Raw genomic sequence first — 57671 nt, 5'->3', positions numbered from 1 at the left:
CGGCCGCCAGTGCCGCTCGATCGTGGCGTAGGCGCCGGGCCGGGCGTCGTTGCCCAGGCCGGGCACGGCCCTGCCGTTCACGCGGATCCGGGCGCGGCGGCCGCGCGCGTCCAGCCAGCCCGGGATCCGGATCTTGACGGCGAAGCGGCCGCCGCCCTCGGTGATCGTGAGCCGGGTGGTCTCCGCGTGCGGGTAGCCGGTCTCCTGGCGGACGCGGACGCCCCGCTCCGCCCAGTGCACCTCGGAGGGGACGAACAGGTTGACGTACAGGGCGTTCCGCGAGCGGAAGTAGACGCTGTCGGCGAACTTGGTGTGCGTCTCCAGGCCCGTCCCGTGGTCGCAGGAGAAGTTGTCGTAGTCGCCGCTGTAGCTGCCGGGCGCCGCCCCCAGCCCGCCCTTGGGTTTGCGCTCCGACCCGGGGAACAGTCCTGTGTAGTAGGTGACGAAGCCGTGCGCGGACCGCGGGTCCTGCTCCCCCAGCATCTGGTTGAGCAGCGCCCACTCGTAGTAGTCCATGTACTCGGCCGAGCCCGGGTCGTGGAAGAACAGCAGCCGGGTCAGCTTGAGCATGTTGTAGGTGTTGCAGTTCTCGCAGGTGTCCTCGCTGAGGCGGCTGACCAGTTCGCGGGGCGGGCCGAAGAACTCCTGGTTGCTGTTGCCGCCGATCACGTAGGTGTGGTCGTGGACGACGGTGTCCCAGAAGAACGCCGCGATGTCGCGGTAGCGGCGCTCCCCCGTGGCCTCGTACTCGCGGACCGCCCCGACCACCTTGGGGATCTGGGTGTTGGCGTGCTCGCCGTCGAGGGCGTCGCGGCGCTCCGCCAGCGGCACGTACAGCTCGTCGTGGTCGAAGCGGCGGGCGGTGGCCAGGTGCGCCGGATCCCCGGTGACCATGTGCAGCTCGGCGAGCACGTCGTTCATGCCGCCGAACTCCACCCGCAGCAGCCCCTGCATCCGCTCGCGGGACAGCTTGGAGGTGCGGGCGTCCGCCCAGCCCGCCATGCCCTTCACCACGTCCAGGGCCTGCCGGTTGCCGCTGAGCCGGTACTGGTCCAGCAGCCCGGCCATGATCTTGTGGATGGTGTAGTACGGCGCCCAGGGCTTGGCGCCCGCCTCCAGCTGGTCGAAGGTCTCCTCTCCGAACGCCGACAGGTAGCCGCGGGTGAAGCCCGCGCCGGGCGAGGCGGCCTGGCACTTGGCCAGCTCCGCCACCAGGTGGCGGGCCTTGGCGGAGTACGCGTCGTCCCCCGTGTTGGCGTGCGCCTGGGCCAGCGCCGTCAGCAGGTGGCCGGTGGTGTGGCCGCGCAGCAGGACGTTCGGGGCCTCCCAGCCGCCGCACGGCTCCGCCGAGGAGGGCAGGCCCACGTTCAGGCGGAAGGTGTGCAGCAGCCGGTCGGCGTCGATGAACTTCAGGTAGGCGCAGGTCCGGAGCATGTTGTCGCGGAACGGGCCGTCCAGCAGCGTGACGGCCGACAGCGGGAACGGCGACACCCGTGCGGTGACGGCCCCGGCGGCCGTGTCCGCCGCAGAGGCGGGACGGGCCGCGGGGACGCCGATGCCGACGGCCGTCGCCGTGGCGCCCGCCGTGCCGATGAAGGCACGGCGGGAAACCTGGCCGGCCCCGCTCACCGGGCGCCCAGGCGGTCGCTGCTGATGGAGTGGCCGCCGCGCAGCCCGTTCAGGTAGACGTACTCCCCGTCGGTGTAGGCGTGGTAGTTGCCCCGGGCCTTGCCCTTGGCGCCGTCCCAGACCTTCTTGCCGTCGACGTAGACGTCGATGCGCGAACCGAAGGTGGGCACGCCCGCACGCCCCTCGGCGCCGCGCGGCGCGTTCAGCTTGGCGCTGTACTCGCCCTTGGCCACCTTCCAGGACGCGTCCACCGCGCCGTAGGTGGTGGTGATGCGGCCCTGGGCGAAGGACAGGTCGGCAGTGTGCGGGACGAAGTCGAACGTCCGCCCGCCCGTGCCGGTGACGTTGAGCCCCAGCACGTAGAAGGTGAGCGCGGGGGTCGGGCCCGTCGCCCAGGCGTGGGCCAGGCTCACGTAGGAGCTGCAGAAGACGCAGCCGTCCTCGGGGTTGCGGAACGACTCCCAGAAGGTGCTCTTGGTGCCCTGCGGGTGGTTGAGCATGTAGCCCCACTGGCGCCGGATGATGTCCACGCCCGCCTTGTCGGCGGCCTGCCCGCCCGCGGCGAAGTGGGCGTTGACCTCCATCGAGCCGGAGAAGACCCCGGGGTTGCCCTTGTTCTCGGGGGCGGTCGTGGCGACCGAGTTCCAGTTGCCGGTGAGCTTGGCGCTGACGCGGCGGGCCTTCTCGCGGTCGGCCAGGCCGTACCAGACCGCGAGCGAGTTGCCGTCCTGGGCGTGGATCGGGGAGTCGGGGTAGAACTTGTAGGCCCCGGCGGCCTCGTCCCACAGGTGGGTGTCGACGGCGGTGCGCAGTGCCTTGGCCCGCTCGGCGTACGACGCGGCCAGCTCCTTGTCCCCCTGGACGGCGGCGAGCCGCGACCCGGTGTCCAGGACGCGCCACAGCAACACGTTGGCGATGAGGTTCTCGCCCTTGGCCAGGATCCGCACCGAGTCGGAGGTGCCCGTGATGGACAGCAGCCCCCGGTCGTTCACCTTGCCGGTGGTGTACTCGACGGCGTGCTTGTAGCGGCCCCACACGTCCGCCAGCCACCGCCGGTCACCGGTGTAGTTGTAGTAGTCCCAGCTCGCGGCCAGGGTCCACAGGTGGTAGGTGTCCGAGCCGTACTTCTCCAGCATCGGCCCGGCGTAGGGCAGCTCCCCGGTGTCGCGCTGGTGCTGGTAGACGGTGGTGAGCGCGTTGCGGGCCGAGACGGTGTCGTTGAACGCCGCGTACGCCGCCGGGATCTCGATGCCCAGGTCGCCCGGCCACACGGTGCGGTCGCGCTTGGCGCCGTCCACCAGGATGGTGTCGCCGACGCCGATCGTGCCGCCGTTGTCCCACAGCTGCGCCGGCGCCTCCCAGACCCGGCCGGTCTTGGGCGCGATGGTGTTGAGCTGGACGGTGTAGGCGCCCGCGTACCAGATCCGGTTGAGGAGCTCGTCGCTGGAGTAGAAGTGGTTGGCGTAGCGGGCGGGGTCCTTCATCTTGGGCGCGGGGGTGAAGTGGAGGGAGACCCCGTCCAGCTCCACCCGCCCGGCCGACTCCAGGAAGATCGTCAGGTAGCGGAAGCCGCCGCGCAGGTACTTGGCCGGGGTCGTGTACGTGGTACGGCCGTCGACGTCGGTGGACAGGGCGCCGTCGCGGCTGCGCGGGCCGCCGGTGGAGGCGTCGCTGGTGGGCTGGCCCGCGTACACCGACGACTCCGAGAACGCCAGCCCGACCTTCTGCGGCCCGTCCGACCCGGCGAAGTTCACCGTGGTCAGGCCGCTGACCTCCTTGCCGAAGTCCAGCGTGACGGACGCCCCGGCGCCGCTCAGGGCGGTCCGCCGCCCCTTGAGCACCGCCTGCGGGTCGGTGACCTCGCCCTGCGTGGCGAAGATCGCGACGGGGCGGATCGTCCGGTCGGAGGGCGAGAGGTTGTAGGCGTCCCAGGGCCGGGCGGGGCGCCGGTCGTCGGCGGCGCTCGTGGCCGCCGGGGCGGTGACGACCAGCGGGACGGTGACCGCCGCCAGGCCCAGGGCCAGTGCGGCCCGGCCGCGCACGCGCTTGACTACGGAGCTTCCATCTCTGACTACGCTGTGCTGCATGGGTTCCTCGTGTTCCGGTTCGCTACTGGACGGGGGATGAGGGATTCACCGTGCGGGAGGGCGGTGCCAGCGCCCTCCCGCACGCTTTCTCGGGGGATCGGCGTCAGGAGGCCCCGACGGTCGCCTCGCCGTACGGGACGAGCCGGACCGGCCCGACCAGCCCGTAGTTCTGCCGGGACGCGCCGCCGTAGACGGCCGGGTCGGATACCCGGAGCCGGTTGTTGAGCGTGGTGGCGACCTCCACCTCGATCGTGTTGGCGCCGCGCCGCAGGTACGGGCCGACGTCCACGACCGGGTTGATCAGGTCGACGGCCGGCAGCCGCCGCCCGTTGACCGTCACCCGGCAGGTGTCGAAGACCTCGCCGAGCTCCAGGTACGCGCCGGGCCAGCCGTCCCGGCCGAGGTCGACCGTGGCGGTGTAGCGGCCGACGCCGGAGACGTCGGCCAGCTCGGGGATCTGCGGCCACGGCTTGAGCGCGTCCAGGACGAGGTCGTGCCGGACGGTCGCGGTCTCGGCCGCGGTGCGGCCGGGCCGGAAGTCCTCGACCTGCAGCCGCCACCCGGTGAGGGCGATCGGGGCGGGCAGCTCCGCGATGGTGGCGGGGGCGGTGCGGCCGCCGGGCAGGGTCGTGGTGTACGTCCCCGCCCTGGTGTCGCGGATCGCCAGCCGGTTCCCGGGGACGACGCGGATCTCGGCGGCCTCGGTGGCGGTGGCATAGGGGGCGGCGCGCCCGGGGGCGGGCCGGGCCAGGGCGATGGCGGTGGCCTCGCCCGGCTGCAGCGCCACCCGCAGCGTGACCGTGTCGCCGTCGGCCCGGTAGAGGGCGATCGGCTCGATCTCGCCGGTCCAGAGGTCGAGCCGGTGCGGCACGGCCCTCCGGTCGGTCCGGGTCAGCGTGACCTCGTGGTCGATGGCCGCGATCGGCGGCTTGGGGGTCTCGCTGTGCTTGCCGTTGACCAGGTAGTAGTAGTCGATGTCGTCCTCGGCCCGGTGGGCGTGCAGGAGGGTCGAGGCGGTGGCGTAGGTGACGTCCCGGCGCACGCCCAGGGCCTCCAGGGCGCCGGGGACCTCCGGCTCGGTGGCGACGGCGCGCACCTTCGGCTGGGCGAACAGCTGCTTCAGGACGGCCCGCAGCTCCTCGTTCTCGCCGTCCTTGGCGACGCCGGGGACGGTGGCGGCGCTCCAGTCGCCCACGAAGACGACCGGCAGTCCCTTGCGGGTGAGGTCGAGGATGCGCCGAGCGGCGGAGACGGTGAGGGTGGTCTCCCTTCCGGAGAAGCGGTCGCCCTCGACGAACAGGGCCTTGTAGGCGGGGCCGCGCGGGGCGAGCCGTCCGCCGGAGACGGTCGCGCTGGGCAGGTCCAGGACGGGCTCGCTGGCGAACTGGTGGGTCCAGCCGATCGGGATGCCGCTGGCGGTGAACCAGCCCGCCCCGATGCCGGTCTTGCTGAGGCCCTTCTGCCGGAAGACGGCGATGTCGATCCGGTTCTGCCCGGCCTGGGTCAGCTGGTGGACGCGCCCCAGGTAGGCCGACACGTCCGGGGCGTGTCGCCAGGTGGGCTGGCGCGGGCCCCACGACTCGGCGTACCCGATCCCGCCGTTGTAGGGGGTGAACCCCGCGAACCCCGGCCAGTTGACTCCGGGGGCGGTCGCGTAGGAGAACCCGTGCAGCACGGTCATGTTGAGACCGGCCGCGTAGGCGCCGCCCATGGTGCGCAGCAGCTTGTCCCAGGTGGTGTTGTACGCGCCGCCCTGGTACGCGCCGGCCTCGCACGACAGCACCTTGCGCCCGCCCAGGTCGCGGCCGCCCGCCAGGGTGCGGTAGTCGTCGAGGTTCTTGAACCCGAGCGACTCCCCCTCGGGGATGTCGACGATGGCGGCGGCGTGGATGGTGTCGGTCTGGAGTCCGTAGGGCTGGGCGCGGAACTCCAGGCCGATCGAGTGCGCCCACGTGGTGAGCGGGACGAAGTGGTGCTCGTTGAACAGCTCGGAGACGGTCAGCCAGAAGTCGTGGCGGGCGTGCCGGGTCACGTCCGCCTCGTAGGAGAACACCGGGTCCTCGTCGTTCAGCACGATCACCGGCAGGTACGGCTCCAGCGCGTACCCGCGGCGCTTCTGGAACTCCCCGGCCAGGCCGGGGGTCCAGTTGAGCGCCTCGGTCTCCAGCTCGATGGAGTCCTCGAACAGGGCCCCGCCCGCCTGCCGGATCAGCCGCCGGATCTTCGGGGTGAGCAGCCGCTCCTCCCAGAAGTCGATGACGGCCTGGGTGCCGGCGCGGCTGAAGTGGTCGACGACCGCGCAGTCCGGGGCGCTGTGCGGCCCGGACTCGGGGCGCTGCCCGCTGCCGCGCCGCCAGTACGACAGCAGCAGCCACTCCCCGTCCTCGGGCGCGGTCCAGGCGATCCGGCCGTCCCTGACGCGGGAGGTGAGGTCCTGCCAGGTGCCGCGGGCGAGGCCGACGACCTTCCCGCTGTTGTTGGCGGGGTCCTTGCGCACGGCGTGGACGGCCTCCAGGTGCCGCCGCGTCACCCCGGTGTGCGGGCCGACGGCGGGTTCGGGCACGGGCCCGTCGTGGGTCGCTCCCCCGGCGACGGTGACCGTCCCGTACGCCAGTTCCTGGACGGCGGCCGGGCTGTCGGGCGTGATGTCCGGGACGGCGGCGGGCCAGGCGGGGCCGATGGTGAGGTCCACGGTGATGCCGCGCTTGCGCGCCTGGTCCAGCGCGGCCTCGACGCCCGCGTTCCAGGCGGGGGTGCCCCAGCCGTGGTGCACGGGGTCCAGGACGGACTTGTCGCGGATGCTGTGGTGCACCGCGACGATCTCCGCGCCGCCGAAGCCCGCGTCGGCGATCTGGTCGATCTCCCGCCGGATCTCGGCGGGCGTGACGTGCGCGTCCGGCCACCACCAGCGGAACTTGGGCCGGACCGCCGCGGCGGGGCGCGCGAAGCGGGCCTCGGGCAGCCCCGTCGCGGCGTGGGCGACCGCTCCGCCCCCCAGGGGCAGGGCGGCGGCGACCATCGCGCCCCCGCCGGCCACCGTGCCGATCTGCAGCACGTGGCGGCGGGTGAGCCCGTCCTGCCCGGTGCGGTCGTCGTTCATGGATCCTCCTGATGATGCGGGGTGGGTCGGGGCCCGCCGGAGAGGCGGGCCGGTGGGTGGTGGCGGGGGGCGAATGGCGGGGGGCGGCGGATCGGTCAGCTGGTGAAGGAGACGCGACCGGAGCCGACCTCGTAGACGGCGTGGCCGTCGCGCATCCCGGTGAAGCGGGCCTGGCCCTTCACCCGCACGCGGTCGGCGGAGGCCGCGGGGACGTGCACCTCGGCGCGCATGTTCACGGGCACGTCGACGGTCATGGAGAAGCCGCCGCCACGCCTGCTCCAGTCGACGGACACGTCGCCGCGCTGGAGCGGGATGGTGCCCGAGGCCCGGTCCACGCCGGAGGCCGGCGGGCGGACCCGCACCGTGGCGCCCGCAGGGGCGGTCACGGTCACGCCCAGCAGGGTGCGGTTGATGTCCAGCAGCGCGGTGGCGCCCCAGGGGTGGGAGTGGCTCTGCCCGGTCTCCGGTGCGTCCCAGGACTCCCAGGTGAACGTGCCGCCCCGGGCCAGGATGTTGCCCCAGCCAGGCCCCTGGGTGTCGGTGAGCCGGGTGACGAAGGAGTCGGGCCGCTCGCCCAGCGCCTGCATCAGCCGGTGCACGGTGAACGGGCCCATCCGCATGCCCAGGCCCGCGGTGTAGTCGAGCACCTTGGCGCGGTCGGCGGCGGGCGTGACCCCGTAGGCGAGCGCGTAGGCGTTGGCGATCTGCGAGGCGTGCGCGCTCTGCGAGCCGTCGGCCTTGAGCCCGTCGATGTAGACGCCGTCGGAGGAGCGGCGCAGCTTGGCGTTGACGGCCTCGGTGAGGGCCTGCGCCTCGCGGCGGAACGCGGCCGCCTCGTCCTTCCTGCCGAGCGCCTCGGCCGTACGGGCGGAGGCGTTGAACACGTCCACCCCCAGCACGTTGATCACCGTGCGGGCGGCGGTGTCCATGTCGTGCCCGTAGCGCATGGTCGCGGGCCAGTCGATGATCCCGTACTGGTACTGGCCCGACCCTCCGGTCAGGTTGACGACCAGGCCGCTGCCGGCGTCGATGTGCCGGCGCACGTACCCGGCCACCGCGTTCATCACCGGATACGCCACGGCGAGGGTGTCGGTGTCGCCGGACTGCTCGTAGTAGTCCCAGACCCAGCCGGGGAACATCTCGGTGTAGTCGGGGATGTCGCGCTTGCCGTCGCCGTTGGGGTAGACGGCGTTGAGGCGGCCGTCGGGCCAGTAGCGGGCCTGGGAGGCGATGAACTCCCGGATGGCCTGGCGGCTGAGGCGGCGCTCCCCGTACGCGGCCATCGTGGCCAGGGAGACGTCCGCCGAGTCGCCGAGGAACTGGCCCTTCTCGCGGGTCGGGGTGTCCAGGAACTGGGTCTGCGAGCCGTACAGGGCCGACCGGCGCATCAGGTCGTAGGTGGCGTCGACCCCGCGGTCGGAGGTGCGCAGCCTCGCCGTCCGGGACAGGTCCACGTCGGTGTGCTGGACGACCGCGCTGATGTCGCCGGGTTCGGCGCCGCCGCCGGGCGCGATCTCGAAGTAGCGGAAGCCCTCGTAGGTGAAGGCGCGGAAGGTCTGGTCGCCGTCGCGCTGGGTGTAGCCGTAGCTGAGGTCGGTGCTCTGGTTGTCGCTCTTGGAACGTGACACCGAGCCGTCGGCCGTCAGCACGTACCCGGCGTCCATGTCCACGTGCCGCCCGGCCCGGCCGTCGCGGAACCGCACGACCGGGACGGCCGGGATGACCTTGCCGAAGTCGGCGACCAGCGCGCCCGAGGGCAGCCGGGTCACCTTCCGCGGCCGGACCGTGGTGTAGGAGAGCCCGGCCTCCTGGCCCTGCAGCTTCTTGAACACCGGGGTCGGGTGGGCGCCGGCGACCTGGGCGGGCTGCCAGCCGGAGGCGTCGAAGCCGGGGCGGTCCCAGCCGCGCAGCGCCTCCTCGGCGGGGCCGTCGATCTCCTCGACGTAGTCGCCGCCGTCGCCGTTGCGGCGCGGCGCCTGCTTCCACGGGCCGCGCTGGACCTGCCAGGTGCCGTCGGTGACGACGACCTGGCGGCTGCCGTCGGCGTGCTCGATCACCAGCCGCACCAGCAGGCCGGGCTCGCCCTTGGGACGGCCCTGGCCCGACCCGTACCAGTGGACGAGGGCGCCGAGGGTCGCCTGCCCGGCGCGCAGCTTGCCGGTGACGTCGACCGTCCGGTAGAAGCCGTCGTCGGGGTAGGCGAAGGCCGGTCCCCGGTCGACGACCTCCCCGTTGAGGTGCAGGGCGTACTGGTGGCTCGCGGCGATGTGGACGCGCGCCCTGACCACCTTGGACGCGCCCACGGTGATGTCCTTGCGGGCCAGGGTGTAGTCGTCGGCCTCGGCCGTGGTTCGGCGGATCCAGCTCGCCTGCCAGTCCTGGTCGCGCAGCCCGACCTCGAACGAGGCGGGCCGCGACCAGGCCGAGCGCTTGCCCGTCCGGTCCCAGGTGCGGACGGTCCAGGTGTAGGCGGCGCCGCGGGCGAGGGCGGGGCCCGCGTACGGCACGTACTCCTGCCGCGCCGAGTCCACCTTGCCGCTGTCCCAGACGGTCTCGCCCCTTCCCTTGGACGGGTCGCTCCGCACGACGATCTGGTACGCCGACTGGACCTCGCCGGGGTCGACGTCACGGGGACGCCAGCCGAACATGGGCGTGCCCTCCACGTTCAGGGGCTCGGCCCGGTCGCCCACGGTGAGCTGGGCGGGAGCCTGCGGGGCGTGCCCGGCGGCGCGCACCGCCGCGCTGGAGGTGCCGGGCGCCGCCACGACGGGGACGAGCAGCGCAGCCGCAGTGAGGGAGGCCATCAGGGCATGACGCGGTCGACGGGGGGTCATGGATCTCCTCGTGCCGGGGGGTGTGCGGGAGGTGTGCGGGCGGGCGGGGCGAGAGGGCGGGCGGGCCGCCCTCCCGCCCCGATGCGGGGTCGAGGGTGGAGTGGGGTGGGTCAGCCGGTGCCGGACGGAGCGGTGAAGCGGTACGAGCCGGAGCCGACCTCGAAGACGGCGGCGCCGTCCTGCGTCCGCAGGAAGCGGGCGCCGCGCTGCGACACCTCCGCGGCCGACCGGGCGGGGACCCAGACCTCGGCGGTGGCGTTCACGGGGACGGACACCGACAGGTCGAACCGGCCTCCCTTGACCGACCAGTTCGTCTCGACGGGGCCGTAGACCGAGTCGTAGCGGCCCCCGGCGCGGCGCACGTCGCCGCCGGGTCGCGGGCGGATCACGGTGCGGCGGTAGCCGGGCTCACCGGCGCCGATGCCGGCGATGTTCTCGTACATCCACTCGCCGACGGCGCCGTAGGCGTAGTGGTTGAAGGAGTTCATGCCCTCGTCCTGGAAGGTCCCGTCGGGCTTGATGGAGTCCCAGCGCTCCCACATGGTGGTCGCGCCCTTGTCGATCTGATAGCCCCAGGACGGGAAGGTGCGCTGGTGCAGCAGCCGGTAGGCCACGTCGGTGTGCCCGGTCGCGGTCAGGACGGGCAGCAGTTCGGGCGTCCCGAGGAACCCGGTGGACAGGTGCCAGTCCCGCGCCTTGATCAGTTCGACGAGGCGGTCGGCGGCGGGCTTGCGGGCGGCCTCCGGCAGCATGTCCATGGACAGCGCCAGCGCGTAGGCGGTCTGGGTGTCGCCCTTGACGCGGGCGCCGCCCTCGGTGACGTAGGCCTTGGTGAACGCCTCGCGCACCCGTCCGGCCAGCTCGTCGTACCGCTTGCCGTCGTCCGCCTTGCCGAGGGTGCGGGCGACCTTGGCGACCAGGCCGGCGGCGTGGGCGAAGTAGGCGGTGCCGATGACGTCCTTGGGCGTCTCGTCGTCGACGTTCAGCCAGTCGCCGTACCCGGAGGCGGGGCGGAGCAGGCCGTCGCTGTTGTTCTCCAGGTAGGTGATCCACTTCTGCATCGCGGGGTAGCCGGTCTCCAGGACCCGCCGGTCGCCGTACGCCTGGTACAGGTTCCAGGGGACGGTGACGCCCGCGTCGCCCCATCCGGCCGCGCCGCCGCCGATGAACCCGACCTTGGGCGCGACGTCGGGGAACGCGCCGTCGGCGGACTGGGCGTCGCGCATGTCCTGCATCCACTTGGACAGGAAGCGGGCCGACTCCATGGTGTAGGTGGCGGTGCGGGAGAAGACGTTGATGTCGCCCGACCAGCCCATCCGCTCGTCGCGCGCGGGGGTGTCGGTGGGGATGGTCAGGAAGTTGCCGCGCTGGCCCCAGGTGATGTTGCTGTGCAGCTGGTCGAGCATCGGCACGTTCGTCTTGAACGACATCGTGAACGGCTCGGCGGTGTGCATGACCCGCCCGGTGATCGCGTCCGGGCCGGGGGTGCCCGGGTAGCCGGTCACCTCCACGTAGCGGAAGCCGTGGAAGGTGTACCGGGGTTCGTAGGTCTCGGTGCGGCCGCCGCCTTTGAGGGTGTAGGTGTCGGTGGCCTTGGCGGTGCGCAGGTTGCCGGTGTAGAGGCTCCCGTCCTTGTCGAGGACCTCGCCGTGGCGGAGCGTGACGGTCCTGCCGGCCTCGCCGGAGACGCGCAGCCGGACGGCGCCGACCATGTTCTGGCCGAGGTCGACGATGTGCACGCCCGGCTTCGGGCTGGTGATCTTGACGGGGCGGATCTCCCGCTCGACCCGGGTGGGGGCGTCGGGCTGGGCGACGGGCAGCGCCCTGGCCTCGCCGTTGACGATGACCGGCTTCCAGGCGGCGGCGTCGAATCCGGGACCGCTCCAACCGGGCGTCTCGGCGCGCGCGTCGTACGCCTCGCCCATCAGCAGGTCCGAGGACCGCACCGGGCCGGTGGCGCTGCGCCAGCTCGGGTCGGTGACGATCCGCTCGGACGTGCCGTCGGCGTAGTCGATCTGGAGCTGGGCGCGCAGCCAGGGCCGGGGCCCGTACTGCGCCGGGCCGAAGATGGCGATGTGCCCCGCGTACCAGCCGGGCGCGAGCGTGGCCCCGATCGCGTTGGCGCCGCCGCGCAGCAGCTTGGTGACGTCGTAGGTCTGGTACTGGACGCGGGTGTTGTAGTCGGTCCAGCCCGGGGCGAGCTCGTCGTTCCCTACCCGCCGGCCGTTGATCTCGGCGGTGTAGATCCCGAGCGCGGTGGAGTAGAGACGGGCTCGGGCGACCTTCCTGCCGTCGCCGATCCGGAAGTCCTTGCGGAGCTGGGAGGTGAGCCCGTCCGGGCCCGACGAGACGGTCTTGAACGAGAACCGCCGGTCGCCCTCCACCGCCTTGCCGTCCTTGTACGCCTGCCCGTGCGCGTAGCCGCCGCCGGTGTGGCCCCACCAGCCGATCTGGCCGGACGGCTCGGACTGCTCGATGTAGTACGTCCCGGCGGGCACCGCCTGCGGCAGCACCAGGGCCGCCTCGCCGTTGTCCGGGTGGTTCTCCACGCGGCGCCGCATGACCAGCTCGCCGCCGGGGCCGCCCTTGTAGAGGGAGACGGTCACGTCCGCGTCGGTGGTGTGCCAGGTCGGCATCGCGATCGCAACCTCGCTCACCGGCCGGTCGGCGGTGAACGTCTGCCCCTGGGTGCCCTCCCTGAGCTGGGACGGGTCGTTCTGGCCGGTGAAGGAGGTCGGCAGCGGCAGCGGGGAGTCGTGGCCGATCCACTGGCCGCCTAGGGTCCGGCCGTCCAGCAGGCCGGTCTCCCACCACGTGGGGCGGCTCCAGTCGGAGGGGCGCCCGGCCTCGTCCCACACCCGGACCGTCCAGTGGTAGCGGGTGCGCGGCTTGAGCGCGGGCCCGCCGTAGGGGACGAGCACCGACTGGCCGGAGGCGACCCTGCCGCTCTTCCACACGTCCCCGGCGGCGAGCCTGGACGCGCTGGACGCGACGCGGATCTCGTAGGCCGACTGCGACCGGCCGTTCCCGGACGCGCCGAGCCGCCAGCTCAGCCGGGGGCGCGGGTCGTCGAGGCCGAGCGGGTGCTCGCCGTACTCGGTCGTCGCCGCGAGCACGCGCACGCCGCCTCCGCCAGGCGCGGCGGCGGCGACGCCTCCGGCGGTCACGGTGAGGAGCAGGGCCGCTGGAAGAACGACGGGGAGGGAGGCAGGGAGGGAGAGGACTCTGGACGGTGTTCGCCGACGGGACACCCGCATGGGGCTACCTCCGGGTTTTGCGGGCACGGCGACCGGAGCCCTCGGCCGCGTCGCGACGGAGCGCGCGCGTCCGGGGCCGGTCACCGGCGCCTAGGGTGGGATCCCCCGATCACACTCTGCGGCTGGACAAGGGCACTGGGAACGGGGCGGTCCGGGTGGGTCAGGGGCTGACCTCCACGAGCTCGAGGTCCATCAGGTCGGCCACGGCCTTCAGATCGGCGATCCGGTGGCCGGTGCCGAGGGCCCAGTGGTGGGAGATCCCGGTGGCGCTCCAGGCGTCGATCCACTCCCCCGGATCGCAGCCGAAGTCCACCCGCGAGGTGGTGTTGCCGATCCGCAGCAGCGGCCCCTCGACGGTCTCGCCCTCGGAGGCGACGAACGCGAACCGGCCGTCCCGCCGCTGGATGATCCCGAACGCGGTGACCGGGCCGTGCCGGACGTCGAACTCCACCGACACGCCGTAGCCGCGCTTGCCGTGGTAGACGCCCAGGCCGCGCAGCAGCGGCCTGCGGGCGCTGATGGCCAGGTGCGCGGGGCCGTCGTGGCCCATCTCCACGTGGCCGCGGTGGAAGTCCAGCGCCTGCAGCTCGGTGAACGACCCGCCCGCGCCCAGCCGGTCGGCGACCAGCATGGCCAGCGAGGTGCGCAGCTCGTACTCGCCCGCCGCCGGGACGCCGCCGGCGGTGAGCAGCGAGGCGCCGAGGATCATCCCGGCGCCGAGCCGCTCGTGGATCTCCCCGTCCAGGCCGCGGTGGTAGTAGGCCAGGCTGTCGAGCCCGAAGTCCTCCACCAGGTGGTCCAGCCCCGCCGCGACGCGGGCCGCCCAGGCCAGGTCGTCGCCGTTGACCGATTCGGCCAGCTCGAAGACCTCCCGGGCCTCGTCCTCCTTGGCCTTGGCCTCGGCGTCGGTGACCTTCTCCACCCGCACCCGCAGGTCGTCGAACTCCAGCACCTCGACATGTCCGCCGAAGTTGGCGCTGACCAGCGTCAGGTCGGTGGAGACGTCGAGCATGCCCGGGTAGAGGTGGCCCATCAGTCCGTGCCGGCCCCTGCGCAGCGCGGCCCGCACCCCGGCGGCGCGCACCCAGCGGCCGATCTTCGCCCAGGCGCGCTCGTCCTCCAGGTGACCGGACACCGAGCGGAACGGGATCCCGCAGCGCATGAAGGCGTTGGCCATCTCCGGCAGCGGGCAGGCGCCGCAGTAGGCCAGCCACTGGCCGGTGTCGAAGGTCTCGTGGTCCATCGACTCGGTCGGCTGCAGGTTGATCAGCAGCACCGGGGCGCCGGACCGCTGGGCGACCGGCACCAGCATGGTGGCGGTCATGTAGGTGGTGAGGAAGCCGACGATGATGTCGCAGCCCGCCGCGCGCAGCCGCTCGGCCGCCGCGGCGCCCTCCTCGGCGTCGGAGATGAACCCGACGTCCACCACCTCGGCGCCCAGGCCCCGCATGCGCTCCGACACGCGCTCGGCCGACCGTTCGAGCTGCGGCAGCAGGTCGGGGAACTGCGGCCAGTAGGCGCCCAGCCCACCGGCGACCAGTCCCACCTTCACGGGATTGGCGGACATGTGTGCTCCCTGGGGGTGGAGGGGCGGGGGCGGCGCGGCTCCTGCGTGACCGGGCGCCGCCCCCACCTGTTCTGGGGGGTCAGCGGAGGAACGCGGCGGCGACTCCGGCGTCCACGGGCACGTGCAGCCCGGTGGTGTGGGTCAGGTCCCCGCCGGTGAGGGCGAAGACGGCGGCGGCGACGTGCTCGGGCAGCACCTCGCGCTTGAGCAGGGTGCGCTGGGCGTAGAACTCGCCGAGCTTCTCCTCCTCCACGCCGTAGACGGCGGCGCGCTTGGCGCCCCAGCCCCCGGCGAAGATGCCCGAGCCGCGCACCACCCCGTCGGGGTTGATGCCGTTGACCCGGATGCCGTGGCCGCCCAGCTCGGCCGCCAGCAGCCGCACCTGGTGGGCCTGGTCGGCCTTGGTGGCGCCGTAGGCGACGTTGTTCGGCCCGGCGAACACGGCGTTCTTGGAGGAGATGTAGACGATGTCGCCGCCCATGTCCTGGTCGACCATGACGCGGGCGGTCTCCCGGGAGACCAGGAACGAGCCGCGCGCCATCACGTCGTGCTGCAGGTCCCAGTCGGCGGCCGTGGTCTCCAGCAGCGGCTTGGAGATCGACAGCCCGGCGTTGTTGACCACCAGGTCGACGCCCCCGAAGGCCAGCACGGCGGCGCGCACGGCCGCGGCGATCTGCCCCTCGTCGGTGACGTCGACGGCGACCGCGATCGCGACGTCCGGCTCCCGGAGCGCGCCCGCGCCGATCTCGGCGGCGACCTTCTCCGCCCCGGCCAGGTCGCGGTCGGCGACCACGACGCAGGCGCCCTCGGCGGCCAGCCGGCGGGCGGTGGCCGCGCCGATGCCCGACCCGCCGCCGGTGACCAGCGCGACCCGGGTCGCCAGCGGCTTGGGCTTGGGCATCCGGCGGAGCTTGGCCTCCTCCAGCTCCCAGTACTCGATCCGGAACTTCTCCGACTCGGCGATGGGCGCGTAGGACGACAGCGCCTCGGCGCCGCGCATCACGTTGATCGCGTTGACGTAGAACTCGCCCGCGACCCGCGCGGTCTGCTTGTTGGCGCCGAAGCTGAACATGCCGACGCCGGGGACCAGCACGATCGCCGGGTCCGCGCCGCGCATCGCCGGGGAGCCGGCGGTGGCGTGCCGCGCGTAGTAGGCGGCGTAGTCCTCGCGGTAGCGGGCGTGCAGCTCGCGGAGGCGGGCGGTGACGTCCTCCAGCGGCGCGTCCGGCGGCAGGTCCAGCACCAGCGGCGCGACCTTGGTCCGCAGGAAGTGGTCCGGGCAGGAGGTGCCCAGCGCGGCCAGGCGCGGGTGCTCGGCGCGGGCGACGAAGTCCAGCACCTCGGGGCTGTCGGTGTAGTGCCCCACCTGCGGACGGTCGGTCGAGGCCAGGCCGCGGACCAGCGGGAACAGCGCGGCGGCGCGCTCGCGCCGGGCGTCCTCGGGCAGCGTCTCGTACACCACCTCGCCGAACGGGTCGGCCTTGCCGTGCTCGGCGATGAACGCCTCGGCGGTACGGATGATCTCCAGCGCGTTGGCCTGGCACTCCGCACTGGTCTCGCCCCAGGCGGTGATGCCGTGCCCGCCGAGGATCACGCCGATCGCGCCCGGGTTGTCCCGCTTGATCGCGGAGATGTCCAGGCCGAGCTGGAACCCGGGCCGCCGCCACGGCACCCACGGCACCCGGTCGCCGAAGATCCGCCGGGTCAGCTCCTCGCCGTCGGCGGCGGTCGCGATCGCGATGCCCGAGTCGGGGTGCAGGTGGTCGACGTGCGCGGCGTCGACCAGGCCGTGCATGGCGGTGTCGATGGACGGCGCCGCACCGCCCTTGCCGTGCAGGCAGAAGTCGAACGCGGCGACCATCTCGTCCTCGCGCTCGACGCCCGGGTAGACCTCCACCAGCGCGCGCATGCGGTCCAGCCGCAGCACGGCCAGCCCCGCCTCGGTGAGGGTGCCCAGGTCGCCGCCGGAGCCCTTGACCCACATCAGCTCGATGTCCCGGGCCGTCACGGGGTCGGTGACGGTGCCCTTGGCCGAGGCGTTGCCGCCCGCGTAGTTGGTGTTGCGCGGGTCCGAGCCCAGGGTGCGGGCCCGCTCCAGCAGGTGCTCCACCTCGGGTGGAGTGGCGGTCATGACTGGCTCCTCACTTGCCTCACGTGCGTGCCTTGCTGTGTTGCGTGCGTTGCGTGCGCTGAAAGGGGTCAGGCGCCCCAGCCGGCCGCCTGGCCGCCCTGGCGCGCCTCGACGACCGACTCGTAGTAGCCGGAGGCCCGGTACGCGGCGATCGGGTCCCGGTGCAGGCCCATCTCCTCGCGCAGCTCCGCCAGCAGCGGGCGCACGTCGGTGTTGTAGGCGTCCATGAACACCGCGTTGGCGCCCAGCACGTCACCGGCGGACTGCGCGGCCCGCAGCGCGCCGACGTCCACCAGCAGGGCCTTGGCGGTGGCCTCCTGGACGTTCATCACCGACCGGATCTGCCCCTGGATCTTCGGCTCGATGTTGTGGCACTGGTCGAGCATGAACGCCACCCCGGTCTCGGGCTCGTACCCGCCGCCCCGGACCACCTCGTACATGATCCGGTACAGCTGGAACGGGTCGGCCGCGCCCACCATCAGGTCGTCGTCGGCGTAGAACCGCGAGTTGAAGTCGAACCCGCCGAGCTTCCCCTCGCGCAGCAGGAACGCCACGATGAACTCGATGTTGGTGCCCGGCGCGTGGTGCCCGGTGTCCACGACCACCTGCGCCTTGGGGCCGAGCTTGAGGCAGTGCGCGTACGAGGTGCCCCAGTCCGGCAGGTCGGTCATGTAGAAGGCGGGCTCGAACAGCTTGTACTCCAGCAGGAAGCGCTGGTGGTCGCCGAGCCGCTCGTACACCGCGGCCAGCGCCTCGGCCATGCGGTCCTGGCGGTCGCGGACGTCGTCCTGGCCGGGGTAGTTCGTCCCGTCGGAGAACCACAGCTTCAGGTCGCGGGAGCCGGTGGCGTCCATGATGTCGACGCACTCCAGCAGGTGGTCCAGCGCCTTCCGGCGGATCGCCGGGTCGGGGTTGGTGACGCTGCCCAGCATGTAGTCGTCGTCCTGGAACACGTTGGTGTTGATCGCGCCGACCTGGACACCGCGCTCCTTGGCGTACGCCGCCAGCGCCGCGTAGTCGTCCACCCTGTCCCACGGGATGTGCAGGGCGACGCTGGGGGCCACGCCGGTGAAGCGGTGCACCTGGGCGGCGTCGTCGATCTTCTCCTGCGGGGTCCGCGGCACGCCCCGCTGGGCGAAGACCTTGAACCGGGTGCCGGAGTTGCCGTACGCCCACGAGGGAGTCTCGATGTGCTGGCGGCGAAGGGCGTCCTTCACCGCGCTGGTGTCGGTCACGGGGGTTTCCTCTCCGAATCCTTGGGCCCGCTGGGGGTCAGTCCAGGTGGAAGACCTCGGCGAGCGGCCGCATCCCCTGGTCGGGGCGGCCGTCGAGGTCCTCGAAGAACGGCGCCATCTCGGCCTGCCAGCGGGCGTTGACCTCGGTCCGCTCCATCCCGTCGAGGGCCTTCTCGAAGTCGTCGGTCTCCAGGTAGCCCACCAGCAGGCCGTCCTCGCGCAGGAAGAGCGAGTAGTTGCTCCAGCCGGTGTCGCGCAGCGCCGCCCGCATCTCCGGCCAGACCTCGGCGTGCCGCTCGCGGTACTCCTCCAGCCGGTCCTGCCGCACCTTGAGCAGGAAGCAGACGCGTTTCACGGGCACTCCTCCTGGGGAACCGCCCTGCACCGCCGCGGCCGGTCGCCCGGCCGCGGCGGGACGGGGTCAGAAGTTGTACTGGTCGATGTTCTTGGCCTCGAAGACGGTCGGCGGGCCGAGGATGACCTCGCCGTTGGCGCCGATGGTGCGCTCGCCGAGCTTGCCGGCCGTGAACTTCTCGCCCTGCGCCCCGGTGATCTGCCCGGAGGCCAGCGAGGCGGCGGCGTAGGAGGCCAGGTAGCCCAGGTTCTTGGGGTCCCAGAGGGCGAACTGCTTGACGGTGCCGTCCTTGACGAACTGGCGCATCTGGTTGGGCGTGCCCAGGCCGGTCAGGGCCACCTTGCCCTTGTACTGCGAGCCGCTGATGTAGCGGGCCGCGGCGGCGATGCCGACCGTGGTCGGGGAGATGATGCCCTTGAGGTTCGGGTGCGCCTGCAGCAGGCCCTGGGTCTGCTGGAAGGACTTCTGGTCGTCGTCGTCGCCGTAGACGGTGTCGACCAGCTTCAGCCCGGAGTACTCGGGCTTCTTCAGCTCCTCCTTCATGAAGTTGATCCAGGTGTTCTGGTTGGTGGCGTTGGCGGTCGCCGACAGGATCGCGATGTCGCCCTTGCCGCCGAGCTGGTCGCTGATCAGCTTGACCTGGCTGCGCCCGATCTCCTCGGAGCTGGCCTGGTTGATGAACAGGTTCCGGCAGTCCTTGGCGGTGTCGGAGTCATAGGAGACGATCTTGATGCCCTTGCCCATGGCCTGCTTGAGCGGGCCGCACACGGCGTTCTCGTCGTTGGCGGCGATCAGGATCGCGTCGTGCCGCTGCTGGACGAGGGTGTTGATGTAGGAGACCTGCGAGGACGCGGACGCGTCGGACGGGCCGACCTCCTTGGCCTCGCCGCCGAACTCCTTGGCCGCCGCGATCCCGGCGTTGTCCAGGATCGTCGAGTAGGGGTTGTTGACCTGCTTGGGCAGGAAGGCGATCTTCAGGCCCTTCTTGATGGGCGCGTTCGGGTTCGCGGAGGCGTTCCCGCCCGCGGCCGCGCCCCCCGTCTCGGCGGAGTCCTTGGTGGTGCCGCCGCAGGCCGTCAGGGTCAGCGCCAGGGCGCCGATGGAGGCCATCGCCATCATGCGGCGCGGCGCGCGCAGACGAACGGTCATGGTCGTGTGCCTTTCAGGGGGTGGGTGAGAAGGGTGGGTGGAGAAGGGAGCGAGCGGGGCGGGGGGCGATGTCAGGCCGGGCCGGCCGCCGCCGGGGACGCGGATCGCGCGCCCCCGGCGCCTCGCGACTCGCGGACCACGGCGATCAGCCGGGGCGTGAGCACGGAGACGATGAGCAGCAGCCCGGTGACGACCGACTGGATCTCGGTCGACACGTCGTTGAGCATCAGCAGGTTGCGCAGCAGGCCGATCAGCAGCACCGCGGCGATGACGCCGCCGAGGGTGCCCTTGCCGCCGTCGAAGTCGATGCCGCCCAGCAGCACCGCGGCGATGACGGTCAGCTCCAGCCCGAGGCCGTTGTCGGCGCGGGCGCTGCCGTACCGGAGCGTGTACACGATCCCGGCCAGGCCGGCGATCAGCCCGGACACCACGAACAGCACCAGCTTGATCCGCTTGACCCGGATGCCGGCGAAGTAGGCGGCGTCCTCCTGGGAGCCGATCGCGAACAGCGAGCGGCCGACGCCGGTGGCGTGCAGCGTCACGGCGGTGACGACCGCCAGCAGGGCGAACAGCGCGATCGGGTACGGGATCGGGGTGCCCGGCACGGTCTGAGTCGCCAGGTCGGTGTACTGCTGGGGGAACTCGGCGACCGCCTTGGTGCCCAGGACCACGTAGGCCAGGCCCCGGTAGAGCGTCATCGTGCCGATCGTCACCGCCAGCGAGGGCAGCCCGAGCCGGGTCACCAGCAGGCCGTTGACCAGCCCGCAGACGATCCCGACGACCAGCACCACCGGGATGATCGTCTCGAGCGCCCAGCCGGCGTCCCAGAGCCCGCCGGTCAGCGCGCTGCACAGGCCGAGCACGGAGGCGACCGACAGGTCCACCTGCCCGCACACCACCAGCAGCGTCATCGGCAGCGCGATCAGCGCGATCTCGCTCAGGTCGCCGAGCGCGAACGACAGGTTGTCGGAGTTGGCGAAGTCCGGGGAGAAGCCGGCGCCGCCGCAGAACACCGCGACCAGCAGCACGAGGACGGCGGTCTCCCAGCGGATCAGCCCGCGCGCGTCAAACCGCATCGCGGTCGCTCCCTTCTTCCTTGGCCGTCGCCTTGGCCTTGGCCGTGGCCTTGCCCGGGCCCGGCGGGGCGCCCGGCGGTGCCGTCCCGTTGCCGTTGAGGCGGCGCCGGCCGCGCCGGGACCGGGACCTGACCTTCAGCGCGCGGGTCGTCCGCAGGGCCAGCAGCCGGTCGACGCTGATGGCCAGCAGGAGCAGCAGGCCGGTGATGGCGTCCTGCCAGAACGGGTTGACCTTGAGGACGACCAGCACGCTGCCGATGATCGTGATGAGCAGGGCGCCCAGCACGGCGCCGTACACGGTGCCGACCCCACCGACGATCGCCACGCCGCCGACCACGACCGCGCTGACCACCCGCAGCTCCCAGCCGCCCGCCGCGTCGGCCACGACGGTGCCGAACCGGGCCAGCCACAGCACTCCCGCCAGCCCGGCGAGCGCGCCGCTGACCAGGTAGGCGGTCAGCACCCGGCGCCGGATCGGGACGCCCGCCAGCCGGGCCGCCTCGGGGCTGGAGCCGATCGCGTAGTACTCGCGGCCGGAGGAGTAGGAGCGCAGGTAGAAGCCGATCGCCAGCATCACCGCGACGGTGATGATCGGCAGGTAGGGGATGCCGAGGATCGCGTCGTTGCCCAGCGACAGCACCGAGGACGGCAGGTCGGAGGCGCTGATCTGGTCGCCGGAGGCGATGTAGTAGTCCAGGCCCTGGATCACGTACAGCGTGCCCAGCGTGACGACCAGGGCGGGCACCCGGCAGAAGCTGACCAGCAGCCCGTTCACCAGCCCGCAGGCGGTGCCGATCGCCACGCCCAGCAGGGCCACCAGCAGCACGTTGTGGTCGGTGCCGGAGGCGAAGTCGCCGGTGACGAAGGCGACCAGGCCGACCAGCGAGCCGACCGACAGGTCGATGTTGCGGGTGATGACGACCATGGTCTGCCCGACGGCCAGCAGCGCCAGGATGGAGGCGTTGAGGAAGATGTCCTCGACGCCCTGCGCGGACAGGAACCGCGGGTTGACGATCGTGGTGACGGCCACCAGGACGACCAGCGCGCCGACGATGCTCATCTCGCGGGCGCGCAGCACCACGTCGACCAGCCTGCGGCCGCCGGTTCGGGGCGGTCCGCCGGCGGGCGGCCTGGTGGGGGTCTCGGCGAGTACGGTCATGGGGTCAGGCCGCCTTTCCCGTGTCGCCGTCGCCGTTGCCGTTGCGTCCGGTGGCGGCGGCCATGACGGTCTCCTCGGTGGCGTCGGCGCGGGAGATCTCGGCGGTCAGCCGGCCCTCGTGCATGACCAGCACCCGGTCGGCCATGCCCAGCACCTCCGGCAGGTCGGAGGAGATCATCAGCACCGCCAGGTCCTGCGCGGCCAGCTCCGACAGCAGCCGGTGGACCTCGGCCTTGGTGCCGACGTCGATGCCGCGGGTGGGCTCGTCCACGATCAGCACGGCGGGCTCGGTGGCCAGCCACTTGGCCAGGACGACCTTCTGCTGGTTGCCGCCCGACAGCACGCCGACGGTGTCGGTGAGGCGGGCGTACTTGAGCTGGAGGCGCAGCGCCCAGTCGGCGGCGCGGTCCCGTTCGACCTTGCGGGAGATGAGCGGGCCGCGCCCGGTGGCGCGGCGCAGCGACCGCAGCTGGGTCAGGCCCATGTTCCGCTCGATGGACATGTCCATGACCAGGCCCTGCTGGCGGCGGTCCTCGGGCACCAGGGCCAGCCCGGCCGACATCGCGGCGGTGGGGCTGCCCGCGGGGAGCGCGCTGCCGGCGACCTCGACGGTTCCGGCGTCCCAGCGGTCCACCCCGAAGATCGCGCGGGCGACCTCGCTGCGGCCCGCGCCGACCAGCCCGGCCAGCGCGACGATCTCGCCGCGCCGCACCTCGAAGGAGACGTCGGTGAACGCGCCCTCGCGGGTCAGCCGGGACACCTTCAGCGCGACCTGGCCGGGGGTGACGTCCTGCTTGGGGTAGAGCGTGCCGAGCTCGCGGCCGACCATCCGCTGGACGAGGTCGTCGGGGGTGAGGCCCTCGACCGGCTCGGTGGCGATGTAGGTGCCGTCGCGCAGCGTGGTGACCCGCTGGCACAGCTCGAAGATCTCCTCGAGCCGGTGCGAGATGAACAGGATCGCGCAGCCCTGCTCGCGCAGCGTGCGGGTGACGCCGAACAGGCGGGCGACCTCCTGGCCGGTCAGCGCGGCGGTGGGCTCGTCCATGATCAGCACCCGGGCGTCCCGGGAGATGGCCTTGGCGATCTCCACGACCTGCTGGTCGGCGATGGACAGCCCGCGCGCGGGCTGCTGCGGGTCCATGGCGACGCCGAGCCGGATGAACAGCTCGGCGGTGCGCTCGTGCATGGCGCGGCGGTCGATGCGGCCGAGCCCGGTGCGAGGCTGGCGCCCCATGAAGATGTTCTCCGCGACCGACAGGTCGGGGAACAGGGTGGGCTCCTGGTAGATGACCGCGACGCCCGCCTGCTGCGCGTCGGCGGGGCCGCCGAACTCCGCCGGCGCGCCGTCCACCCGTACCTCGCCCGCGTCGGGGCGGTGCACGCCTGCGAACGTTTTTACGACGGTGGACTTGCCCGCGCCGTTCTCGCCGGCGAGTGCGTGCACCTCACCGGCGTGCAGCTCCAGGGTGACGCCCTGCAGGGCCTTGACGGCGCCGAACGACTTGCTCACGTTGACCAGTGCCAATGTCGGTGGCGCCGACCGAGCGGGTGCGCTCACGGCCACCCTCCTCGCTGGGGTGATCTGTAACCGGATGATGAAAAACGTTTTAACGGGATGTTGCGCGGAACGCTAGATGTGAGCCGGAGCACTCGTCAAGAGGGAACCTCGGCTCGGATCCGCGCCGAACCCTCGAAAACCCCGTGCCCACCGGCTCTGGAGCGATCTTCACGAGTTCCGCGGAACGCCCCTCCCGGGCCCTTCCCCGGCTGACGAGCCGGCGGCGAAGTTCCCACGCCAGGGTTGACACGTTTTAAAGAGATGACCCAAAGTGAGCGCGGCACACCAGCGGACGAGACCGGGGGCACACAGTGGGCACCGTGGGGATCAAGCAGGTCGCCGAACACGCCGGGGTGTCCCCCGGCACGGTCTCCAACGTGCTCAACCGCCCCGAGCGGGTCGCCCCCGGCACCCGCGCCCGGGTCGAGCAGTCCATCCGCGAGCTGGGCTTCGTCCGCAACGGCTCGGCCTCCACGCTGCGCGCCGGGCACAGCAGCACGATCGGGCTGATGGTGCTCGACCTGGCCAATCCCTTCTTCACCGACGTGGCCCGCGGGGTCGAGGACGTCGCCAGCGAGCGCGGCTACGCGGTGCTGCTGTCCTCCTCCGCCGAGTCCGGCGAGCGCGAGCAGCGCAACATCCGGGTGTTCGCCGAGCAGCGGGTCCGCGGCGTCCTGCTCACCCCGGTCGGGGACGACGGGCAGAACGCCGACCGGCTCAGCGACCGCGGCGTCCCGGTCGTCCTGCTCGACCACCCGACCCCGCGCGCCAACCAGTGCTCGGTCGCGGTCGACGACGTGGCCGGCGGCGAGCTGGCGGTCGGGCAGCTGCTGGCCGACGGCGCCCGCACGCTGGCGTTCGTCACCGGCCCGGCCGCGCTGCGGCAGTGCACCGACCGGCGCAAGGGCGCCCTGCGCGCGCTGCGCGCCGCCGGGCTGGGCCGGGAGGCGATGCTGGAGCTGGGCGTCCCGGCCATGAACGCGCGCGCGGGCCAGGAGGCCGCCCGCCGCCTGCTGGACGACGGGCCGCTGCCCGACGCCGTCTTCTGCGCCAACGACCTGCTGGCCCTGGGCGTGCTGCGGGTCCTGCTCCAAGCGGGGGTCAAGGTTCCGACCGACGTGGCGCTGATCGGGTACGACGACATCGAGTTCTCGGCGGCGGCCGCGGTCCCGCTCAGCTCGGTGCGCCAGCCCACCTACCAGCTCGGGCGGATCGCCACCGAGCTGCTGCTGGAGGAGTGCGACGACCCCGACGGGCATGCCCACCAGCAGGTCATGTTCCAGCCGGAGCTGGTCGTCCGCGACTCCAGCCGCCGCGAGGCCCACCCCTTGGAAGGAGGGCGGCCGTGAAGGTCGCGCTGTTCATCACCTGCCTCAACGACACGATGTTCCCCGACACCGGGAAGGCCGTCGTGCGGCTGCTGCGCAGGCTCGGCCACGAGGTGGACTTCCCCGCCGCGCAGACCTGCTGCGGCCAGATGCACCTCAACACCGGCTACCGGAGCCAGGCGGTGCCGATGGCGCGGGGCTTCGCCAAGGCGTTCGCCGGGTACGACGCCGTGGTGAGCCCGTCGGCCTCGTGCGCGGCGATGGTCCGCGACTGGCATCCCCGGCTGATCGACGAGCCCGTGCCCGCGGTGTACGAGCTGTCGGAGTTCCTGGTCGACGTGCTCGGGGTCACCGACGTGGGCGCCTACTTCCCGTACCGGGTCACCTACCACCCGACGTGCCACTCGCTGCGGATGCTGCACGTGGGCGACCGGCCGCTGCGGCTGCTGCGCGAGGTCCGCGGCATCGACCTCGTCGAACTGCCCGAGGCGGCCGAGTGCTGCGGGTTCGGCGGCACGTTCGCGCTGAAGAACTCCGAGGTGTCGGCGGCCATGTGCGCGGACAAGGTCACCAACGTGCGGCGCACGGGGGCCGAGGCGCTGTGCGCGGCCGACAACTCCTGCCTGATGCACATCGGCGGCGCGCTGACCCGGACCCGGTCCGGGGTACGGGCGGTGCACCTGGCCGAGATCCTCGCCGCCACCGAGGAGGATCCCTCATGAGCGGCGGAGCCGTTCGGGGGGTCTGGGGGACCGCCCCCAGGAAGGAAAGCATGAGCCCGAAATCGAAGGCCGAGGGCGCCAGGGCCATGCCGACCTACGTGGGCATGCCGTCCTTCCCCGACGCCGCCCGCCGCGCCGTCGGCGACACCCGGCTGCGGCACAACCTGGCGCACGCCACGTCCACGATCCGGGGGCGGCGCGCGGACGCGGTCGCCGAGCTGGACGACTGGGCGGCGCTGCGCGAGGCCGGCAAGCAGATCAAGGACCACGTGCTGGCCAACCTGGGCCACTACCTGCGCCTGCTGGAGGAGAGGGTCACCGCGGCGGGCGGCACCGTGCACTGGGCGCGCGACGCCGCCGAGGCCAACCGGATCGTCGCCGATCTGGTGAAGGCCACCGGCGAGACCGAGGTCGTCAAGGTCAAGTCGATGGCCACCCAGGAGATCGGGCTGAACGAGGCGCTGGCCGAGGAGGGCATCGCCGCCTACGAGACCGACCTGGCCGAGCTGATCGTGCAGCTGGGCCACGACCGGCCCTCGCACATCCTGGTCCCGGCGATCCACCGCAACCGGTCCGACATCCGCGACATCTTCCGCCGCGAGATGGCCGACGCGCCCCCGGGCCTGTCCGATTCCCCCGCGGAGCTGGCCGAGGCCGCGCGCAGGCATCTGCGGGCCAAGTTCCTGTCGGCCAAGGTCGCGGTCTCGGGCGTCAACTTCGCCGTCGCCGACACCGGCACGCTGGTGGTGCTGGAGTCGGAGGGCAACGGCCGAATGTGCCTCACCCTCCCCGAGACGCTGATCTCGGTGATGGGCGTGGAGAAGCTGGTGCCGAGCTGGCGGGACCTGGAGGTCTTCCTGCAGCTGCTGCCGCGCTCGTCCACCGCCGAGCGGATGAACCCGTACACCTCGACGTGGACGGGCAGCACCCCCGGCGACGGGCCGCGCGACTTCCACCTGGTGCTGCTGGACAACGGCCGCACCGACACGCTCCGCGACGAGGTGGGGCGGCAGGCGCTGCGCTGCATCCGCTGCTCGGCGTGCCTGAACGTGTGCCCGGTCTACTCGCGGGCGGGCGGCCACGCCTACGGCTCCCCCTACCCGGGGCCGATCGGGGCGATCCTGTCGCCGCAGATCCGCGGGATCGGGTCGGAGGTGGACGCCTCGCTGCCGTACGCGTCGTCGCTGTGCGGGGCGTGCTTCGAGGCGTGCCCGGTCGCGATCGACATCCCCGAGGTGCTGGTGCATCTGCGCGCACGCTCGGTGGAGGGGCCGCGCAGGCATCCGGTGGAGCGGGCGGTGATGGGCGTGGCGGGCTGGACGCTGCGCTCCCCCGCCCGCCTCGGGATGGCGCAGCGCGCGGCGTCGGCGAGCCGCTGGGTGGTCGGGCGGAACGGGCGCATCCGGCGCCTGCCCGGCCCGCTGAAGGCCTGGACGGACACCCGCGACGCGCCCGCGCCGCCGAAGGAGTCGTTCCGCGCCTGGTGGGCGCGCACCGATGGCGGCCGTACAGGGGAGACGAAGAAATGAGCGCGCGGGAGGAGATCCTCCGGCGGATCGAGGGCATCGTCCCGACCCGGCCCGCCGCCGAGGTCGCCACGTCGTACGCCGAGATCGACCGGTCCTATCTGCGGCGCCACCATGGCGAGGGGATCCTGGAGCTGTTCGCCGAGCGGGTGGCCCACTACCGCGCCGAGGTCCGGACGGTGACCGCCGCCGAGCTGCCGGGCGCGGTCGCCGAGGCGCTGTCGGCCCGTCCCGGGGTCGTCGGCGCCCCCGCCGGCCTGCCCGCCGCGTGGACCTCCGGCCTCGACGAGGCGCGGCTGGCCCGCGACCCCGCCGTCGCCGACCTGGACGGCCTCGCGGGCGCGGTCACCGGCTGCGCCGTCGCGATCGCCGAGACCGGCACGATCGTGCTCGACCACGGCCCCGGCCAGGGCCCGCGCGCCCTGTCGCTGGTCCCCGATTATCACCTGATCGTCGTCGAGGCGGCCCAGGTCGCCGCCGACGTCCCCGAGGCCCTCGAACGCCTCGATCCGCACCGTCCGCTGACCTTCGTCTCCGGGCCGTCCGCCACCAGCGACATCGAGCTGTCCAGGGTCGAGGGCGTGCACGGCCCGCGCACCCTCGAAGTCCTCGTCGTCACCTGAAACCCAACGAACAGGCACCACGCTCATGACCACCCCCACCTTCGCGGCCGTCGACCTCGGCGCCTCCAGCGGGCGCGTGATGACCGCGCGGATCGGCCCGGGCACGCTCGACCTCACCGAGGTGCGCCGCTTCCCCAACCGCCCGGTGCGCGCCAACGGCACCCTGCACTGGGACGTCCTCGGCCTGTACGGCAACGTGCTCGACGGCCTGCGCGGCGCCGCGTCCGCCACCCCCGGCGGCCTGGTGTCGGCCGGCATCGACTCGTGGGCGGTCGACTACGGCCTGCTGGACGGGAACGGCGACCTGCTCGGCAACCCCGTGCACTACCGCGACGCCCGCACCGACGGGGTGATGGAGCGGGTCCGCGCCGAGGTGGGCGACGACCTGCTCTACCAGGTGTCGGGGCTGCAGTTCCTGCCGTTCAACACCGTCTACCAGCTGGTGGCGGCCGGGGCCGGCCTGGACCGGGCCCGCACCCTGCTGCTGGTCCCCGACCTGCTGGCGTACTGGCTGACCGGCAAGGTCGGCGCCGAGCGCACCAACGCCTCCACCACCGGGCTCCTGGACGTCCGCGACGGGACGTGGTCGCGGCCGCTCCTGGACCGGCTCGGCCTTCCCGGCGGGCTGCTGCCGGAGCTGCGCGGGCCGGGCGAGGTGATCGGGACGCCGCGGCCGGATGTGGCCGCGGAGACCGGCCTCCCGGGGGACCTGGCGGTGACGGCGGTCGGCTCCCACGACACCGCCTCCGCGGTCGCCGCCGTCCCGGCCGCCGGGGACCGCTTCGGCTACATCTCCTGCGGCACGTGGTCGCTGGTCGGCGTGGAGCTGCCCGCGCCCGTGCTGAGCGAGGAGAGCCGCAAGGCCAACTTCACCAACGAGGGCGGGGTCGACGGCACGGTCCGCTACCTGCGCAACGTCATGGGGCTGTGGCCGCTGCAGGAGTCGCTGCGCGCCTGGGGGTCGCCCGACCTGGGCGCGCTGCTGGCCGAGGCCGAGCACGTCCCGGCGCGCCGCTCGCTGATCGACCCCGACGACCCGGAGTTCCTGCCGCCGGGCGACATGCCCGCCCGGATCGCCGCGCACTGCGCGCGGCGCGGGTTCCCCGAGCCGGCCACGCGCGCGGAGATCGTGCGGTGCGTGCTGGACAGCCTGGCGCTGGCGCACCGGACGACGCTGCGGGAGGCGGTGCGGCTGTCGGGCCGGGAGGTCGAGGTGGTGCACCTGGTCGGCGGCGGCAGCCGCAACGACCTGCTGTGCCGACTCACCGCCGACGCCTGCGGGCGGCCCGTGATCGCCGGTCCGGTGGAGGCCACGGCGCTGGGCAACGTGCTGGTGCAGGCGCGGGCGCACGGCGCCGTCGGCGGGCTGGCCGAGATGCGCGCGCTGGTCGCCGCGACCCAGCCGCTGCGCCGGTACGAGCCGTCCGGCGGCACCGCCGCCTGGGCGGAAGCCGCCGCCCGGCTCGCCTGACTGCCTGCGGCGACGCGGTTATGCTCGCCGGATGCGGCTCACTGCCTTGGCGCGCACGACCGGCAGGCTGCTCCTGGGCGGGGCGGCCGTGTACGCGCTGGTCTGGGCGGTGGTGAGCCTGGTCATCCTCGCCATGAGCCAGGCGTGCCGCACGAGCGAGCGCGCGGCCGCGCACGCCCAGGAGCAGGGCGGGCCGCCGCGGGTGCCCGGCATCGGCCACTTCGCCCGGGTCGACGACCGCGTGTGGCGGGGCGCCGCGCCCAGCGCCGAGGGGTACCGGAGGCTGGCCGGGCTCGGCGTCCGCACGGTGGTCGACCTGCGCGCCGAGCGGCTGTCCCCGGCCGCGCTGGAGGTCCCCGGGCAGGCCGGGCTCACGGTCGTGCGGCTGCCGGTGCGCGACGGCCAGCCGCCCGCCGCCGGCCAGGTGGCGCGTTTCCTGGCGGTGGTGCGGGGCGCCCGGGGGCCGGTGTTCGTGCACTGCGGCGCGGGCGTGGGCCGGACAGGGTCGATGTCGGCGGCGTACCTGGTCGGCACCGGTCAGGCCGACGCCCCCACCGCGACGCGGCGCAGCCTGGCGGTGGGGCCGCCGTCGCTGGAGCAGCTCGCGTTCATGCGGCGGCTGGACGGCGAGCGCGCCGGGCGTCCCCCGGCGGCGCTGGTGGCCCTCAGCCGGGTGGCCGATTCGCCCCGCAGATCGTGGGCGCGGCTGCGAGGATAGGCGGCACGTCCGTACGACCGTTTGGGGCGCCCCTGTTGACACGGCGCCACCGATGACGGTTCATAGCACATGACCGGTGGCACGGTGGGAGACCGGGACGGACCGGTGCGGCGGCCCGCCGCGGGCGCGCTCGCGACCGGCTCCCGTTATCGGGAGATCAGTACTATGTCCCCGGCGACACCCGGTAGTCACGCAAGTAGAACGATCACGGCGCATCGACCGCCTGTCACTGTTGGGGTGTGGACATGGAGGGTCGCGCGGACCGGAACGCGGAAGGCCTGCCCGCCGGCGCCCCGCTCGTCGGGCGGCGGACGGCGCTCCGCGTCCTGGACCAGGCACTCGACGCCTCGTTCGGAGGCTCCTTCCGCTTCCTGGCGCTGTCGGGTGATCCGGGCGCGGGCAAGACCCGGCTGCTGGGCGAGCTGGCCGCGGCGGCCGGCGCCCGCTCGCTGCCCGTGCTGGCCGGGCGCGCCGCCGAGTTCGAGCAGCAGATGCCCTTCGGCGCCCTGGTCGACGCCCTCGACGACCGGCTGGAGCGCAGCCGCCCGGCGCTCAATCCCGCCACCGCGCGGCTGCTGTCGACGGTGTTCCCGGCGCTGGCCGGTGCCGCGCACTCCCCCGCGTCCGACGCCGGCGTCCAGGGCCCCGCGCCCGGCGGGGCGGCACCGGGCGAGCCGGCGGCCGACGCGGAGCCGCTGGGCGTGGCCCGCTACCACCTGCACCGCGCCGTGCGCCATCTCCTCGAGGAGCTGGCCTCCGACAACGGCCTCATGCTCCTGCTCGACGACGTGCACTGGGCCGACGACGCCTCGATCGAGCTGCTGGGCTACCTGGTCCGCCATCCGCCGCGCGCCCGGGTCCTGATCGGCGTCGCCTACCGTCCCGCGCAGGCGTCGGCGCGGCTGGCCACGCTGGTCGACATCGCCGGCGAGCACGGCGTCAGCGTCACCGCCGACCCGTTCACGCGCGAGGAGGTCGAGCAGTTCCTGGGCCCGGAGGTGTCGCGGTCCCGCTGCCAGGCGCTGTACGAGGCCAGCGGCGGCAACCCGTTCTACCTGGAGGCGCTGGCCCGCCGCCCGGGCGGGCGCGACGGCGCCGAGCCGTCCCCGGCCGAGGAGGCCGTCGCCGAGCCCTGGGGCGCGCTGCCCGACCTCGGTGAGATCACCGAACTGCCGCCCGCGGTCCGCACCGCGCTGCGGGTCGAGCTGAGCGGGCTGCACGAGACCGCGCTGCTGGTGGCGCGGGCCGCCGCGGTCGCCGCCGACGAGTTCGAGCCCGCGCTGGCCGCCGCCGGGGCGGAGATCGCCGAAGACCGGGCGCTGGCCGCGCTGGACGACCTGGCCGCCCGCGACGTGGTGCGGCCCGCCTCCGCCGGCCGGTTCCGCTTCCGCCACCCGCTGGTCCGGCACGTGGTGTACGGCTCGGCCGCCGCCGGGTGGCGGCTGGGCGCGCACGCGCGGATCGCCCGCCATCTGGGCGACCTGGGCGCCCCGGCGACGCTGCGCGCCCACCACGTGGAGCGGTCGGCCGGCTACGGCGACCAGCAGGCGATCGCGACGCTGGTCGAGGCGGCCCGCACGGTGGCGCCGCAGGCACCGGCCACCGCCGCGCACTGGCTGAAGGCCGCGCTGCGCCTGATGCCCGAGGACCCCGACCCGGCGGAGGCCGGGCTCGACACGGGCGAGGACGGCGGGCGGCCCCCGCACGTCCGGCTCCTGGCCGAGCTGGCGCACGCGCAGACGGTCAGCGGGCAGCTGGTGGAGGGCCAGGAGACGGCCCGCACACTGCTGCGGCTGCTGCCCCCCGACGACCATGCCCGCCGCGCCCGCGCCGTCCAGATGTGCGCGGTGATCGAGCGGCAGCTGCAGCGCCACCAGCAGGCCCGCGCGTTGGTGCTGGACGAGCTGCACCGCATCCCCGACCCGCAGGCGCCCGCCGCCGTGCTGCTGCGCACCCGGCTGGTCGCCGACCGGCTGATGCGCCTCGACATCCGCGGCGCCCAGGCGGTGCTGGACCGGATGCCGGAGAACGCGCCCGGCTGGGAGCCGGGCCTGCGGGTCGCGGTCGCCTCGCTGCGGGTGATGCCGGCCTACGGGGCCGGGCGGGTGGACGACGCGATCGCCCTCGCCGAGGCCGCCGACGCGGTGTACGCCGAGTCCCCCGACGGCCACATCGCCGAGGCCCTCGACCACGTCCCCTGGCTGGGCTGGGCCGAGGTCATGCTGGGCCGGTACGACCACGCGCGGCGCCGGCTCGAGCGCTGCATCGCCATCGCGCGCTCCACCGGCCAGGTGCCCTACATCACCTATCTGCTGAACGCGCAGGCGAGGCTGTACACGCTGCTGGGGCGGCTGGCCGAGGCGGCGGACGCGGCCGAGGAGGCCACCGAGACGGCCCGGCTGGTGCGCTCCGGCGAGACGCTGGTGTTCGGGCTGACCCAGCAGTGCCTGGTCGCGACGTGGCAGGGCGACCACGACCGGGCGCTGCGGCTGGGCGAGGAGGCGGTGGCCGGCGACCTCGGCGCCGGCGAGTGGTGGGGCGCGATGGCCCGGTTCGCCCTCGGCGTCGCGCTGGTCAACTCGGGCCGCGCCGAGGAGGGCGCGGTCGCCGCGCTGGAGGCGTGCGGCGATCCGACCGCGCCGCAGCTCGACCCGTCCACGCTGCTGTGCTGCGCGGAGATGCTGGCCCAGGTCGAGGCGGCCCGGGAGAAGGACGGCGAGCCCGGCCGCTGGGCGGAGATCGCCGAGATGCTCGGCGGGATCGGGGGATCGGCCGACGCGGGGATGGTGCGGCTCGCGCAGGCGCACGCGGCACGCCCGTCCGATCCGGCCGCGGCGGCCTCGCTGGCGGCCGAGGGCGGCCGGCTGCTGCTGTCGGCCGGGCGCCGGCTGGAGGCGGGCCGTGCCGAGCTTGCCGCGGGGCTGGCGTACCAGGCCGCCGGTGAGCGCGACCCGGCGCGCGAGCGGCTGCGGGCCGCCGCGGAGCTGTTCGAGTGGTGCGGGGCGCGGGCGCTGCTGGCGCAGACCGTCCGGGAGCAGCGCCGCCTCGGGGTGCGGGTGGCCTCGCCGCGCCGGGGCGGACGGGGCGACGAGCCGTTCGGGCTGTCCCCCCGCGAGTACGAGATCGCCACGCTGGTCGCGGAGGGCTGCACGAACCAGCAGGTGGCCGAGAAGCTGTTCCTCAGCGTCCGCACGGTGGAGACCCATCTGTCGCGGGTCTTCGGCAAGCTCGGGGTGAGCTCGCGGGTCGGCGTCGTCACGGTGCTGAACGGGCGCCCCGGCGACCGCGACTCCTGAGCCCCGCGACCCGTTCCGCCGGGCGGTCCGGACGGTCCGGGCGGCCCGGGTGATCCGCCGGCCGATGTGATCTTCGTTGCGCGGCCTTGCGGAACGGCGGCGGGACCGTGCCAGGCGGCACAGATTCGTGCCAAGATCCGGACGAGAATGAACCGTCAGGTCGAAAACGGACTCTCACTCCACACGGGCACCACGTACCGCGGGGCGCGAATACGGGTTTTCCACGATGCCGCGCCGTCGTACGCGACTGCCATCGTTGGACCGTCATTCAGCCGGGAGGACAGAGACATGGCACGCCGAATCCGACGTTTCTCGCCCGAGGGCGTCACGGACGCCGAAGTGTCGCTGCACCCGTTCACGACCGAGGACGACCTGCTGCTCACCCTGTCCCGCTTCCACCGCGAGGACAGCGACGACGTCGTCCTGCTCATGCACGGGCTCACCTCCTCCAGCGACCTGTTCACCATGCCGGAGATCTACAACATGGTGAGCTACCTGCTGGACAACGGCTTCGGCGACGTGTGGGCGCTCGACTTCCGGATGAGCAACCGCTTCCCGTACAACACCGGCGGGCGCCGCTACTCGCTCGACGACATCGCGCTGTTCGACTACCCGGCCGCGATGGCCGAGCTGCGCCGCCACATCGGCGACCGCCGGGTGCACGTCTTCGCGCACTGCCTGGGCGCGCTGTCGTTCAGCATGAGCCTGTTCGGCGGCGCGGTGGAGGACGACCTGGCCAGCCTGGTCGTCAACAGCGTCTCCCTGACGCCGCGGGTGCCGTCGTGGTCGAAGGTCAAGATGGCGATCGGCCCGAACTTCGCCGACTACGTCCTCGGCTCGCCCTACATCGACCCGCGTTTCACCGAGGCGCCGAAGCTGAGCGGCCGGTGGCTGATGTCCCAGGTCATCTCGGCGTTCCATCCCGAGTGCAAGGAGTCGGCCTGCCACATGCAGAGCTTCATGTGGGCGAGCGGCCGGCCCGGGTTCTTCATGCACGAGAACCTCGCGCCCGAGACCCACACCCACGACCGGCTCGCCGACATCAACGGCGCCTCGACCGTCCACTACTACCGGCACATCCGCAAGATGGTGAAGGCCGGCCGGGCGGTCCGCTACGACCCGCGCGATCCGAGGCTGAAGGCGCTGCCGACCAACTTCCTGGCCCGCGCCTCAAAGATCACCACGCCGATCCTGTTCACCACCGGCGACCACAACCGGATCTTCACCGACTCCAACGTGGTCTGCCACGCGCTGCTGTCGAAGGTCGTGCCGGGCCGGCACGAGCTGGAGGTGCTGCCGGGCTACGGCCACATCGACCCGATCCTCGGCAAGAACGCCCACGAGCGGGTCTACCCGAGGATCCTCGCGCACTTCCAGAAGCACGGCACCGACCGGAAGGCCGCATGACGATGACCGAGCACGTGGCCGCCGAGCACGCCGACACCGTCGTCGTCGGCTCGGGGTTCGGCGGGTCGGTCGCCGCCTACCGGCTGGCCGAGGCCGGCCGGTCGGTGGTGCTGCTGGAGCGCGGCCAGCCCTACCCGCCCGGGTCGTTCCCACGCTCGCCCTCGGAGATGGGCCGGGCGTTCTGGGACCCCTCGGCCGGGCTGTACGGCATGTTCGACGTGTGGAGCTTCAAGGGCTGCGACTCGGTCGTCTCCTCCGGCCTGGGCGGCGGCTCGCTCATCTACGCCAACGTGCTGCTGCGCAAGGACGAGCGGTGGTTCGTCAACGAGGGCCTGGACGGCGGGCACGAGCCGTGGCCGGTGACGCGCGACGACCTCGACCCGTACTACGACCGGGTCGAGGAGATGATGGGCGCGACGCCGTACCCGCTGGACCGCGCCCCGTTCGACGACTCCCCCAAGACGCACGCGATGCAGGACGCCGCCGCCGAACTCGGCCTCAACTGGGCGCTGCCGCCGCTGGCGGTCGGCTTCGCCCCCGAGCGCGGCGCCGCGCCGGGCGTCAGCCTGCCGATCGTCGATCCCGGCTACGGGAACCTGCACGGCGGCGGGCGGCGCACCTGCCGGCTGTGCGGCGAGTGCGACATCGGCTGCAACGAGGGCTCGAAGAACTCCCTCGACCACAACTACCTGTCGGCGGCCGCGTTCCACGGCGCGGACCTGCGCACCTCGCACGAGGTGAAGGCGATCCGGCCGCGGCCTCGCGGCGGGTACGAGGTCGACTACGTCCACCACGACCCCGAGCGCAGGGCCGGGAAGAAGCCGCCGGTCCGCACCATCACCTGCGACCGGCTGATCCTGGGCGCGGGCACCTACGGCACCACGTTCCTGCTGCTGAAGTCGCGCACGGCGTTCCCCGGGCTCAGCCCGGCGCTGGGTTCGCGGTTCTGCGGCAACGGCGACCTGCTGACGTTCCTGCTGAAGGCGCGCGACCGCAACCGGGTGCGGCCGCTGGACGCCAGCCGCGGCCCGGTGATCACCAGCGCGATCCGGCTGCCCGACGAGCTGGACGGCCATCCGGGCGCGGGCCGCGGCGCCTACATCCAGGACGGCGGCTACCCGGCGTTCGTCGACTGGATGGTGCAGCCGTTCGACCTGGGCGACCAGATCGACCGGGCGGTGAAGTTCCTGTGGAACCGGTTCACCGAGTTCTTCTCCGGCGCGCCCGACACCAACCTGTCCAAGGAGCTGGCGGACCTGATCGGCGACGGGGCGCTGTCGGTGAGCTCGCTGCCGCTGCTGGGCATGGGCCGCGACACCGCCGACGGGCGGCTGGCGCTCAAGGACGGGCGGCTGGCGGCCGACTGGACGGTCGAGACCAGCGCGGCGCACTTCGAGCGGCTGCGCACGACGATGCAGGGCATCGCCGACGTGCTGGGCGCCGAGTACGCCGACAACCCGGCGTGGTTCCGCAAGCGCGTGGTCACCGTTCATCCGCTGGGCGGCGCCCCGATGGGGCGGCACCCGGTCGAGGGCGTCTGCGACGCCTTCGGGGAGGTGTTCGGCTTCCCCGGCCTGTACATCGCCGACGGGGCGGCGATGCCGGGGCCGGTGGGGCCGAACCCCTCGCTCACGATCGCCGCGATGGCCGACCGCATGGCCACGCGGATCCTGGAGGGGATGTCCCGCCCCGCCGACACGGGGGCCGAGCCGGTCACGGGGACCGGCTCGCCCGGCGGGGCGGTGGGCGGCAAGGCGTACGGCACGGATTCGGGGGCGCCGACGGGGACCGGGGGAACGTCCCCGGAGGCGTCGTCCGGCCGTACGTCGCTGTCGTTCACCGAGGAGATGAAGGGGTTCGTCTCCTGGGGGGCGACCGATCCGCGGGCGGGTGAGCTGGACGAGGGCCGCGAGCGGTTCTCGTTCCGGCTCACGATCACCGCCGACGACGTGGATCGGTTCCTGGCCGAGCCCGAGCACACCGCGCGGGCCGAGGGATGGGTGGACGCCGCCGGCCAGGGGGGCCGGCGGCCCGTCCAGCGGGGCTGGTTCAACCTCTTCGCGCCGGGGGGCGCCGAGGAGCGCCGGCTGATGAAGTACCGGCTGCATTTCGCCGACGACCGGGGCCGGCCCCGCACCCTCATCGGTCACAAGAACGTGCTGCACGGTCCGCCGACCCGGATCTGGCCCGACACCTCGACGCTGTACGTCCACCTGCTGGACGGCCACGCCGACGAGGAAGCGGTCGAGGAGGCCGCCAAGGGGGCGGTCCCCGAGGGGGCGGTGGTGCTGGGCGCGGGCGTGCTGCACATCCAGCTGACGGATTTCGCCCGCCAGCTGACCACCTTCCGCACGGCGGGGCCCGGCGGTCCCGCGGCCCTGGTGTCGTTCGGCCGCTTCTTCGCCGGGGAGCTGTGGGAGGTCTACGGCCCCGACCTCGACTGAGGAGGGGCCGTCCGAGGACGTGCGAGCGGAGAGAACTGCGGGGTGCTCTCCGCTCGCACCTTTTCCAGCCTCGTTCAGCCATGTTCAGCCGCGCCGGGCGCGGCGGGGCCTGCGGAGGCGGTCGCGGTAGACGCCGCGGGCCCGGTCGATCAGGTCGAGGTGGTCGGTGAGCTGGCCGCCGGCGTCGAACCGGCCCTGGGCGCGCAGGAGTTCCTCCCAGCGGTCGAGGTAGTCCAGGCACCAGCGCAGGTCGGATTCGCGGGCGACCTGGTCGCCGCCGAGGTCGATGTAGACCGGGCTGGTGTGGGCGTAGGCGCCGGTGTGGTGGAACGAGCGCGGGTGCCGCGGGCCGGAGGCGACGGCGACGACGTAGGTGGGCTCGCCGAGCTCGATCCGCGCGGTGATCCGGGGTGGCGGGCCCTCGGCGACGACGCGTTCGGCGGTGCGGATCTCCAGCCGGGTGACCTCGGGGCCGATGGCGGTGGCGGTGGCGGTGACGTGGTCGCCGGGAAGGGTGTCCAGGACGTCCCCGGGGCCGAGGCCGTCCACCTCCAGTTCCAGCCAGGGGCCGGTGGTGGCGAAGGTGCGGCCGCAGCGGACGGCCTCGGCGAACGACTCGGCGGTGAGGTCGCCCTCGACGCGGGCGTAGACGCGTTCCCAGCCGGGCGGGCTGGACTGGTTGCCGCGGCGGCAGAAGGAGAGCATCGCGTCGGTGCCGGCGGTGGCGGCCAGGACGTTGCCCGCGCCCAGCAGGTGCCGGTAGACGACGGCGGTGGTGTGGACGGAGGAGTGGTTGAGCACGTCGAGGCTGTCGATGAGGCCGAGCGCGGCGTCCACGACGATCTCGCGGGCCGAGCAGTTGCGGCCGGCGGTGAGGGCGGCGGCGGGGGGCGCGTCGGGTCCGATGGGGACGTGGAAGGGGTGGCTGTAGCCCAGGACGGCGCCGAGTTCGCGGAGTTCGGCGCAACCTTCGGCGTTGGGCGGCCAGTCGGCGGTGTCGAGGAAGCCGGTGTGGTAGCGGCGGGGCGGCCGCCGGACGCCGAAGGCGTAGAGGTGGCCGAGGATGTCGTTGCGGTACTCGACGCCGAGGCGGGCGATGTGGGCGGCGTCTGACCAGGGGAGGTCCTGCCCGGCCCAGTGTTCGAGGGCTTCGCGGTCGTAGACGCGTTCGGAGGCGACGTTGCCGGCGACGAGGTTGAGGACGTGCAGGTCCTCGCCGTGCTGGACGGCGGCGGCCTGCGCCGGGGTGCCGACCGTGTCGCCGGTCCAGTTCATGTGGACGTGCATGTCGCCGCCGTACCAGCCCTGGGCGGCGGCGTCGTAGAGCCGCTCCGGCGTCAGTTCCAGAACGGTGCCGGTACCGGGTACGGGGGTGAGGGTGCGCTCCTCGGTGCCGTACTCCATGCCGCGGGTAACGCGTACGGTGAGCGGCTCGGCGGGGACGCGCAGGAGGAGGTCGTCGCCGTGGAAGTAGGGCGTGCGGTGGGAGTCGAGCCTGGGCGGGGCGCCGTCGGGGTACCAGCCCTGGCCGTTCTCGCCGATCACCGACCAGCGGCAGGGCATGCCGGCGCGGAGGCGGAGGGTGGCCGAGGGCACGGCCCGGACGAGGGCGCCGAGGGGAATGTCGCCGCCGTCCACGGTGAGGGCGTCGCCGGGGGCGATCGAGATCAGGCGGGCTCCGCGCGGCGGCACGTGGTGGGGTTCGTCGTTCACGTGGACGGTGGCGGGTTCGTCGCGGGAGGAGTCCAGGAGCAGGCCGGTGCGGAACGCGGCGCCGTCCCCGGCCTCGCCGCCGTCGAGCACGGTCTGGGGACGGGCGTCGAGGGAGGCGCCGCCGGGGGTGAGGCGGAGGGCCGCGAGGTTGTCCAGGACCTGCCCGCCGAGGGCGTCGCGGATGATCTCGTGGACGTCCAGCTCGCGCATGCGGGCCTCGAACTCGGCGTCGCGGGCGCCGGGGTGGCGCTCGGCGACCTGGTTCATGCAGGTGAGCCAGAACGCCTGCTCGTTCATCAGGTAGGCGCTGGTCTCGATCTGCTTGACGTAGGTGATCGGGTCCTCGCCCCAGGCGGGGCCGTGCTCGTCCAGGAGCCGCCGGTACTCGCGGAGGGCGTCCTGGACGGCGGGCGGTAGCGCCGGTTCGTCGCACATCGCCGTGCCTCCCGTGGTCGGAGTGCCGTCAGGGTGGCACGGAAGGCGCGGGCTGGAAAGCACTCGTTCACGGGACCGGGAGTGCCCATCCCTCACCCGAGGTGAAGGATCTTCTCCCGGGGGTCAGGATCCTCCACCCCGGACCGGGGTCACATGCCCAGCAGGGTGCGCTTGGCGGCGGTGAACTCCTCGTCGGTGAGCACGCCCTCGCGGTGCAGCTCGCCGAGCTCGCGAAGCCTGCGCAGCATGGCGTCGGGGTCGGCGGCGCCGGCGTCGGGGGCCTTCTCCAGGACGGGCTTGTCGTCCGCGGCCGCGGCGGGGAGCGCCGAGCCGACCGGGTGCGGAAGCCGGGCCAGCACGGCGGCGGCGAGCAGCGCCGTGGTCCCGCCCTCCTTCTGGATCCCCCAGGAAAGGGCGCGGGTGTCCTCGTCCGGCGACCGGTCGGGACCGGGGTTGCGGAGCCTGAAGCGCAGGTACCCGTACCCCATCCCGGACTGGCGGCCCCATTCCACGCCCACCAGGTCCTTCAGCTCGAACACCTGCGTGCCCGCGGCCGTCTTCGCGCCGCTGGCCATCCAGTTCCACTCCAGGCGGACCCGCTCGCCGTCGAAGGAAGCGGCGCCGTCCCCGGCGCCGGCGGTCAGCGGCACGCCCGGTCCCGGCATCAGGTAGCGGTCGCACGGCCCCTCGGGCACCTCCCACACCAGCAGGGAGTTGCGCACGTCGTCGACGAAGAACTCGGCCGCTCCGACGCGGTCGGAGGGGATGGCCAGCGTGTACGGGTCGGCGGAGTCGGGGAGCCCTCCGGCGACGGCCTGGCTGAGGGGGTCGGCGCCGTCCCGCAGGCGCAGCCGCAGCCGCCCGCCCTTGCGCCCCGGCTCGTACGCCACGCCCCGGACCGCCCGCAGCGGCACGACCAGCTCGCCGAGGGCCTTGCGCAGCTTGTGCACCGAGCGGTCGTGCCCGGGCACGATCCGCACCACTTCGCCGTCGAAGGTCCACGCCCCGTCGCGGGAGGCCACTTCCGCCATACCGGGATATTAGGGGGTGGACCCGGTGCACGGCGGTCAGGCGCCCGCGGCGCGGCGGCCCCGGCGGATCCGTCCCCACGGCTTGTAGATCGACAGCACGGTCATGAAGGTGTAGCAGGTGAGCGACACCACCGGTGCGAACAGCAGGCCGTCGGCGGCGTCGCCCGCGCTGGGCCGCGCGGCCAGCACCCCGGCGGCCGCCTCGTTCAGGCTCGCGCGCAGCGCGACCACGGTCAGCGCGGCCGTCACGACGGTGAGCACCAGCTTGGTCAGCACCCAGGTGTACCGGACCAGGCCCCACTTGGTGCCCACGCCCAGCAGCACCCCGGTGACCAGCGCGAGCAGGCTCGCCGGGATCAGCACGGTGTCGCCCAGCATGTTCATGGACAGGTAGGCGGCCCGCAGGGTGACCGGATCGTCGCTGAGGGATCCGGTGATGCTGAGCGCCAGCAGCCCGACGTCCAGGCCGAGCCAGGTCATCGAGCTGATCACGTGCAGGAGCAGGATCGCCTTGCGGGTCCGCGGCGTGAACCTGGCGCGGGCCGGCGCGCGCGTACGACCGGCGCGCTCTCGCGCGGTGGGCACGGCCGAGTTCGCGGCGGTGCCGGGGGTGACGGGCGTGATGGGCGTGCGCTGTGTCGTCGTCATACCGCCGACGGTGCCGGGACGGTCCCGCCGGGGGCATCGCATCACCGGCGGCATCACCCCTACGACGGGCGGGGTAGCCGGGCCGCGCCCCGCTACCCCGCCCGTGGTACCCGCGTGCGCCGCGGCGGGACGGGTCAGCCCTGCGGGGGCTGGCCGTAGAGGCGCGCGACGCGCAGCCGGATGACCCGGCGCCGGTCGGCGACCATCGCGCGCCGGTAGTCGTCCCAGTCGGGGTGCTCCCCGCGGATGTCGCGGTAGAGCTCGATCAGCTCCTCGACGGCGGCGTCGTGCGGGTCCGCGGCCACCGGCGACAGCTCGGCGTCGCCCTCGGCGACCGCCCAGGACCAGCCGTCGGGCGCGCTGACGTGCAGGCTGGCCCGGGGGTCGCGGCTGAGGTTGCGCGCCTTGGCCCGGTCGTCGGTGATCGAGATCCGGACCAGCCGGCGCCCCTCGTCGTAGTGGTAGTTGATGGTGGACAGCTGGGGGCGCCCGTCCCGTTTGATCGTCGCCAGCACGCCCAGGTCGCGTCCGGCCACCAGTTTCGCCAGTGCCGTCTCGTCCGCCATGCGGGGCCTCCTCCGTCGCCGTACGTCGGGTGTCGAACGGCACAACCCCGCCCGGCGGATCATCCTTCCCGGCCCCGCCCGCGGGTCAGGCGCGCTGCCGCGCCAGCTGGGGGAAGTCGAGGACGCGGGCGCCGGGGGGAAGGGCGGGCCGGTCGCCCGGCCCGCCCCTCTCTCCTCGCCGTTCCCCGCGGGGCCGCGCACCGCCGCCCTCGGCGCGCCCGGTGAGGATGTGGCCCCGGAACGCCGTGCCCTTGGCGGTGACCTTGACGGCCTGGAACGCCGCGGGCGGCAGCGAGCAGAACCCGGTGCGCACGACGTCGCCGTACAGCGACTCCGAGACGACGTAGGCCACGTCGCGTTCGGGGTCGTCGATCAGCAGCCGGCGCAGCGGCGCCGAGTCCAGCAGGCGCTGCACCACGATGGGCGCGTCGCCGGCCGGCCCGAACGGCCCCGCGGTCATGGTGCCGTGGTGGAGGGCGAGCCGCACCCGCAGCGGCGGGCCGCCGTCCCGCCCGCCGTTGACCTCGCGCAGCTCGGACGCCAGCGCGATGACGAAGTCGCCGGCCACGGGGGCGGGGTCGACGCCCTCGGGCAGGGTGGCCAGCTCGCCGTCGCCGCCGACCTGCTTGTCCCAGCGGGCGCGCTCCAGGCCGATGCCCGAGGCGGCCCGGTCCAGCGCCCGGGTCAGCAGGTGCTGCGCCTGCAGTTGCTCGCGGGTGGTCCGCTTGCTGTACGCCTGGATGTCCACGGCCAGAAGCAGCCGGTAGACCAGTCCGTTCCCGTTCACTCCCGATCGCCTCTCGGTCCTTCGAGCGAATCGGGCCGGTTGCCCTCATTCGCTCCAGTTGCGGAGTGAGTGTTCGCCTCGTACGAAGGACCTCCGCGATGCTTCTGCGGTCGCTCCGGGGGCACCTCCTCCTGCCGTCGTGTGATGCCGTCGAACGCCCCTTTGGACGAGGGCGGCGGCCCATTGGTCGCCCAGGTAAGCAAAACCTCGCGAACAAGTAAGGGCGAAACGCGAATAAGCCGGTCAATCGGCCTGGACCGGGGCCGACCGGCGCCGGTCCCGCCCTCCGGCATTGAACCCCGCGCGCCGCAGCCGCGTACAGCCTCCCGACAGGCACCCCTGGTAACCCGGAAGGAAGCCGCCCATGACACTCCGGCGACGGGCCGCCCCGGCCAGCCTCGCGGCGGTGGCGGGCGCCACGCTGACGGCCTGCTCGGCCTACGGCAGCGTCCCGCTGAGCGCGCTGGAGAACGGCGACGGCTACGGCAAGCCGGCCAAGGGCGCCCCGCCGTCGGCCGCCCCGGGCGACGGGGTCCCCGGGGACGGGTCGCCGGTCGCCGTCACCCGCCTGCACGTCAACTCGGCCGGACCGCTCGGCAACGTCGTGGTCGACAGCGCCGGCCGCACCCTCTACCGCTACGACCGGGACCGCGCCCGGCCGTCCCTGAGCGCCTGCGGGGCCGCCTGCGCCCGCATGTGGCCGCCGGTGCGGTGGACGCCCACCCTGCGGGCCAGCGGCGGGGTGAACCAGGCGGCGGTGGGCAGGGTCAGGCGTCCCGACGGCACGCTGCAGGTCACGCTGGCGGGCTGGCCGCTGTACCGCTCGGCCAGGGACACCGCGCCGGGCGACGCGGCCGGGCAGGGCATGGGCGGGGCGTGGTTCGCCGCCCGGCCCAACGGAGCCAAGGCCGGCTTCGACGCGGGGATCCCCGTCCCGCCCGGCTACGGCCCCGGCAGCGGAGGCCAGGGCTCGGGCGCCTCCCCGGGGTCCTGAGCCGGCAGCCGAGCACCCCCAGCTCCTCCGCTCCCCCGCACCCCGCTACCCCCGCACCCACAGCCGGAGACCCCCGATGGCCCACAGATCCCCGACGACCGTTCCGGCGGCCCGCGCCAAGGCGCGCACCCCCGCGGCCGGGCCCTGGAGCTGGTTCCGCGGCCCGCGCCCCGGCGACACCGTGGACGACCAGGTCCTGGTGAACGAGCTGTACCGGGTGTACGGCCGGCCGCTGCTGTCGTTCGTGCTGCGGCTGACCGGCGGCGACCGGCACTGGGCCGAGGACGTGGTGCAGGAGACCATGATCCGCGCCTGGCGCAGCGCGCACCAGCTGGACGCCAACGCCACGTCCCTGCTCCCCTGGCTGGCCACGGTGGCGCGGCGGATCGTGATCGACGACCAGCGCCGCAAGAACGCCCGGCCGCAGGAGGCGGGCGAGGGCCCGCTGGAGAACCTGCGCGCCCCCGACGGGTTGGAGGATCTTCTGCGCTCCGTGGTCGTCTCCGAAGCCCTCCTGTCGCTGTCCCCCGCGCATCGCGAGATCCTCAACGAGACCTTCTTCCGGGACCGCTCGGTCAACGAGGCCGCCGCGTCCCTCGGCATCCCCGTGGGCACGGTCAAGTCCCGGGTGTACTACGCGCTCAGGGCGCTGCGGGTCGCCCTGGAGGAGAGGGGGGTGACACCGTGAACGCGATCATCCAGCACACCGATGTGGGCGCCTACGCCCTGGGCCTGCTCGAGGAGCCGGACCGCCGCGCGTTCGAGTCGCATCTGACCGTCTGCCCGGCGTGCCGGGAGGAGCTGGGCGCGCTGCGCGGCCTGGCCGCCTCGCTGGACGGCCTGCCGCCGATCGCCTCCGACGGCTCTTCGGGCGGAGCCCTGGGGGTCTGGGGGTCCGCCCCCGGGGAGGACGCGGATCCGGCGCCGCCGGTGCGGCCCGATCCGGCCGTGGTGACCGATCTGCTGCTGCGCCGCCGGAGGCTGGACCGCCGCCGGCGGATGTCGCAGGCGCTGGTCGGCGTGGCGGCGGGGCTGGTGCTGATGGGCGGCGCGGCGGGGCTGGGCGTCACGGTCGGCGCGGACCGGGAGGAGACGCCGCCGGTGGTGGAGAGCGGGGTGGAGGCGCTGTTCCGCAACGGCCGCCCGGTCGCGGCCACCGACGCGGGCACCGGGGTCAGCGGCCAGGTCGCGACCGAGCGCAAGCAGTGGGGCAGCCTGGTCGGGCTGCGGCTGAGCCGGGTGCGGGGACCGCTGGAGTGCGAGCTGGTCGCGGTCGACCGCACGGGGCGGGCGCACACGGTGGCGGGCTGGGCCGTCCCGCCGAAGGGGTACGGGTTCCCCGGCTCCCCTCCGGCGCTGACGCTGCAGGGCGGGACGGCGCTGAGCCCCGGGGAGATCACCCGGTTCGAGGTGCGGACGATCGGCTCGGACCGGACGCTCCTGACCGTCCCGAACACCTGACGGGGCCCGGGGCGGCCCCTGCGGACCGGGCGGGCCGCGGGGTCGCCTAGCCTGGACCGGTGAGTGCCACCCGATCCGACGCCACGGCCGCCGGGCCGCCCCGGCTGATGCTGCCCGGCCTGCGCGAGGTGTACGGGGCGTACGCGCGGGCGGCCGACGAGCTGCCCGCCCTGCCCGGCGCGCTGCAGGCGGAGGTGTGGACCTCCGCGCAGCTGGGCGCGCTGGAGGCGGCCGCCCCGCACGAACAGGGCCGGCGGGCCGCGCTGGGCGATCTGGTGACCGTGCTGCGGGGGGCCGGGACGCCGGGGACGCGCGCGTTCCTGCGGGCGCTGGCGGCGATCGGCCCGGCCGGGATCCGCCGGGTGGCCGGGCAGGCGGCCGGTGAGCTGCGCGGGCTGCCCGAGCCGCCGTGGGCGGACGCCCTGGGCGCGGTGACGCCCGGTCAGGCGTGGCTGATCCAGGAGGGGCCGCTGGACGGCGACCGGCTGGTCTGCGAGTTCCGGTATGAGGGCGGCGCCGACCTGCACGCGCTGGCGGTGCGGCTGTCGTACGGCGACGCGCCCGCCGAGATCGTGGTGGTCGGGGACGTGCGGGCGATGATGGCCGCCGCGCGGCAGGCGATGCAGGCCGAGCTGTGCGTGGTCCAGCCCTACGACGCGGCGGCGGTGGGGGCGCGTCTCCGCGCCGCTCTCGACGGTGCGGAGACCTACCCCGAGGACTGCTACCCGGCCCTGGCCCTGGCCCGCCACCGCGCCGCCGTCCTCTCCTAGCCTTCACCCGCCTGCGGGGCGGTCAGCGGCCCATGACGCGGTAGCGGCGTACCGACAGCGGCAGGAACACCGCCACGATCAGCAGCGGCCACGCCACCGCCATCGGCAGGGCGTGCTCGGCCGCCCAGGAGCCGCCGGGCGCGGCGCCCGCGCCGCCGAACAGGTCGCGGCAGGCTGTGATGGTGGCCGACATCGGGTTCCACTCGGCGGCGGCGCCCAGCCAGCCCGGCATCGTGCTGGGCGCGATCATGGCGCTGGACAGGAAGCTGACCGGCCACACCAGGACCTGCACCGCCACGATCGACTCCGGGCCCTTGGCGACCAGGCCGAGGTAGGTGCCCACCCACAGCAGGGCGAAGCGCAGCAGCAGGAGCAGCCCCACCGCGGCCAGCGCGTTTCCGATCCCCTCGTGCCAGCGCCAGCCGACCAGCAGGCCGCACACGACCATGACGGCCAGGGCGGCGACGGCGTGCAGCATGTCGGCGGCGCCGCGGCCCACGACCACCGCCGAGGAGGCCATCGGCATCGTGCGGAACCGGTCGGCCACGCCCTTGGCGGCGTCGGCGGCGATCGCGGCGAAGGTGGTCTCGATGCCGAAGACCATCGTCATCGCGAACATGCCGGGCATGATGAACTCGCGGTACTCGCCGCCGCCGGGCACGTTCATCTGGCCGCCGAACAGGTAGCCCATCATCAACACGACCATCACCGGGAACAGCAGCCCGGCGACGACCGTGCCGGGCTGCCGGGCCCAGTGCGCCAGGGCGCGCGCGGTCAGGACGCGGCAGTCGCCGGCGGCCATGAGCAGCCTGCGCAGGCCGCGGGGGTCCTCGTCCGCGGCGGCGGCGGGCGGGGCCGGGGTCGTCATCGTGGTCACGCCAGTGCCTCCTGTGGGTCGCTCGGCTCGGCCGTGCCGGTGCCGGGGTCCGGGGTGGTGGCGGCGTCCGGCCGCCGGCCGGTGAGGTGCAGGAACACCTCGTCCAGGGTGGGGCGGCGCAGGCCGATGTCGGCGACGGCGACGCCCGCCTCGTCCAGTGCCCGCACGGTCTCGGTGAGCGCGCCGACCCGGTCGGCCACCGGCGCCCCGGCGCGCAGCGCGTCCGCGTCGACCTCGACCCTGGTCTTCGTTCCGGCGACGCGGGCGAGGACGGCGGCGGCCCGGGGCAGGTCGCCGACCTCGCGGACGACGACGTCGAGGCGGTCCCCGCCCAGGTCGCTCTTCAGCGACTCGGGGGTGCCGCCCGCGATGACGCGGCCGTGGTCGATCACCGAGATCCCGTCGGCGAGCCGGTCGGCCTCGTCCAGGTACTGGGTGGTGAGCAGGACGGTGGTGCCGCCCTCGGCCAGCGCGCGCACGGCGTCCCAGACCTCGATGCGGCTGCGCGGGTCGAGCCCGGTGGTGGGCTCGTCCAGGAACAGCACGGGCGGGGAGAGGATCATCCCGGCGGCCAGGTCGAGGCGGCGCCGCATGCCGCCGGAGTACTTGCCGGCGGGACGGTCGGCCGCGTCGGCCAGGCCGAAGCGTTCCAGCAGCTCGTCGGCCCTGCGCCGGGCGGCGCGGGCGTCCAGGTGGTAGAGCCGGCCGAACATCACCAGGTTCTGCCGGCCGCCGAGGACCTCGTCCACGGCGGCGTGCTGGCCGACCAGGCCGATGCGGGTGCGGACGCGCCGCGCCCCGCGGACGACGTCGTGCCCCGCGACGCGGGCGCTGCCCCCGTCGGGCCTGGTCAGGGTGGTGAGGATGCGGACGGTGGTGGTCTTTCCCGACCCGTTGGGGCCGAGCACGCCGTGCACGGTCCCGGCGGGGACGGTCAGGTCGACCCCGTTCAGGGCGGTGGTGTCGCCGTAGCGCTTGCGCAGGCCCTCGGCCTCGATCGCCGGTTCGGTCGCGAGCTGGCCCATCTGCCGCTCCAAATTTTGTACGTTGTACGGAGTAAGCAGGCCAACTATAACGTACGCCATACGGAGTTAGGTCCCGGGCGGCGCACCGGCCGCCGGGGCCGTGCGCGATCTCTGCGAGGATGGGAGCCGTGACCACCGAGTACAGCGGCGCGGGCGACCCCGTGCGCAGCCTGGAGCTGCTGTGGGGCGCCCAGCCCAGACCGCGCCGCGGGCCGCGGCCGCGGCTGACCGTGGAGGAGATCGTGCGCGCGGCGATCGAGATCGCCGACGCCGAGGGCCTGGACGCGCTGTCGATGCGCCGGATCGCCGAGTCGCTCGGCGTCGCCCCGATGTCGATCTACACCTACGTGCCGGGCAAGTCCGAGCTGATCGACCTCATGCTCGACCGCGCGATCGGGGAGCTGGCCCCGCCGGCGGACGCCGCGGCGGGCGGGGCGGAGTGGGCCGGGGAATGGCGCGACCGGCTGGAGCGCATGGCCCGCGAGCACTGGGACCTCTACCACCGGCACCCGTGGATGCTCCAGGTCTCCCTGGGCCGCCCCCCGATGGGCCCCAACCTGCTGGACAAGTACGAGCGCGAGCTGCGCGCCGTCGACGGCCTCGGGCTGACCGACCTGGAGATGGACTCGGTGGTGGCCCTGGTGACCGGGTTCGCCGAGAGCTCGGCGCGGGTGTCGGTGAACGCCGCGCAGGCCGAGCAGCGCACCGGGATGAGCGACGAGGAGTGGTGGGAGGCCAGCGCCCCCGTACTGGACAAGCTGGTCGACTACTCCCGCTACCCGCTGGGGAGCCGGGTCGGGACGGTCGCCGGGGAGGAGTACGGCGGCGCGATCGGCCCCGGACACGCCTTCGAGTTCGGCCTGGAGCGGGTGCTGGACGGCATCGACGCCCTCATCCGCACCCGCCGCGCGCCCTAGGAGGACGCCGCCGGGTCAGCGCTTGCGGGGCTTGGTGCGGCGCGTGGGCTCGGCGTGGGCGGGATCCTCCGGCCACGGGTGCCGTGGATAGCGGCCGCGCAGTTCCGCCCGTACGGCCTTGTAGCCCTCGCGCCAGAACGAGGCGAGGTCGGCCGTGACCGCAGCGGGCCGCCCGGCCGGGGACAGCAGGTGCACCACCAGGGGCACCCTTCCGTCGGCGAGCCGGGGCGCCGACTCCCAGCCGAACAGCTCCTGCAGCTTCACCGCCAGCACAGGCTGTTCGCCGGAGTAGTCGACGCGGATCCGCGAGCCGGTGGGCACCTGGACCCGTTCGGGGGCGATCTCGTCCAGGCGGGCCGCGCACTCCCACGGCAGCAGGCCGCGCAGCGCGGCGGCGACGTCGATGCGGGACAGGTCGGCGCGGCGGCGGGCACCGGAGGCGGCGAGCCAGTCCTCGGCGTGCCCCAGGAGCGCGGCGTCGTCCATCGCGGGCCAGGGCGGTCCCAGCGACCGGTGGCAGAAGGCCAGGCGTTCGCGCAGGGCGGTGGCGGCCGGTGACCAGGTGAGCAGGGAGAGGCCCTCGGCGCGCAGGCCGTCGGCGAGCGCGGCGCGCACCCGCGCGGGGTCGGGGCGCGTCAGGGGACGGGCCGCCAGCTCGATGGCGCCGAGGCGTTCGACGCGGCGCGCGACCACGTCGCCGTCCCGCCAGGCGACCTCCTCCCCGGACGCCAGGAGCGGCGCGGCGGCGAGGCGGGCCACGTCCTCGTCGATGACGACCGCCTGCCGGATCCGGGCGGAGGCCGACCCCGCGGGGCGGTCGGCGATGGCCACGGCCAGCCACGGGGGGCGCGCGGCCGCCAGCGCCGACCCCTGCGCCAGGTCCGCTCCGGTGCCGGAGGCCATGAGGTGGCCGCCGCCCGGCCGTGCCCGGGCGACCCGTTCGGGGAAGGCCAGCGCCACGACGGTGCCCGCCACCGCGTCGTCGGCCGCGGGACGGCCCGGCGCGTCGCCGGTGGACGCCTCGTCCAGCGCCTTGCGCAGGCGGCGGGCCTCGTCGCGCCAGCGGGCCGCGTGGGCGTCGGCGGGCGGGCCCTCGCGGCGCAGCGCCCGCCAGGCGGCGGTGAGATCGTCCCCGGCGGTGCGGGGCGGAGGCTCCGACAGCAGCGCCACGACCTGCGCGGCGGCCCGCGCGCCGACCTCCCGGGAGCCGTCGATCAGGGCGCGGGCCAGCCGCGGCTCCACGCCCACGCGGGCCAGGGCGCGGCCGCGTTCGGTGACCCGGCCGCCGGCGGCCTCCGGTTCGACGGCGCCGAGGGCGTGCAGGGTGGCGCGGGCGGCGCGCAGCGCGGCCTCGGGCGGCGGGTCCAGCAGGGCCAGCCCGCGCGCGTCGGGCTCGCCCCAGCAGGCGGCCTGCAGCGCGAACGCGGTCAGGTCGGCCAGCTCGATCTCGGGTCTGGGACGCGCCGGGAGCCGTTCGTGCTCGGCCTGCGTCCAGCAGCGGTACACCGTCCCGGGGGCCTCCCGCCCGGCGCGTCCGGCGCGCTGGTCGGCGGTCGCCCGGGAGGCGCGCACGGTGGTCAGCGCGCCCAGGCCACGGGCGTGGTCGGTGCGCGGCTCGCGGGCCAGGCCGGAGTCGACCACGACCCGCACGCCCGGCACGGTCAGGCTGGACTCGGCGACCGAGGTGGCCAGCACCACCCGGCGCCGCTCCCCCGGCGCGAGCACCGCGTCCTGCACGGCGGCGGGCGCCTGCCCGTGCACCTGCAGGACCTCGGCGCCCGCGTCGAGCAGCGCGCCCGCGACGCCCGCGATGAACGCGGCGCCGGGCAGGAAGCACAGCACGTCGCCGCCGCGTTCGGCGAGGGCGCGGCGCACCGTCTCGGCGACGTGCGCGAGGAACGCCGGGTCGACGCGCATGCCGTGCGGGGGCGGCGGCGTCCGGGCGGGCGGGGCCCAGACGGCCTCGACCGGGTACGACGCCGCCGCGGTCTCCACGACCGGCGCCGGCTCCCCGTCCTCACCGGCGAGGAGGCGGGCCCAGGGGCCGGTGTCGGCGGTCGCGGAGGCCGCCACCAGGCGCAGGTCGGGGCGGAGCGCGGCGCGCACGTCGAGGACGAACGCCATCGCGGTGTCGGCGTCCAGGTGGCGCTCGTGGCACTCGTCCAGGATCACCGTGCCGACGCCGGGCAGTTCGGGCTCGCGCTGCAGGCGCTGGAGCAGCACCCCGGTGGTGACCACCTCGACCAGGGCGCCGGGGCGGTGCTCGCCGCGCACGCTGACGCCGACCGAGCGGCCGACGCGCTCGTCCAGGAGCCAGGCCATGCGCCGGGCGGCGGCGCGGGCGGCCAGGCGGCGCGGTTCCACGACGACCACCTTGCCGCCGCCGGCACCCGGCCCGGCCGCGTCCGGCACGAGGCCGGCGAGCACCAGCGGGACGAAGGTGGTCTTGCCCGTGCCGGGCGGTGCCGACAGGACGGCCGCGCCGCGTCCGGCCAGCGCCGCCAGCAGCGCGGGGACGGCGGCGCGCACGGGAAGGGCGGAGGCGTCCATCGCACCAGTGTGGCGGCCGCGGGGCGGTGCCCGGACCGCGTCCCCTCCGGCCCGCCGCATGTGATAAATGCCACGGCCCGATTGGCCGCGAGGCTTGCGGTGATAGTTGCACCGCGTTTTTCGCCATTACTTGTAGAACGTTCTAAGGCGCACTTCGACAAGACACCGGAGAAGCTCCTGCGAGGCCGGTACCGGGCAATACCTCTTTCGCCGCCCGTTGCCTTTCCGGTGGACTTCCCTCACCATGGGTCGTGGGCGGGCAAAGAAAGTTGTATTCCATAATAAGCACCGCAGCAGGCGCGACAGGGGCCCGGGTGCGAGGAGGTCAGGATGTTCGGCAGCTCCATCTATCTCAGGGGCAGGGACGCCTTCACGGGCGGCTCCCCGCAGGCGGTCTATGAGGAGCTGTGGCAGCGCGGACGAAAGGGCAGGCTCCGGACCCGGGCCATTCTGGCGGGTGTGACGCTGTTGTTGTGCGGAGCCCTCGTCAACGCCGTTTTCGGAGTCGTGATGGCGGTTGTCGTGGCGGCTGCCGACGCCTACTTCCACTGGCACGGTTACAACGCATCCAAGGTGTGGCGGCGCGGGCTGCGCGGCGAGGAGCGGATGGGCCGGCTGCTGCGCCGCACCCTGGAGCGCCGCGGCCACCGGGTGCTGCACAACCGGACGGTGCCCGGGCACGGAACGGTCGACCAGTTGATCATCGGGCCCGGCGGGCTCTGGCTGGTGCACAACGACGCCTGGCACCCCGAGACCGAGATCGGCTCGCACGGCGGGACGCTGTTCATCGACGGCCGCACCAAGTCGCAGATGGTCCGCGGGTTCACCGAGGCCTCCGCCGAGGCCGGGCGGCTGATCGCCGAGCGCGCGGAGATCGAGGTGAAGGTGGTGCCGGTGCTGGTGGTGCACGGCGGACGCGTCAAGAAGGCCCCGTTCCGCGCCGACGCCATCGTCTTCGCGCCGCCCCTGAAGATGGTCCGCTACATCCTGCGCACCCCGATCGCCGACTTCTCCGCCGAGGACGTCGAAGAGATCACGCGCGCCGCCGTGCTCGCGCTGCCGATCGGCGGCCGCACCACGAGCGACGCCTGAGCCGACACCCCGGCGAAGACCACTACCTGGACGCGGAGGGCACGACGCCTGAGAGGAGGGCGCCAGAGGAGAGGGAGCTTCCTCCAGCGGGGACGCCCGTACACACAGAGCGCGACCCCCTTTGATGGGTGTCCCCGCCGGAGGCGGCCGACCGGCCCCTTATCAGCACTCGCCCAGCCCGCGGTCTCGGCCGCCGCCTGCCACTCTCACTGCTAGGGCCTGTCTCGCAGTGCCCTCAGGTACCGCGCGAGCGCGTTACCTGGACGGTGGTGCGATGCCGGAGGCGAGCGTCACCGGCCAGATCGCGGAGCGATGCCGCGCTCGCCAAGACCCGGTTAGGGGCGAGCCGCCAGGCGAGCGCCGTGGGCCGGGGCTTTGAAACACAGTCTAGGACCGGGCGGCCGCCGGGGCGGTGCGGCGCAGCCAGTACAGGCCCACGATCGGCAGCACCAGCGGGATGAACCCGTATCCGCGCCCGTAGGCCGACCAGACCGTGGCGTCGGGGAACGCGGCGGGGTCGGCCAGGCTCAGCGTCCCGACGACCAGGACGCCGACGAGCTCGATCGTCAGCGAGGCGAGCGCGATCCGGCGGGAGGTGCGCCCGCCCAGCGCCAGCGCGACCGTGGCCAGCACGTAGACGACGGCGGCGAAGGCCGACAGGGCGTAGGCGACGGGCGCCTCGGAGAACCGGGTGGCGATCTGCACGCCCGCCCGGGCCCCGGCGGCCAGCGCGAAGATCGCGTACACCGCCACCAGCAGCCGCCCCGGCCCGCTCCGCGTCACCGCCGCCCCCGTCACCGCGGCGGCTCCTGTATCGGTTCCGGCAGCGGACTCCGTCCCGGCGGGCGTGTCCGTGCGGGCGGCGTCGGACCCGGTGTCAGGCAACGGTGCCCTCCCAGATCTGGTTCATCCTGACGATCATCACGGCGACCGACAGGCAGGCGACCACGATCACCCCGGGACCCCAGCGGGTGCGTTCCAGCAGACCCCATCCGGCGCCCGCCGCGGGGATCAGCAGCACCCCGAGCAGGTAGCCGACGAACGTCGCCCCGTCGGCCGGCCCCTCGTCCCCCGACAGCTTGACGAAACCGGTCACGGCCTGGGCGACCAGCAGCGCCTCCAGCACGCCCAGCGCGCCCAGGTGCCACCAGTCCATGGGACGGTCCCGCCAGGCGCCGACCAGGGCGTAGAGGGCCGCCAGCAGCGACACCACGATGATCACGTTGGCCAGGACGCTCGTCATAGGACACCGAGACTACTACCGGCTGTAGAGGACGGCGTTCCGGCCCGTGCGAACCGGCGATCGGGACGTTCCACCCCCACCGGCGTGGGATCATGGCTCGCGTGAACGCGCTCCAGTGGCTGACCCTCGTCCGGCACGGCGAGAGCACCGGGAACCTGGCCTACCAGGCGGTCCAGGGCACCGACGCGGAGGAGACCGGCATCGCCGAGCGCGACGCCGACATCCCGCTGTCGGACACCGGCCGCGAGCAGGCGGCGGCGCTGGGCCGCTGGCTGGCCGGGCTGCCCGAGGACGAGCGCCCCACCCGCGTGGTGACCTCCCCCTACGTGCGCGCGGTCGACACGGCGCGGATCGCGCTGGCGCAGGCGCCCATCGACGTGGAGATCCGTGTGGACGAGCGGCTGCGCGACCGCGACCAGGGCGTGCTGGAGGGCCTCACACCGCTGGGGGTCCGGCGCCGGCACCCCGAGGAGGCCGAGCGGCTGCGCCGGATCGGCAAGTTCTACTACCGGCCGCCCGGCGGGGAGTCGTGGACGGACCTGGCGCTGCGGCTGCGCAGCCTGTACCGCGACCTGGAGTACGAGGCGGCGGGCGAGCGGGTGCTGGTGGCCGCGCACGACGCGATCGTGGTGATGACCCGCTACCTGGTGGAGGACCTCTCCGAGCGGGAGGTGCTGGAGATCGAGAAGACTCCGATCGCCAACTGCTCGGTGACCCGGTGGCGGCAGGACGAGGGACGGCTGCGCGCGGTGTCGTACAACGACTGCGCGCACCTGACCGGCGCGGGCGTCGCCACCGCCTGACCGCCGGCCCGGGGAGGCCGTCAGTCGTCTTCGGTGAGGAGCCGGTGGTGGCGCGCGGCGACGGTGTCGCGGCGGACGTCGGCGGGCGGCAGCAGTTCCTGGAGGCGTTCCATGACCTCCAGGTCGTCGCGTCCGGTCTCGGTGCACGCGTACGTCCAGAGGGATTCGACGCCGCCGTGCTCCAGCAGCCGGCTCCGCAGCAGCACCGACAGCTCGTCGCGCTCGGCCCGGATGGCGGGGGCGTCGGAGTGGGGCAGCAGGTCGCCGCGCGACAGCCGTACCGCGCCGGCGACCTCGCCCGCTTCCAGCAGCCGCCGCACGGCCAGGAAGTCGGCGTCGACGGCGCAGTCGAGCCGGTACGGCTTGGCGCCCACGAAGTCGCCGAGCTGGGCGCGCAGCCGGTGGATCTCGGCGCGCACCGTGACGGGGCTGCCCTCGCCGCCGTACAGGTGCAGGGAGAGCCGGTCGGCGTTGAGGCCGCGGGGGTGCAGGGCCAGCAGGGCGAGGATCTCGGCGTGCCGCAGTGACAGCGGCAGGCGCCGGCCGTCCAGCCAGGCCGAGGGCGGGTCGTCGCCCAGGAACGCCAGGGCCAGCATCGGCACGCCCGGGGCGGCGGGCGCGGTGGCGCCGGAGAGGTCTCCCGCGGGAGCGTGCGCGGTGTGCCGCATCGAGCCGGGCGGAGGCGCCGTCGGCTCGGCGCGGAGCGTACCGGTGTCCTCGGACGAGGGCGGATCCTCGGCGTCCGGCCGCACGGTCACGGGTCCCGGAGCGGACGGGCTCTGCGGCGGAGGTCTTCGGCGCCCGCCGGGAGGCGCCCGGAGCAGGAACACCTCGCCGACGGGTTCGGCCAGGGCCCACCGCCCGTCGGGCAGGGCCGCGGGGCCGCCGGACACCGGCACGTGCAGGCGCCGCCCGCACCATTCGGCGGGCTCGGCCAGCAGGATCCTGCCGGTGGGGGTCGCCAGCGCGCCGGGCTCGCCGCGCAGCGCGTCCAGATGGCGGCGGTGGCGTTCGCGCATCGCCTCGTCGCGGCGGCGCATCTCCAGTTCCAGGCGTGCCTCGGCGAGCGCGGCGGCGGCGCCGACCAGCGCGACCGCCGCGGGGTGCAGCGCCTCGGCGGTGCCGCTGACCTCGACGCAGCCGATCACCCGGCCGGTGTCGGGGTCGGTGATGGGCGCGCCGGCGCAGGACCAGCGGTGCAGGGCCGGGACCAGGTGCTCGGCGGAGAAGACGTACTGCGGGGCGCCGGTCGCCAGCGCGGTGCCGATGCCGTTGGTGCCGATCGAGCGTTCCGACCAGCAGAACCCCTCCAGCAGCCCGATCCGGGCCGCCTCGCGCAGCGCCGCCGGGGCGCCCTCGCTCCACAGCGCGTGGCCGTCGGCGTCGCTGACCACCATGAGGTGCCCGGTCTCGTCGGTGTAGGAGCGCAGCAGGCCGCGCATCGCCGGGACGTGCGAGACGAGGAGGTGCCCGGCGCGGACCTCGGCCAGGTCGCCGCGGTCGTACACCTGCGGGGCGGCGGAGATCGCGACGGTGATCCCGGCCTCGCGCGAGCGCCGCCACGATTCGGAGATGGGCGGCCGCAGGACGCGGACCGGATCCTCCGGGTCGCCGGGACGGCGATCCACGAGGTCGCGGTCGTCCGGACGTCCCGGGCCGGCGGACCCGCCGCGGCGCCGAAGGCCGCCGCCCCCGGGTCCTGCCGGGGAGGTGCCGCGGCCCTGGGCGGGCGAACCTCTCGTTCCACTTGCCCGCTCGGCCGCTGTCCGCGGCTCACGGGCCGGGCCCCACGGACCGGGGTTGCGGCCCGGCTGGACGGGCTCGCCGGTGCCGCCCCCCACCAGGGGCGGGCTCGAGCTGTGCACCGCGTCGTCAAGCGCCGCGGTCGCGCGCACCAGATCGCGCGGGTCACGGCAGGCATGCGGCGATGGCACGCCGGAGCGGCGTTCCATTGGCACTCTCCCCCCAGATGAGAACCCGTGGACAACGCTGAGAATCTCTGGCGGGCGATCAGTGCGCAACCGATTCCCGTGAACTGGACGACCGCACCCGCTGTCACGAACAGTCATCGATCGGTTGCAACGTGCGCGCAACCTTGCGGGGCATACGGTACGGGCACCGTCGGCTGTCCGGTTCCGGCCGTGAGGACGTCGGCGTCCCAGGTGCGTTTCGGGGGGGATGCACCTGGGACGCCGCGCCGGCCGGTCAGCCGATGGCCGATGTCCACTTAATGGGACTTGAGAGGTTTTGGGGACGTTCTGAGGGCTTTTCGTGGGGGAGGGCTTTAGTCTTGTTGTGCTTGACCTGCCGCCGGGTGCGTCCGGCCGCACGCCTGGGCGAGTACACGGCGCGGCGCGCACGGCTGATCGTTCACCATGGCCTGTGCGTCTGCGCGGGCCCGCGTCCCGGACCTCCCGTGGGCACCGGCGCCGGTCGGCCTGTTCCGGCCCGGTCGCACGGCGTCCGGTGAAACGGAACCGGACGGACGGAACACCGCGGCGCCACCTGAATGCGAAGCACCCGCACCACCAGCGGAAACGCCGGAAAAACGCGGCCTCGGAACAGGCGCGGCGGCCGATGGCGTTAATCCTGAGAACACCGCGGCGACATGCTCTGTTCGCTTCAGGTTCGCCTAAAGTTTAAGGGGCAGCCCCCTTTTCGCACTCCACCCTCCAGGAGCCTTCATGACCGTGTTCTCGGGCCTCGTCCGCCGCACCGCCCTGGAGGCGGAGCGCCGACTGCGCGCGGGCGTCGATCTGCTCGCCGCGATCGCCGAGGATCCCGAACGCACGGCCGACCTGCAGCGGGAGAAGGAGGCACGCGCGGCGCAGGAGGAGCGGATCGCGCGGCTGGAGGAGACCCTCGAGCGTGTCCTGGAGGACCACGACCGCGATCTGGGCACACTGCGCACCGAACTGGACTCGCTCATCACCCAGCTCAACGACCGGCTGCTGCCCCGGATCGACGAGCGGATGGACGACACCGAGCGCGACCTCACCGCGCTGGCCACCGGCCTGGTCCGGTCCGGCCGGGAGGCGGCGGCGACCCGCTCCCGCCTGGAGACGCTCGAGAACCGGGTGGCCGACCTGCGCGACCGGCTCGTCCGGATGGAGCAGCGCGCCGGGCTGTGGCGCGACCTGCAGGCCACGATGGCCCGGCTGGGCGACGACGTCGACACGCTGCGCACGCGGCTGAACCTCCGTCCCGCGCCCGCACCGCAGGCCGCTCCGCCCACCTCCCCCGTCGCCGAGCGCATCGGTGAAAGTAGCCCGCAGCAGCTCAACAGCAGCGACGCCCACTCCCAGGCCTCCTGACCCGACCCCGCCATCCGAGCATTCCTGCCGGAACCGACGGCCTGCGGGACAATGAAGGCATGACGCAGAAGTCCCGTACGGCCGCAAAGCCGGAACACGTCGACGACCCGAGCCGCCCGTTGGGCAGCCGCGGGTCCGGCGACACGGCCCCGGCCGACCGGGACTTCCAGGCCCGGCAGCACCTGCGCACCGCGCTCAGGACGCGGACAAGGCGGCGTCGAAGGCCGACGCCACCATCCGGGTCATCGAGACGCGGGCGCCTCGTCCATCGGGGTTCACGCCTATCGACGACGTCCCGCCGCCGAACTGAACGGATAGCGCCTTGACCTCTCACGCCGACCGCCCGTCCGCAGGCTCCTCCCCGACGTCCACAACAGCATCCGGTGGGGGCGCCGTGGATCCGCAGGCCTTCTCTGGACCGTTCCGGGGTTTCGCCAGCGACAACCACGCGGGCGTCCACCCCGAGGTCCTCGCCGCGCTCGCCGCCGCCAACGAGGGCCACCAGCCCGCCTACGGCGACGACGCGTACACCGTCCGGCTGCGCGAGGTGATGCGGCGGCACTTCGGGGAGCAGGCCGAGACGTACCCGGTGTTCAACGGCACCGGCGCCAACGTGGTCGGGCTGCAGGCGATGGCCGACCCGTGGAGCTCGGTCCTGTGCACCGAGACGTCCCACATCCACGTGGACGAGTGCGGCGCCGCCGAGCGGGTCGCCGGGCTCAAGCTCATCCCGATCCCCGCACCCGACGGCAAGCTGACCCCCGAACTGGTCG

General features: G+C 73.9%; 42 protein-coding genes (2 of these 42 cut by a window edge). 18 read left to right on the top strand and 24 right to left on the bottom strand.

Going from position 1 to position 57671, the window contains the following annotated elements:
- The 13 genes from ACFPZN_RS19660 to ACFPZN_RS19600 all read right to left on the bottom strand — a co-directional run.
- Window positions 1-1629 carry part of the coding region annotated (locus ACFPZN_RS19660; RefSeq protein WP_378283467.1) for a glycoside hydrolase family 127 protein on the bottom strand (this coding region is incomplete at its 3' end). 1017 nt of the annotated region lie to the left of the window's left edge, so 1629 of the 2646 annotated nt are shown.
- Window positions 1626-3716 carry an alpha-L-rhamnosidase-related protein gene (locus tag ACFPZN_RS19655; protein ID WP_378283466.1) on the bottom strand — a complete coding sequence of 697 codons (2091 nt, stop codon included), beginning with the start codon at window positions 3714-3716 and terminating at the stop codon, window positions 1626-1628. The genes ACFPZN_RS19655 and ACFPZN_RS19660, both read right to left, overlap by 4 nt.
- 103 nt (window positions 3717-3819) lie before the next feature.
- Window positions 3820-6816: a glycosyl hydrolase gene (locus ACFPZN_RS19650; protein ID WP_378283465.1), complete on the bottom strand. Its 2997-nt coding sequence runs from the start codon at window positions 6814-6816 to the stop codon at window positions 3820-3822.
- Window positions 6817-6911: 95 nt separating this feature from the next.
- Complete coding sequence (locus ACFPZN_RS19645; protein WP_378283464.1) at window positions 6912-9620, bottom strand: family 78 glycoside hydrolase catalytic domain; 2709 nt, start codon at window positions 9618-9620, stop codon at window positions 6912-6914.
- 140 nt (window positions 9621-9760) lie between these two features.
- Complete coding sequence (locus ACFPZN_RS19640; RefSeq protein ID WP_378283463.1) at window positions 9761-12772, bottom strand: family 78 glycoside hydrolase catalytic domain; 3012 nt, start codon at window positions 12770-12772, stop codon at window positions 9761-9763.
- A 295-nt stretch (window positions 12773-13067) separates the two neighbouring features.
- On the bottom strand, window positions 13068-14474 hold the full coding sequence (locus tag ACFPZN_RS19635; protein WP_378283462.1) for an arabinose isomerase: 1407 nt from the start codon (window positions 14472-14474) through the stop codon (window positions 13068-13070).
- A gap of 79 nt (window positions 14475-14553) precedes the next feature.
- A complete protein-coding gene (locus ACFPZN_RS19630) occupies window positions 14554-16605 on the bottom strand; it encodes a bifunctional aldolase/short-chain dehydrogenase (RefSeq protein WP_378283461.1) in 2052 nt (683 codons plus the stop codon).
- Window positions 16606-16673: 68 nt separating this feature from the next.
- Complete coding sequence (rhaI, locus tag ACFPZN_RS19625) at window positions 16674-17840, bottom strand: L-rhamnose isomerase (protein ID WP_378283460.1); 1167 nt, start codon at window positions 17838-17840, stop codon at window positions 16674-16676.
- A 37-nt stretch (window positions 17841-17877) separates the two neighbouring features.
- The gene (locus tag ACFPZN_RS19620) at window positions 17878-18195 is read right to left on the bottom strand and encodes an L-rhamnose mutarotase (RefSeq protein ID WP_378283459.1); all 318 of its coding nucleotides are present in this window, start codon (window positions 18193-18195) and stop codon (window positions 17878-17880) included.
- A gap of 66 nt (window positions 18196-18261) precedes the next feature.
- Window positions 18262-19344 carry a rhamnose ABC transporter substrate-binding protein gene (gene rhaS / locus ACFPZN_RS19615; RefSeq protein ID WP_378283458.1) on the bottom strand — a complete coding sequence of 361 codons (1083 nt, stop codon included), beginning with the start codon at window positions 19342-19344 and terminating at the stop codon, window positions 18262-18264.
- Between the two features lie 71 nt (window positions 19345-19415).
- Window positions 19416-20420 (bottom strand): ABC transporter permease, encoded by a 1005-nt coding sequence (locus ACFPZN_RS19610; RefSeq protein ID WP_378283457.1) that lies wholly within the window; start codon window positions 20418-20420, stop codon window positions 19416-19418.
- Window positions 20410-21579 carry an ABC transporter permease gene (locus ACFPZN_RS19605; protein ID WP_378283456.1) on the bottom strand — a complete coding sequence of 390 codons (1170 nt, stop codon included), beginning with the start codon at window positions 21577-21579 and terminating at the stop codon, window positions 20410-20412. The genes ACFPZN_RS19610 and ACFPZN_RS19605 overlap by 11 nt, the downstream gene beginning before the upstream one ends.
- A 4-nt stretch (window positions 21580-21583) precedes the next feature.
- The gene (locus ACFPZN_RS19600) at window positions 21584-23137 is read right to left on the bottom strand and encodes a sugar ABC transporter ATP-binding protein (RefSeq protein WP_378283455.1); all 1554 of its coding nucleotides are present in this window, start codon (window positions 23135-23137) and stop codon (window positions 21584-21586) included.
- A 320-nt stretch (window positions 23138-23457) separates the two neighbouring features.
- Here ACFPZN_RS19600 and ACFPZN_RS19595 point away from each other — a divergent pair, with 320 nt between their 5' ends.
- From ACFPZN_RS19595 to ACFPZN_RS19555, 9 genes are all read left to right on the top strand, one after another.
- Window positions 23458-24486, top strand: a complete 1029-nt coding sequence (locus tag ACFPZN_RS19595; RefSeq protein WP_378283454.1) for a LacI family DNA-binding transcriptional regulator — start codon at window positions 23458-23460, stop codon at window positions 24484-24486.
- On the top strand, window positions 24483-25187 hold the full coding sequence (locus tag ACFPZN_RS19590; protein WP_378283453.1) for a (Fe-S)-binding protein: 705 nt from the start codon (window positions 24483-24485) through the stop codon (window positions 25185-25187). The genes ACFPZN_RS19595 and ACFPZN_RS19590 overlap by 4 nt, the downstream gene beginning before the upstream one ends.
- Before the next feature lie 50 nt (window positions 25188-25237).
- Window positions 25238-26716, top strand: a complete 1479-nt coding sequence (locus ACFPZN_RS19585) for a LutB/LldF family L-lactate oxidation iron-sulfur protein (protein WP_378283452.1) — start codon at window positions 25238-25240, stop codon at window positions 26714-26716.
- Window positions 26713-27336 (top strand): LutC/YkgG family protein, encoded by a 624-nt coding sequence (locus ACFPZN_RS19580; RefSeq protein ID WP_378283451.1) that lies wholly within the window; start codon window positions 26713-26715, stop codon window positions 27334-27336. The genes ACFPZN_RS19585 and ACFPZN_RS19580 overlap by 4 nt, the downstream gene beginning before the upstream one ends.
- Before the next feature lie 25 nt (window positions 27337-27361).
- Complete coding sequence (locus ACFPZN_RS19575; RefSeq protein WP_378283450.1) at window positions 27362-28807, top strand: rhamnulokinase; 1446 nt, start codon at window positions 27362-27364, stop codon at window positions 28805-28807.
- 31 nt (window positions 28808-28838) lie between these two features.
- Window positions 28839-29525 carry a fused DSP-PTPase phosphatase/NAD kinase-like protein gene (locus tag ACFPZN_RS19570; protein WP_378283449.1) on the top strand — a complete coding sequence of 229 codons (687 nt, stop codon included), beginning with the start codon at window positions 28839-28841 and terminating at the stop codon, window positions 29523-29525.
- Window positions 29526-29770: 245 nt separating this feature from the next.
- On the top strand, window positions 29771-32821 hold the full coding sequence (locus ACFPZN_RS19565) for a helix-turn-helix transcriptional regulator (RefSeq protein WP_378283447.1): 3051 nt from the start codon (window positions 29771-29773) through the stop codon (window positions 32819-32821).
- Window positions 32822-33109: 288 nt separating this feature from the next.
- A complete protein-coding gene (locus ACFPZN_RS19560; protein ID WP_378283446.1) occupies window positions 33110-34228 on the top strand; it encodes an alpha/beta hydrolase in 1119 nt (372 codons plus the stop codon).
- The gene (locus ACFPZN_RS19555; RefSeq protein ID WP_378283445.1) at window positions 34225-36672 is read left to right on the top strand and encodes a GMC oxidoreductase; all 2448 of its coding nucleotides are present in this window, start codon (window positions 34225-34227) and stop codon (window positions 36670-36672) included. The genes ACFPZN_RS19560 and ACFPZN_RS19555 overlap by 4 nt, the downstream gene beginning before the upstream one ends.
- Window positions 36673-36756: 84 nt before the next feature.
- On the opposite strand, the gene ACFPZN_RS19550 is transcribed toward ACFPZN_RS19555, so the two are convergent.
- The 5 genes from ACFPZN_RS19550 to ACFPZN_RS19530 form a co-directional block, all read right to left on the bottom strand.
- A complete protein-coding gene (locus ACFPZN_RS19550) occupies window positions 36757-38820 on the bottom strand; it encodes a CehA/McbA family metallohydrolase (RefSeq protein ID WP_378283444.1) in 2064 nt (687 codons plus the stop codon).
- Window positions 38821-38969: 149 nt separating this feature from the next.
- Window positions 38970-39851 carry a DUF4429 domain-containing protein gene (locus ACFPZN_RS19545; RefSeq protein ID WP_378283443.1) on the bottom strand — a complete coding sequence of 294 codons (882 nt, stop codon included), beginning with the start codon at window positions 39849-39851 and terminating at the stop codon, window positions 38970-38972.
- A 36-nt stretch (window positions 39852-39887) separates the two neighbouring features.
- Complete coding sequence (locus ACFPZN_RS19540) at window positions 39888-40499, bottom strand: DUF2269 family protein (RefSeq protein ID WP_378283442.1); 612 nt, start codon at window positions 40497-40499, stop codon at window positions 39888-39890.
- A gap of 134 nt (window positions 40500-40633) precedes the next feature.
- Entirely contained in the window at window positions 40634-41065 is a 432-nt protein-coding gene (locus tag ACFPZN_RS19535; RefSeq protein ID WP_378283441.1) for a PPOX class F420-dependent oxidoreductase, read from the bottom strand.
- Window positions 41066-41150: 85 nt separating this feature from the next.
- Entirely contained in the window at window positions 41151-41852 is a 702-nt protein-coding gene (locus tag ACFPZN_RS19530) for a nucleotidyl cyclase domain-containing protein (protein WP_378283440.1), read from the bottom strand.
- 364 nt (window positions 41853-42216) lie between these two features.
- On the opposite strand from ACFPZN_RS19530, the gene ACFPZN_RS19525 reads away from it, so the two are divergent.
- The 4 genes from ACFPZN_RS19525 to ACFPZN_RS19510 all read left to right on the top strand — a co-directional run bounded on the left by ACFPZN_RS19525 (window position 42217) and on the right by ACFPZN_RS19510 (window position 45077).
- Window positions 42217-42846 carry a hypothetical protein gene (locus tag ACFPZN_RS19525; protein ID WP_378283439.1) on the top strand — a complete coding sequence of 210 codons (630 nt, stop codon included), beginning with the start codon at window positions 42217-42219 and terminating at the stop codon, window positions 42844-42846.
- A 76-nt stretch (window positions 42847-42922) separates the two neighbouring features.
- Window positions 42923-43534: a sigma-70 family RNA polymerase sigma factor gene (locus tag ACFPZN_RS19520; protein ID WP_464042802.1), complete on the top strand. Its 612-nt coding sequence runs from the start codon at window positions 42923-42925 to the stop codon at window positions 43532-43534.
- Window positions 43531-44307, top strand: a complete 777-nt coding sequence (locus ACFPZN_RS19515; protein WP_378283438.1) for an anti-sigma factor — start codon at window positions 43531-43533, stop codon at window positions 44305-44307. Before ACFPZN_RS19520 ends, ACFPZN_RS19515 begins: the two co-directional genes overlap by 4 nt.
- Window positions 44308-44366: 59 nt before the next feature.
- Window positions 44367-45077: a hypothetical protein gene (locus ACFPZN_RS19510; RefSeq protein WP_378283437.1), complete on the top strand. Its 711-nt coding sequence runs from the start codon at window positions 44367-44369 to the stop codon at window positions 45075-45077.
- 22 nt (window positions 45078-45099) lie between these two features.
- Here ACFPZN_RS19510 and ACFPZN_RS19505 read toward each other — a convergent pair whose 3' ends face one another.
- Both ACFPZN_RS19505 and ACFPZN_RS19500 read right to left on the bottom strand, forming a co-directional pair.
- Window positions 45100-45945 carry an ABC transporter permease gene (locus ACFPZN_RS19505; RefSeq protein WP_378283472.1) on the bottom strand — a complete coding sequence of 282 codons (846 nt, stop codon included), beginning with the start codon at window positions 45943-45945 and terminating at the stop codon, window positions 45100-45102.
- Between the two features lie 5 nt (window positions 45946-45950).
- Entirely contained in the window at window positions 45951-46979 is a 1029-nt protein-coding gene (locus tag ACFPZN_RS19500; protein ID WP_378283436.1) for an ATP-binding cassette domain-containing protein, read from the bottom strand.
- Window positions 46980-47107: 128 nt separating this feature from the next.
- On the opposite strand from ACFPZN_RS19500, the gene ACFPZN_RS19495 reads away from it, so the two are divergent.
- Window positions 47108-47896 carry a TetR/AcrR family transcriptional regulator gene (locus ACFPZN_RS19495; protein WP_378283435.1) on the top strand — a complete coding sequence of 263 codons (789 nt, stop codon included), beginning with the start codon at window positions 47108-47110 and terminating at the stop codon, window positions 47894-47896.
- 15 nt (window positions 47897-47911) lie between these two features.
- Here ACFPZN_RS19495 and hrpB read toward each other — a convergent pair whose 3' ends face one another.
- Window positions 47912-50446, bottom strand: a complete 2535-nt coding sequence (gene hrpB / locus ACFPZN_RS19490) for an ATP-dependent helicase HrpB (RefSeq protein WP_378283434.1) — start codon at window positions 50444-50446, stop codon at window positions 47912-47914.
- A 330-nt stretch (window positions 50447-50776) separates the two neighbouring features.
- Here hrpB and ACFPZN_RS19485 point away from each other — a divergent pair, with 330 nt between their 5' ends.
- Window positions 50777-51538 carry an NERD domain-containing protein gene (locus ACFPZN_RS19485; protein WP_378283433.1) on the top strand — a complete coding sequence of 254 codons (762 nt, stop codon included), beginning with the start codon at window positions 50777-50779 and terminating at the stop codon, window positions 51536-51538.
- A 387-nt stretch (window positions 51539-51925) separates the two neighbouring features.
- Here ACFPZN_RS19485 and ACFPZN_RS19480 read toward each other — a convergent pair whose 3' ends face one another.
- Window positions 51926-52336, bottom strand: coding sequence for a hypothetical protein (locus tag ACFPZN_RS19480; RefSeq protein ID WP_378283471.1), 411 nt, complete (start codon window positions 52334-52336; stop codon window positions 51926-51928).
- Window positions 52337-52415: 79 nt separating this feature from the next.
- Window positions 52416-52781, bottom strand: a complete 366-nt coding sequence (locus ACFPZN_RS19475) for a hypothetical protein (protein WP_378283432.1) — start codon at window positions 52779-52781, stop codon at window positions 52416-52418.
- 92 nt (window positions 52782-52873) lie between these two features.
- On the opposite strand from ACFPZN_RS19475, the gene ACFPZN_RS19470 reads away from it, so the two are divergent.
- Window positions 52874-53584, top strand: a complete 711-nt coding sequence (locus ACFPZN_RS19470) for a histidine phosphatase family protein (protein WP_378283431.1) — start codon at window positions 52874-52876, stop codon at window positions 53582-53584.
- 20 nt (window positions 53585-53604) lie between these two features.
- Here the strand turns inward: ACFPZN_RS19470 and ACFPZN_RS19465 are convergent, their stop codons facing one another.
- A complete protein-coding gene (locus tag ACFPZN_RS19465; RefSeq protein ID WP_378283430.1) occupies window positions 53605-55212 on the bottom strand; it encodes a helix-turn-helix domain-containing protein in 1608 nt (535 codons plus the stop codon).
- A gap of 1056 nt (window positions 55213-56268) precedes the next feature.
- Between ACFPZN_RS19465 and ACFPZN_RS19460 the strand changes: the two genes are divergently transcribed.
- A complete protein-coding gene (locus ACFPZN_RS19460) occupies window positions 56269-56898 on the top strand; it encodes a hypothetical protein (protein WP_378283429.1) in 630 nt (209 codons plus the stop codon).
- Window positions 56899-57292: 394 nt separating this feature from the next.
- A protein-coding gene (locus ACFPZN_RS19455) for a threonine aldolase family protein (RefSeq protein ID WP_378283428.1) crosses the window boundary here: on the top strand, window positions 57293-57671 show its start. Its footprint extends 674 nt past the window's final position; the window shows 379 of its 1053 coding nt (coding positions 1-379); the start codon lies at window positions 57293-57295; its stop codon lies beyond the right edge, outside the window.

The sequence above is a fragment of the Actinomadura rugatobispora genome (assembly GCF_042656285.1).
Taxonomy (GTDB): Bacteria; Actinomycetota; Actinomycetes; order Streptosporangiales; family Streptosporangiaceae; genus Spirillospora; species Spirillospora rugatobispora.
The sequence above is the reverse complement of the archived record's forward strand: the minus strand, read 5'-3'. Positions and strand labels throughout refer to the sequence as shown.

Bases quoted from the DNA above. Each gene is read 5' to 3' on its own strand.
- ACFPZN_RS19655 (WP_378283466.1), bottom strand. From the start codon at position 3,716: ATGCAGCACAGCGTAGTCAGAGATGGAAGCTCCGTAGTCAAGCGCGTG.
- ACFPZN_RS19650 (WP_378283465.1), bottom strand. From the start codon at position 6,816: ATGAACGACGACCGCACCGGGCAGGACGGGCTCACCCGCCGCCACGTG.
- ACFPZN_RS19645 (WP_378283464.1), bottom strand. From the start codon at position 9,620: ATGGCCTCCCTCACTGCGGCTGCGCTGCTCGTCCCCGTCGTGGCGGCG.
- ACFPZN_RS19635 (WP_378283462.1), bottom strand. From the start codon at position 14,474: ATGTCCGCCAATCCCGTGAAGGTGGGACTGGTCGCCGGTGGGCTGGGC.
- ACFPZN_RS19630 (WP_378283461.1), bottom strand. From the start codon at position 16,605: ATGACCGCCACTCCACCCGAGGTGGAGCACCTGCTGGAGCGGGCCCGC.
- rhaS (WP_378283458.1), bottom strand. From the start codon at position 19,344: ATGACCGTTCGTCTGCGCGCGCCGCGCCGCATGATGGCGATGGCCTCC.
- ACFPZN_RS19610 (WP_378283457.1), bottom strand. From the start codon at position 20,420: ATGCGGTTTGACGCGCGCGGGCTGATCCGCTGGGAGACCGCCGTCCTC.
- ACFPZN_RS19605 (WP_378283456.1), bottom strand. From the start codon at position 21,579: ATGACCGTACTCGCCGAGACCCCCACCAGGCCGCCCGCCGGCGGACCG.
- ACFPZN_RS19585 (WP_378283452.1), top strand. From the start codon at position 25,238: ATGAGCCCGAAATCGAAGGCCGAGGGCGCCAGGGCCATGCCGACCTAC.
- ACFPZN_RS19580 (WP_378283451.1), top strand. From the start codon at position 26,713: ATGAGCGCGCGGGAGGAGATCCTCCGGCGGATCGAGGGCATCGTCCCG.
- ACFPZN_RS19575 (WP_378283450.1), top strand. From the start codon at position 27,362: ATGACCACCCCCACCTTCGCGGCCGTCGACCTCGGCGCCTCCAGCGGG.
- ACFPZN_RS19570 (WP_378283449.1), top strand. From the start codon at position 28,839: ATGCGGCTCACTGCCTTGGCGCGCACGACCGGCAGGCTGCTCCTGGGC.
- ACFPZN_RS19565 (WP_378283447.1), top strand. From the start codon at position 29,771: ATGGAGGGTCGCGCGGACCGGAACGCGGAAGGCCTGCCCGCCGGCGCC.
- ACFPZN_RS19560 (WP_378283446.1), top strand. From the start codon at position 33,110: ATGGCACGCCGAATCCGACGTTTCTCGCCCGAGGGCGTCACGGACGCC.
- ACFPZN_RS19555 (WP_378283445.1), top strand. From the start codon at position 34,225: ATGACGATGACCGAGCACGTGGCCGCCGAGCACGCCGACACCGTCGTC.
- ACFPZN_RS19550 (WP_378283444.1), bottom strand. From the start codon at position 38,820: ATGTGCGACGAACCGGCGCTACCGCCCGCCGTCCAGGACGCCCTCCGC.
- ACFPZN_RS19545 (WP_378283443.1), bottom strand. From the start codon at position 39,851: ATGGCGGAAGTGGCCTCCCGCGACGGGGCGTGGACCTTCGACGGCGAA.
- ACFPZN_RS19540 (WP_378283442.1), bottom strand. From the start codon at position 40,499: ATGACGACGACACAGCGCACGCCCATCACGCCCGTCACCCCCGGCACC.
- ACFPZN_RS19535 (WP_378283441.1), bottom strand. From the start codon at position 41,065: ATGGCGGACGAGACGGCACTGGCGAAACTGGTGGCCGGACGCGACCTG.
- ACFPZN_RS19525 (WP_378283439.1), top strand. From the start codon at position 42,217: ATGACACTCCGGCGACGGGCCGCCCCGGCCAGCCTCGCGGCGGTGGCG.
- ACFPZN_RS19520 (WP_464042802.1), top strand. From the start codon at position 42,923: ATGGCCCACAGATCCCCGACGACCGTTCCGGCGGCCCGCGCCAAGGCG.
- ACFPZN_RS19505 (WP_378283472.1), bottom strand. From the start codon at position 45,945: ATGACGACCCCGGCCCCGCCCGCCGCCGCCGCGGACGAGGACCCCCGC.
- ACFPZN_RS19500 (WP_378283436.1), bottom strand. From the start codon at position 46,979: ATGGGCCAGCTCGCGACCGAACCGGCGATCGAGGCCGAGGGCCTGCGC.
- hrpB (WP_378283434.1), bottom strand. From the start codon at position 50,446: ATGGACGCCTCCGCCCTTCCCGTGCGCGCCGCCGTCCCCGCGCTGCTG.
- ACFPZN_RS19485 (WP_378283433.1), top strand. From the start codon at position 50,777: ATGTTCGGCAGCTCCATCTATCTCAGGGGCAGGGACGCCTTCACGGGC.
- ACFPZN_RS19475 (WP_378283432.1), bottom strand. From the start codon at position 52,781: ATGACGAGCGTCCTGGCCAACGTGATCATCGTGGTGTCGCTGCTGGCG.
- ACFPZN_RS19470 (WP_378283431.1), top strand. From the start codon at position 52,874: ATGGCTCGCGTGAACGCGCTCCAGTGGCTGACCCTCGTCCGGCACGGC.
- ACFPZN_RS19460 (WP_378283429.1), top strand. From the start codon at position 56,269: ATGACCGTGTTCTCGGGCCTCGTCCGCCGCACCGCCCTGGAGGCGGAG.